This is a genomic window from Streptomyces sp. NPDC001599 (assembly GCF_042893535.1).
Taxonomy (GTDB): Bacteria; Actinomycetota; Actinomycetes; order Streptomycetales; family Streptomycetaceae; genus Streptomyces.
Genome location: NZ_JBIAVA010000011.1, coordinates 1 through 56,764, shown reverse-complemented (window position 1 = coordinate 56,764; position 56,764 = coordinate 1). Strand labels below are relative to the sequence as shown.

The following is a 56,764-nucleotide window of genomic DNA, read 5'->3' as shown; positions in this document are numbered from 1 at the left end:
GCGGGCTGCCCGGCGACGTCTCCGAGCAGCGCGTACGCCAGCGCGCCCGCGGCTCCGAGCGGGGCGGCCTCCCGGGCCTCGGCACCGGTCCGGCGGGTCAGCTCGCCGAGGACGACCAGCCCGCCGAAGGCCAGGGCGACGGGCCGCTGTGCGGGGCCGGACCCCAGCACGGTGGCGAGACATCCGAGCGCGAGGAGCCCGGCACAGCCGGGTACGAGGAGAACGGCCGCCGGCGGCGGGGACTGGACCGACGGCTGCGAGGGCGTCATGGCGCTCCCCTGCCGACGCTGTCCCGCGCGCCCTCGCCCCGGCCCGGTGCCGGTCCGGCTCCGGCGGGGAGGGCGAGCGGGCCGTCCGCCGTCACGGACGGGCGCCAGCCGTGGCGGCCGAGGGCCCGGACCAGTGCCCGCACCATCCGCGGGTCGAACTGTCCACCGGCACACCGCTGGAGCTCCGCCAGCGCCGTCGCGACGGGCCGGGCCCTGCTGTAGGAGCGCGTGGACGTCATCGCGTCGAAGGCGTCGGCGACGGCCACCACCCGGGCGGACTCGGGGATCCGGTCGCCGGCCAGCCCGTAGGGATAGCCGCTGCCGTCCAGCCGTTCGTGGTGGTGGAGGACGGCGGCGCGGGCCTCCCCCAGGAAGCGGATGCCGCGCACCATCTCGTGCCCGTACTCGGGGTGCAGTTCGATCACCCGCCGCTCCTCGGGCGTCAGCGGACCGTCCTTGCGCAGCAGCCGGGTGGGCACGCCGAGCTTGCCCACGTCGTGCAGGATCCCGGCGAAGCGGAGGGTCTCGACGCGCTCGTCGTCCATGCCCAGCTCGCGGGCGATCATCATGGAGGCCTGGCCGACGCGTTCGCTGTGGCCGCGCGTGTAGCCGTCCTTGATGTCGACGGCCTGCACCAGGGCGCGGATGGTCGCCTGGTGCGCGGCCCGCTCACGGTGGTACTGGGCGAAGGCCCACCACGCGACGCACATCGGCAGCAGCACGAGCAGCGCGGCCACCGGACCGTACGGGCTGCGCCACAGGACGGCCATCATCAGCCCGGCGAGCCCGTGCACGGCGATCGGCGCGAGCGACCGGGAGAGCAGTCCCCGCCAGGCCCGGCTCGGCGGCACGTGGTCGGCGAGGGTGAGGATCCCGCCGTCCAGCACGGTGAGGACCAGGCAGAAGGCGAGTACGGCCGCCCCGGCCGGCACGAGGGCGTACGGGAAGGCGGGCTCGACGACCGCGTCCCGGCCCCCGAGCCGCCAGTGGACACAGGCCGCCGCCCACACGGCGAGGGTCAGCTGCGCGGCCCGCCACACGCGCCGCAGACCGAAGGGGCGGCGCGGTACCGGGGACAGCAGGGCTCCCGGCAGCGCCACGAACGCGGCGGCGGGCGGCGGCAGCAGGAAGGCGCCGGCGAGCAGGACGGGGTAGCAGGTCCCGACGAAGCGGGACCGCGCGACCAGTTCGGACCCCGCGTACAGCCCCGCCAGGAGCAGCACCGCCCACCAGGGCGCGTGCACCGCGGGCAGCGGCCGCAGGCAGAGCAGCGCGGTGAGGGCGACGACGGCCACGTACACGCGTGCCCGCGCCGGTACCGCGTCCATGAGCCCCTCCCCCGGCCACGCCTGTCAGGCTCCGGAGCCTAGGGCGCAGCGGGGAGGCCGCGGGCAGATAACCCGCGGATTAGCACGTACGAGTGACTTCTGAACGAGTCGGGACGCTCGGGCCGGCTCAGGACTCCTGCGGAGCCGACGACGGTGCGGCCGCGACGTCGTGTTCGGGCACGGACTGCCCGGACCGGATCAGGTCCAGCCGTCCCATGACCTTGGCCCGCAGGTCACCCGGCACGTCGTCCTGTCCGCAGCACCGCTTGACCAGCTTCTTCACGGCCTGCTCCAGCCCGTACTTCTCCAGGCAGGGCGAGCACTCCTCGAAGTGGTGCTCGAACTTCACGCAGTCCGAGTCGGGCATCTCTTTGTCGAGAAACTCGTAGAGATGATCGAGGATTTCGCTGCAATCCGTCTCGTGCGGCTCTCCGCAGCTCATGACCCCGAGCCTTTCGCTTCGTTCGACTCTCCGGCGCCGGCGGGGACCAGACCGCGGTCGCGGGCGTAGTCCTCCAGCATGCCGCGCAGCTGACGGCGTCCACGGTGCAGCCGGGACATCACCGTACCGATGGGTGTCCCCATGATGTCCGCGATCTCCTTGTAGGCAAAGCCCTCGACGTCCGCCAGATACACGGCGATACGGAATTCCTCGGGGATCGCCTGGAGCGCCTGCTTCACGTCCGAGTCGGGCAGGTGGTCGAGCGCCTGCGACTCCGCGGAGCGCAGACCCGTCGACATGTGCGACTCGGCACGGGCGAGCTGCCAGTCCTCGATCTCCTCGGCCGCGCTGCGCTGGGGTTCGCGCTGCTTCTTGCGGTACGAGTTGATGAAGGTGTTGGTGAGGATGCGGTACAGCCACGCCTTGAGGTTGGTGCCCTCGCGGAACTGGTGGAAGGACGCGTACGCCTTGGCGTAGGTCTCCTGCACCAGGTCCTCGGCGTCGGCCGGATTACGTGTCATGCGCAGCGCGGCCGAGTACATCTGGTCGAGGAACTCCAGCGCGTCCCGCTCGAAGCGCGCACTGCGCTCCGCGGTCGACTCCGCGCTCGTACCCCGGCCCTCGGGCTGCTCCGCCTGGCCGTGTTCGGTCCCTGCGTCGGTCCCAGTGACCGGACCCACCTCCTCCAGTGTTGTCGTGAAACCGAGAGCGGTCTCACTCGAATCGGAGGATAGACGACCTGCGGTCGGGGACGCGTGCCGATCCGGTCCGCCCGCCGCCCGAACAGGGGCGGTCTTGGCAGCGTGCAGCACGGTCCAGTCCAGGTCGGCGCGGCTGCTGCGACTCGGGCAGAAGGCTGAACCCATGCGGCGGACTTCCTCTCGTACGGCGTCGGTGCTGATTCTCAGCAACGTACGACCCGCACAACAGTCGCCGCCTCCCGGTCATTCCCGCGCGTTCAGCCGAGTGAGCCGGTCCACTTCAGGACACCGTCGGTGATCAGCTCCAGCGCCTCCTCCTGCCTGATCTCCGCCCGTTTGGGCACGGCGAAGCCGTGGTCGCCGTACGGCACCTCGATCAGGTCGTAGGTCCCCTCGGGCGCCTCGGGGAACTCCGGCGGCCTGCCGAAGGGGTCGTTGCCGCCCTGGACGACGAGGGTGGGCACCCCGGCCCCGAGCAGTTCGTCGGCGCGGGACTTCTCCGGCCTGCCCGGCGGGTGCAGCGGGAAGCTGAGGGCGAGGACGGCGTGGGCACCCAGTTCACCGGCGGTGCGGCAGGCGACGCGGGCTCCGGCGCTGCGGCCGCCCGAGATCACCGGCAGGCCGGGCGCGGCGAGCGCGGGCCAGAGGCCCCGCCAGCCGGTGTCCAGGGTCTTCGGCGCGGGCGCCAGCTTCCTGCCCGCCACCCGCCAGGGCTGCTCGACGAGGGCGACGCTCACCCCGTGGGCGGGCAGTGCGGCCGCCAGCGCCTTCAGGTCACGCGCCTCGATGCCGCCGCCGGCGCCGTGGCTCACGGCGAGGACGAGCCGGGGCCGCTTCGCCCGGTGCCAGGTGATGCGGGCGGGGCCCGCATCCGTCTCGACCGTCTCTGTCACAACCTCTGTCGCATCCGTCACGTCAGAAGAGTGTGCCCTCTTCCGGTGCCTCCAGCTCCTTGAGCAGCTCCGGTCCGTTGTTGCGGACGTTGCTCACGGCCGTGGAGACGGGGAAGGCCCGCATCAGCCCGGGGGGCGGGGGCGCCAGCAGGGAGGTCAGCTCGTCGGGGTCGGTGCGCGCCGGGTCGAGCCAGTCGTCCCAGCGGTCGGGCGTCAGCATCAGGGGCATCCGGGGGTGGATGTCGGCCAGCGCGTGCGGGCCGTCGGCCGGGGCGACCGCCAGCGGCTCGGCCTCCGCCTCGGTGGTGATCACCGAGCACGTCACCCACCAGGCCTGCGGGTGGTCGTCGGGGAGCGTCTTGTCCCGCCAGAACTCGTAGAGCCCGGCCATGGCGAACACGGAGCCGTCGGCGGGGGTCACGAAGTACGGCTGCTTGCGCGGCCGCTTCTTGCGCCCCTCGACCTCCAGGTCCCGCTCCTGTGTGCCGGTGACCCACTCGTAGTAGCCGTCGGCGGGCAGGATGCAGCGCCGGGTGCTGAAGGCACGGCGGTAGGAGGGCTTCTCGTGGACGGTCTCCGCGCGGGCGTTGATCATCCGGGCGCCGCCCTCGGGCGTCTTGGACCAGGAGGGGACGAGGCCCCACTTCAGCTTCCGCAGCTGGCGAACCGGCTTCGGGTCCTCGACGTCTTTCAGGGGACGGTCCAGGACGGCGTAGACCTCCTTGGTGGGGGCCACGTTGTAGTCGGGTTCCAAGCTCTCCTTGGGCTCCCACTTCTCGATGTCAAAGATTCCCGCGAGATCCTCGGGTCGACGACTCGCCGCATACCGTCCGCACATACGTGCCACACTGCCAGACCCCGCGCACGAACGAGGAGCCCTCACCGAACATGGACCACCTCGCGACGGCCTCGCTCACCTCCCTGTGGGACGAGGTCTCCGGCACCCAGCCCGATCCCGACCTGTGGGTGGTGGTCGCGACCCTGGTGGCCGCGCTCGCCGTCGTCGCGACGCGCGGGTCCTGGCGGATAGCGCGCAACGCGATCACCATCGCCCACGAGGGCGGCCACGGCCTGGTGGCCCTGCTGACCGGCCGCACCCTGACCGGGATCACCCTGCACTCGGACACCAGCGGTCTGACGGTGAGCCGGGGCAAGCCGCACGGTGTCGGCATGATCCTCACCGCGGTCGCCGGTTACACCGCTCCCCCGCTGCTCGGCCTCGGCGGCGCCGCGCTGCTGGCCGCGGGGCGCATCACCCTGCTGCTGTGGCTGGCGACGGCCCTGCTCGTGGCCCTGCTGGTGATGGTCCGCAACGCGTACGGGGTACTGACGGTGGTGGTCACCGGCGCCACGTTCGTCCTGGTGTCGTGGCTGGCCGGGCCCCAGGTGCAGGCGGCGTTCGCGTACGCGGCGGTGTGGTTCCTGCTGCTCGGCGGGGTGCGCCCGGCCTTCGAGCTCCAGGCCAAGCGGTCCCGGGGCGGTGCGGGCGACTCGGACGCCGACCAGCTGGCACGGTTGACGCACGCGCCGGCGGCAGTGTGGTTCTTCCTCTTCCACGCGGTGTCGCTGTGCTCGCTGATCGGCGGGGCGCGCTGGCTGCTGGAGCTGTGAGACGCCGGGTGGAGTCCGCACGCTCCGCATATATGCACGGCAAGTGCACTGTTGCGTTTTCGGTCAGGTTTCGGCGCTTTTGATCAAGATCTCCGATCGTCCTCAGCCATTAAAGTGGGCCCCATGACCGTGAACCCCGCGCACACCGCCCTCTGGCCCGCCCCGCACGCGAGCGGAGCCGTCGACGCGACCGTCCACGTGCCCGGGTCCAAGTCGGTCACCAACCGCGCCCTGGTGCTGGCCGCCCTCGCCTCCGAGCCCGGCTGGCTGCGCCGCCCGCTGCGCTCCCGCGACACCCTGCTGATGGCCGAGGCGCTGCGCACGATGGGCGTCGAGATCGAGGAGGGCGTCGGCCCCGAGGGCACCGGCGAGTTCTGGCGGGTCATCCCGGCCGGTCTGCGCGGCCCGGCCACGGTCGACGTCGGCAACGCCGGCACGGTCATGCGCTTCCTGCCGCCGGTCGCCACGCTGGCCGACGGCGCCGTCCGTTTCGACGGCGACCCGCGGTCGTACGAGCGTCCGCTGCACGGCGTGATCGACGCGCTGCGCGTCCTGGGCGCCCGGGTCGACGACGACGGGCGCGGCGCGCTGCCGCTGACCGTGCACGGCGGCGGGGCCCTGGAGGGCGGCCCGGTCGAGATCGACGCGTCCTCGTCCTCGCAGTTCGTCAGCGCCCTGTTGCTGTCCGGACCGCGCTTCAACCAGGGCGTCGAGGTGCGCCACACCGGTTCCGCGCTGCCCTCCATGCCGCACATCCGCATGACGGTCGACATGCTGCGCGCGGTCGGCGCCCAGGTCGACACCCCCGAGTCCGGCGGCGAGCCGAACGTGTGGCGGGTCACGCCGGGCGCGCTGCTCGGCCGGGACCTGACCATCGAGCCGGACCTGTCGAACGCGCAGCCGTTCCTGGCGGCGGCGCTGGTGACCGGCGGCAAGGTGGTGATCCCCGACTGGCCGTCCCGCACCACCCAGCCCGGCGACCGGCTGCGCGAGATCTTCACCGACATGGGTGGTTCCTGCGAACTGACGGACTTCGGGCTCGTGTTCACCGGATCGGGTGCGATCCACGGCATCGACGTCGACCTGAGCGAGGTCGGCGAGCTGACCCCGGGGATCGCGGCCGTCGCCGCCCTGGCGGACTCCCCCTCGACCCTGCGCGGAGTGGCCCATCTGCGGCTGCACGAGACGGACCGGCTGGCCGCGCTCACCAAGGAGATCAACGAACTCGGCGGTGACGTCACCGAGACCGCCGACGGTCTGCACATCCGCCCGCGCCGTCTGCACGGCGGCGTCTTCCACACCTACGAGGACCACCGCATGGCCACCGCCGGCGCGGTCCTCGGCCTCGCGGTGGAGGGCGTGCAGATCGAGAACGTGGCGACGACCGCCAAGACCCTGCCCGACTTCCCCGACCTGTGGACCGGGATGCTCGGGGCGTAGGGACGGATCGCCATGCGCCGCTACGGCAAGCACACCGACGAGGACGACATCCGCTCCCGCCCCAACCGCAAGGGCAACCGGCCGCGCACCCACATCCGGCCCAAGCACGAGGACGCCGCCGAGGGCCTGGTCCTCACCGTGGACCGCGGGCGGCTGACCTGCCTCGTCGACGACCGGATCGTCATGGCGATGAAGGCGCGCGAACTGGGCCGCAAGGCGGCGATCGTCGGTGACCGGGTGGCCCTGGTCGGCGACCTCACCGGCAAGAAGGACACGCTCGCGCGCATCGTCCGTATCGAGGAGCGCACCTCGGTCCTGCGCCGCACGGCCGACGACGACGACCCCTACGAGCGGGTGGTCGTCGCCAACGCCGACCAGCTCGCCGTCGTCACCGCTCTCGCCGACCCCGAGCCGCGCCCCCGCCTCATCGACCGCTGCCTGGTGGCGGCGTTCGACGGCGGCCTCACCCCGCTGCTGGTGATGACCAAGTCGGACCTGGCACCGCCGGACGAACTCCTGGAGCTGTACGGCGCCTTGGACATCCCGTACGTCGTCACCAGCCGGGAGGAGCTGGAGAACGGCGCCGCCGCCGACCTGGTGCGCGAGCATCTGGACGGGAAGATCACGGCCTTCGTCGGCCACTCCGGCGTCGGCAAGACGACGCTGGTCAACACCCTGGTGCCCGAGGACCGCCGCCGGGTGACGGGTCATGTCAACGCGGTGACGGGCCGCGGCCGGCACACCACGACCTCGGCCCTCGCCCTGCCGCTGTCCTCCGCGGGGGGCGGCTGGGTCGTCGACACCCCGGGCGTACGGTCGTTCGGGCTGGCGCACATCGACCCGTCCCGGGTGATCAACGCCTTCCCCGACCTGGTGCCCGGCACCGAGGGCTGTCCGCGGGCGTGCAGCCACGACGAGCCCGACTGCGCGCTGGACGCCTGGGTCGCCGAGGGGCACGCCGACCCGGCCCGGCTGTACTCGCTGCGCCGGCTGCTGTCGACGCGGGAGCGCAAGGAAGGCGACTGACCATCGCGTTGTTTGGCGTGCCGTGCAGCCGGTAAGTGCATAATCGCACCAAGCCGGAACCAAGCCTGAGCAAAGCCGGATCACGTCGTTGCCGTACGAAGTCGTTGTCGTGCGAAGTCGTTGTCGTACGAGGCCACTGACCGGCGTCGACACAGCGGTCGCGGTAGGGACCACGGGAGGACAAGACATGGCGTGGCTGCTGGTCATAGTGGCCGGAGTGCTCGAAACCGGCTTCGCCGTCTGTCTGAAGCTGTCGCACGGCTTCACCCGGCTCTGGCCCACCATCGCCTTCTGCGCCTTCGCGCTGGGCAGTTTCGGCCTGCTGACGATGTCTCTGAAGAAGCTCGACGTCGGCCCCGCGTACGCGGTGTGGACCGGTATCGGCGCGGCGGGCACCGCCATCTACGGCATGATCTTCCTCGGCGACCTGGTCTCGACCCTGAAGATCGTCTCGATCAGCTTCGTCATCATCGGCGTGATCGGGCTGCAACTGTCGGGATCGGCGCACTAGGGGGTGTCCGGCCCGGTCGGGCCGCTACACCGTCAACCGGCGCGGCAGGGCGGTGCGCAGAAGGTCCGCCACCCCGCCCTCGGCGGGCGGCGCGGCGACGCAGGAAAGGGCGAGCCGCACGGCCAGTTCGCAGGAGCGGGCCAGTTCGGCGGCGTCCGGCGGCGGGGGCGGACCGGCGCCGCCCAGCACGGCCACGGCGCGGTCGCGGACGAGGCCCACGAAGTCGCCGGGCGAGGGCAGCGGACCGTCGGCCCGCCGCTGGGCCGGCACGGCGGAGGAGGAGGGCACCGCCGTCAGGGCCGGCGAGGGCAGCCGCTCGCTCCAGCACCCGGTGAGCATGGCCCGGACCAGCGCGTTGTCATGGGCGGCCGACATCATCCACTCGGCGGTGGCGGTGAGACGTTCGCGCGGGTCGCTGGGGCCCGCAAGGGCGCGCTCCACCCCGGCGAGGTAGCCGTCGGCCTCCCGCCGCACGAGCGCCCGGGCGAGGCCCTCCTTGCTGCCGAACTCGTTGTAGAGGGTCTGCCGGGACACCCCGGCGGAAGCCGCCACGTCCACCATGCGCACGGCGGACCACGGCCGGCGGGCCAGCGCCGTGTACGCGGCATCGAGCAGGGACTCCCGGGCTGCAGGCACCCTCGCCTCCCTCGGCCGAGCGACTTGCTGCCAGATTTGACGGGCACGGGGGCACTGTCAAGGGTCCTCGCGCCGCCTTCCCGCCGCCCTGCCGTGCCCGCCACGCCCGCCAAACCCCTGGTAGCCCCGCCCCGCCCGCGACAGATAGCGTGACGGCATGCCCGATTACCTCGACGACCTCCGCCTCGCCCACGTGCTCGCCGACGCCGCCGACGCCGCGACGATGGACCGCTTCAAGGCCCTCGACCTGAAGGTCGAGACGAAGCCGGACATGACCCCGGTGAGCGAGGCGGACAAGGCCGCCGAGGAACTCATCCGCGGTCACCTCGCCCGCGCCCGCCCCCGCGACTCGGTGCAAGGCGAGGAGTTCGGCGTGACGGGCACCGGCCCCCGCCGCTGGGTCGTCGACCCGATCGACGGCACCAAGAACTACGTGCGCGGCGTCCCCGTCTGGGCGACCCTCATCGCCCTGATGGAGGCGAAGGAGGGCGGCTACCAGCCGGTCGTCGGCCTCGTCTCGGCGCCCGCCCTCGGCCGCCGCTGGTGGGCGGTGGAGGACCACGGAGCGTTCACCGGCCGCAGCCTGACCTCCGCCCACCGGCTCCACGTCTCCCAGGTCTCCACGCTCTCCGACGCCTCCTTCGCGTACTCCTCGCTGAGCGGCTGGGAGGAGCAGGGCCGCCTCGACGGCTTCCTCGACCTGACCCGCGAGGTGTGGCGCACGCGCGCGTACGGCGACTTCTGGCCGTACATGATGGTCGCCGAGGGCTCGGTGGACATCTGCGCCGAACCGGAGCTCTCCCTCTGGGACATGGCCGCGAACGCGATCATCGTCACGGAGGCCGGCGGCGCCTTCACCGGCCTCGACGGCCGCCCCGGCCCGCACAGTGGCAACGCGGCGGCGTCGAACGGCCGGCTCCACGACGAGCTGCTCGGATATCTCAACCAGCGCTACTGAGCGCCCGCCGACTCACCCTCCGCGCCCCCTTGTTGACCCGTGCTTTACCTGCCACTCTGAGAGTTCCCCCACTTGTGAACTTGTGAATCCATGAACTAACTCATGGATCACCGGCAGGAGGTGGCTCCACCCATGCTCGTCCGCGAAGTCATGAGCACGGTCGTCCTCACCATCGGTCCCGCCCACACACTCCGCCAGGCCGCCGCCCTGATGTCCGCACGCCACGTCGGCGCGGCGGTGGTGTACGACCCCGACGCCGGCGGCATCGGGATCCTCACCGAACGCGACGTACTCGTCTCCGTGGGCCGGGGCCAGGACCCGGACACCGAGCGCACCCACGGCCACACCACCACCGACGTCGTCTTCGCCGCCCCGACCTGGACCGTGGAGGAGGCGGCGGGCGCGATGGCGCACGGCGGTTTCCGCCACCTCATCGTCCTGGACGGCGGCGAGCCCGTCGGGATCGTCTCGGTGCGCGACATCATCCGCCGCTGGGCACCGGCGCGCTCCCCGCACAACACCCCGGTGGTGACCGCCTGACGGACCGAGCGAGGTGCGGGCCCGCGCAGTGCGCCGGTCCGCACAAGCCATGTCTGTTGGCCAATGCCGCCCAGGTTCCTACAATGGACAGTGTCTAAGTCGAGCAGAACTCCAAAATCACACCCATTCGGGACCTGGTCCCCCTTGCTGTTAGGCTGATGTGTATGAGTGACCTTTTGGAACGGCTGCGCGGGCGCGGCTGGCGCATGACCGCGCAGCGGCGCGTCGTGGCCGAGGTCCTCGACGGCGAACACGTCCACCTGACGGCCGACGAGGTGCACTCCCGGGCCGTGGACAAGCTCCCCGAGATCTCCCGGGCGACGGTCTACAACACCTTGGGCGAGCTGGTCTCGCTCGGCGAGGTGCTGGAGGTCGCGACGGACAAGCGCGCCAAGCGCTACGACCCGAACGCTCACCGGCCGCACCACCACCTGGTCTGCGCACGGTGCGGCGCGATCCGCGACGTGCACCCGACCGGCAACCCGCTGGCCGACCTCCCCGACTCGGAGCGCTTCGGCTTCACGGTGTCGGACGTCGAGGTGACGTACCGCGGCACCTGCCCGAACTGCGCGGCGGCGTGAGCAGGGATTTGCCTCTCCTCTCCATGTTGACGTAGTGTTCCATTCATCGACGCGGGGTGGAGCAGCTCGGTAGCTCGCTGGGCTCATAACCCAGAGGTCGCAGGTTCAAATCCTGTCCCCGCTACTGAAGGCCTAGGGCCGGAATCCAATGGATTCCGGCCCTAGGTGCGTTCCGAGCCGTAGCTGCGGGCAGTCGTGCCGCTGGGGCGGCACGGGTGGGCGGTGGGGGTACCTCCCGCTCGAGCGAAGCCGAGAGTGGGGGAGGCACCCCGCCGACGCCGGGCTGCGCACCCCACCCCCGGCCCACTTCAGTGCCGCCCACTTTCAAAGGCGCCCAAGCTCAGCGCAGCGTCATGCGTCACGCCGACAGCTCCTGCCGCAACGCGTCCCGCAGCCGGGCCGCCCGCTCCCCCACCTCCCGCGGCCCCAGCGACACCGCCAGGTCCGCCCACCGCTGCCCCTCCGCCAGCTCCCCCCGCCGGGCACACACCAGCGCCAGTCGCAGCGCCGCCCGCCCGTGCCCGGCGTCGGCCGCCCTGCGCCACCACACGACTGCCTCGGGCTCGCTCCCCTCTCGCGCCAGCAGCAGCCCCAGGTTGAACGCACCGTTGCGGGACCCGGCCTCGGCCGCCTCGCGGTACCACCGCGCGGCCTCCACCACGTCGCCCCGTGCCGCGGCGAGCATCCCGACCCGCACCTGCGCGCGCCGGTGGCCCTGGGAGGCCGCCCGCTCGTACCACTCCTCGCACTCGGACTTGTCCTGCGCGGGCTCACCCAGCTCGTGCGCGGGCGCCGGTGGCCGACGCGCGTCCAGCACCGTCGCCAGCCGGTACGCGGCCTCCGCGCTGCCGCCCCCGGCCGCACATCGCAGGAACCGCTCCGCCTCGCGCTCGTCCCCGCCGCGCAGCCGGGCCATCCCGACCTGGAGCGCAGCCTCGGTGTGCCCGGCGGCGGCGGCCCGCTCGTACCAGCGCAGCGCCGCCCGCTCCTCGCTCCGACCGGCGTGCAGGATCCCCAGGTTGAAGGCGGCGTCGACGCTGCCGGCCTCGGCGGCCTTGGAGAACCACGGCTCGGCGCCGCTCTCGTCCCCGGCCCGCAGCAGCAGGATGGCCAGCGCGTTGGAGGCCTCCCGGTGCCCGGCGTACGCGGCCCTGCGGTACCACTGCTCGGCCTGCGTGGTGCGCCCCTGCTCGGCGCAGAGCAGCCCTAGGTTGTACGCGCCGTTGTCGTCGCCCGCGTCCATCGCGGCCCGGTACCAGCGCTCCGCGGTCTGGGTCTCACCGCGCTCGGCGTGCAGCGCGCCCAGGGCGTTGGCGGCGTTGCCGTCGCCGTCCTGGGCGGCGCGCAGCCACCACACGGCGGCGCTCTCGGTGTCCCCGGCGTCCCGCAGCAGGAAGCCGAGCGCGCAGGCGGCGCGGGCCTCGCCGTCCTTGGCGGACGTGAGGTACCAGCGGCCCGCCTCCTTGAGCTCGCCGCGCTTCTCCAGGATCGTCCCCAGGTGCAGCGCGCCCCGCCGGTGACCGCGTGCGGCGGCCTGCCGGTACCACTGCTCGGCCTCGTCGGCCGCGCGTGCGGCGGCCTTGTCGTCGCCGTCCTGCCCGGCCCGCCGGTCCAGCCTCCGCGCCAGCCGGTACGCCGCTTCCCGGTGCCCGCGCTCGGCCGCGGCCCGCATCCACCGCTCGGACCCGGTGTCGTCGCCGCGGTGCTCGAGCAGGTCGGCGAGCGCGTAGGCGCCCAGTACGTGCCCCTGTTCCGCGGACTGGCACAGCCAGTACTCGGCGGCGGGCTCGTCTCCGCGTTCGCGGAAGTGCCGGCCGAGCGCGTGCGCGGCGGCGGCGGATCCGGCGACGGCGGCGATGCGCCACCAGCCGGCGGCCTCGTCGGCGTATCCGCGCTGGTGCAGCAGGACGCCCAGATTGTTGGCGGCGGCCCGGTCGCCGGCCGCGGTGGCGGCACGCAGGTGCGACTCGGCTCCGTCGAAGTCGCCACGGCGCAGCAGCATCGCGCCGAGCACGCTCATCGCCTCGACGTCACCACCGTCCACGGCGAGTCGCAGACGCACTTCCTCGGCGGCCTCGTCGGCGGCTTCCTGAGCCTCGTCCGCGGCCTCATCCTGACCGGACGGCTGCGCAAAACGCCCTGTCCCGAACAGATTTGCCATGTCCCCCATAACGTTCATCGTCGCACCACCCGCAACCTCGGTACATCCGGTATACCGCAGTCAGTGAGGTCACTTCAGCGTTTTGTCGACATGCCCACAGGGAGACAAGTCAAACACAGATCGGCCCAACTCCCCCTGGCGGCGCGGCCGTCGCGTTCACCGGTACATGCGTTCGCACATCACGAAGGCCCGGATTCCTTGTGGGAATCCGGGCCTTCGTGGTCGCTTGCACACAGCTCGCGACTTCAGTAGCGGGGACAGGATTTGAACCTGCGACCTCTGGGTTATGAGCCCAGCGAGCTACCGAGCTGCTCCACCCCGCGCCGTTGTGTTCACAACCCTAGCACGGCGCGGGATGGGCTTTGACCAGCTGGAACAACCGGCCCGACACGACCGGACGGTCAGCCGGTGTCCGCTCCGCCACCGGCATCGCCGGTGGGTGTCGCGTCCGGACCGGCCTTGTCGTCCCCGGCCTTGTCCCCACTGTTCTTGTCACCGGCGTTCTTGTCGTCGCCGTTCTTGCCGCCGGCTCCCTGGTCGGCCTTGGCCTGTGCGTCCTCGGCCCGCTGGAGTGCCTCCTCGAGGTCCTTCTGCGCCTCGGCGTACGCGGCCAAGTCCTTCTGCTCCAGGGCCTTCTGCCCGGCGTCGAAGGCCTTCTGCGCATCGCTCAGCGCTTCCCGGACCGTGGGGTTGGTGGACGTCGGCGGCGGCTCGGTCGTGTCGTCGCCCTCGTCCGGTGGCTGCTCGGTCTCGGCGGCCTGCGCTCCGAAGACCTTGTTGAGGGCCGCGTCGAGCGTGTTCTCGAAGGCGGTGTTGCCCCCGTAGCTCACCAGGACCTTGCGCAGCAACGGGTACTTGAGGTCGCCACCGCGCACGTAGACGGGCTCGACGTACAGCAGTCCGCCGTCCAGCGGCACCGTCAGCAGGTTGCCGTACTCCACCTCCGAGTCGCCGCCTCTCAGCAGCCTGATGGACTCGGCGATGTCCTGTTCGGAGTTGAACTGGCTCTGTACCTGTTTGGGTCCGTCGACGGTCGTGCTCGTCGGCAGTTTCAGAATTCTGATCTTGCCGTAGTCACTGGTACCCGCCTCGGCGTCGACCGCCATGAACGCGCTGAGGTTGTCACGCCCGTTGGGTGTGAACGTCGTCGTCAGCGAGAACGCCTGGGCCTTCTGGTCGGGCATCTTCATGCTCAGGTAGTACGGCGGCACCGCGTCGCCCGACTTGTTGGTCGGGTCGTCCGGGACCTGCCAGACCTCGCTGCCGCTCAGGAACGTGTTGGCGTCCTTCACGTGGTAGCGCGTGAGCAGCTCGCGCTGGACCTTGAACAGGTCCTGCGGATAGCGCAGGTGCGCCATCAGCTCCTTGGAGATCTCACTCTTGTCCTGCACCGTGCCCGGGAACGCCTTCTTCCAGGTCTTCAGGACCGGGTCCTTGGTGTCCCACTCGTACAGCTTCACGTCACCGCTGTACGCGTCGACGGTCGCTTTCACGGAGTTGCGGATGTAGTTGACCTGGTTCTGCTGGGCCACCACCGCGCGCGAGTTGTTGTTGGCGGTGAGCGAGTCCGCGGTGGTGTCGCCGAGCGTGGTACGGGAGGCGTACGGATAGCCGTTCGTCGTCGTGTAGGCGTCGACGATCCACTGGATACGGCCGTCCACCACCGCCGGATAGGCGTCGCCGTCGATGGTCAGCCACGGCGCGACCGCCTCGACGCGCTCCTTGGGCGTGCGGTTGTAAAGGATCCGGGAACCCTCGCCGATCGCGCCGGAGTAGAGGATCTGCGGCTCGCTGAACGCGGCCGCGTACGCCGCCCGGTTGATCGGGTTGGACAGGTCGACGCCGCCGTCGCCCTTGTAGCTGAACGTCTTCTCCCCGGTGTCGTCGGAGTAGTCGATCTCCTTCTGGGGACCGCCGACGATCGAGTAGGTGGTGGTCTTCTCGCCGTAGTAGATCCGCTGCTCGTACTTTCCGAGGTCGCCCTCGGACGGCAGGTTGGACTCGGTGAAGACCGGGCGTCCCTCGGAGTCGACCTGGGTGCCCTTCGCCGCGACCACGCCGTAGCCGTGGGTGTAGCGGAAGTGGTTGTTGATCCAGTTCTTCTTCGGGATGCCCGCCAGGTTCAGCTCGCGCAGGCCGATGACCGTGTCCTGGTCCTTGCCGTCCTTGGCGTAGCGGTCGACGTCCAGGTTGGTCGGGAACGCGTAGTAGTTACGCATCTGCTGGAGCTGCTGGAACGTCGGCGAGATGATGTTCGGGTCCATGATCCGGACGGAGGCCGCGGCGTCCGCGTCGTCACGGAGCTTGGTCTTGTCCTTGGTCTCGCTCTTGCCCGGGTACTCGGCGACCTGGGTGCCCTCGATGCCGTACGCGTCGCGCGTGGCCGCGAGGTTCTTCTCGACGTACGGCGCCTCCTTGGCCTGCTCGTTCGGCTGGACCTGGAACTTCTGGACCAGCGCCGGGTACAGGCCGCCGATGAGGATCGCGGACAGCACCATCAGGCCGAAGCCGATCACGGGCAGCTGCCAGGTGCGCCGCCACAGGGTGGCGAAGAACAGCAGGGCGCAGATGACCGCGATGCAGAACAGGATCGTCTTGGCCGGCAGGTAGGCGTTGGCGTCGACGTACCTGAGGCCCGTCCAGTTGTCGGTCGCCTTGAAGTCGCTGGACTTCACCGCGAGGCCGTACCGGTCGAGCCAGTAGGCGACCGCCTTGAGAGCGACGAAGACTCCGATGAGCACCGAGAGGTGCCCGGTGGCCGCGGCCGTGGCGCGCGCGCCCGGGCTGGTGACGCGGAGTCCGCCGTACAGGTAGTGGGTGAGCGCGGCGGCGATCACCGAGATGATCACGGCTGCGAAGCCGAAGCCGAGCAGGAACCGGTACCAGGGCAGGTCGAAGGCGTAGAAGGAGACGTCCAGTTTGAACTGGGGGTCCTTCTGCCCGAAGGGCACGCCGTTGACCCACATCAGCCAGGTCCGCCACTGGCCGGACGCCGAGGCGCCGGCGATCAGGCCGACCAGGGCGGTGATGCCGAGCAGCAGCCACTTCTTGTAAGGGGCGATGCCCATCCGGTACCGGTCGAGGTTCTGCTGCTCCATCGACATGGCGCTCAGCGGCGGGCGCAGGCGGTGGGCCAACCAGATGTTGAACCCGACGGCGAGCGCCATCAGCAGGCCGAAGACGAAGAAGAGCCCGATCTTGGTCCACAGGGTCGTCGTGAACACCGACGAGTAGTGGACCGACCTGTACCAGAGCCAGTCCGTCCAGAATCCCGCGAACATGGTGAACGCCATGGCAAGCACGGCCAGGACACCAAGTGTCAGCAGCAGGGTTCGGACACGCCGGGACGGGCGGCCCACTCTGATCCGCGGCCCCGTCGGGGGGCCTCCGCCGCGGTCCGGCATCTGGAAAGCCAAGGTGCGCACCTCGAAGTTCGCTGTTGATCCGTCAGGCCCTCGGGTTCGCGGGCCCCCCGTGCGCCCCCGTGATCGCGGGCCCACACTTATGCAACTTACTCATCGTTTACTCGGTTCCCGATTCCGGCCATGAACGAGGCAGGATTGTGACCATGTCCAACACCCCCATGGCAGCGAGCCCCCTCACCCGGGCCGTACTCGAGATCGACGAGTACGTCTCCGGCCTCGGCTGGGACCAGCCCGCACGCCTCTTTGCACTTGTCGACACCGCCCGGCTGCGGGCCGACCAGCCCTCGCTCGCGGACCGGCTCGGTCTGCAGGAGGAGCCGGAGACCTCCGGCCTCACCCCGATCGAGCAGGACGAAATTCCAACGGACCAGGCGCTCGACGAGTTCCTGGGCACCATCGCCTGGCCCGACGCCGTGGTCGGCTGCGCGCTCGCCGTGGAGCGCCTGATGCTGCCGCCCTCGGCCGAGGCCCAGGTGCCTTCGGGCCTCAACGAGAAGAAGCTCGCGCAGTGGGTGGCGGAGCACCCGGACCGTCAGGAGGTCCGCATGACGGTCGCGGTCCTGCGTGACGGCAGTCGTGACTCGGCCCTGCGGCTGCGGGAGAAGGACGCGGCCACGGAGGTCCTCACGGGTTCCGACCTGGTGCCGGGTCTGGCCGCGGCGCTGACGGCGACCTTCGAGGAGTAGTCCCGCCGGGAGTAGTCCCGCCGGACGCAGGACGGCTGTGCGGGGGCCGCGGGGCTACCCCTCCGTGCACTTCGGCAGGTCGGCGGTCTTCCCGGAACGGATGTCCTTGAGCGCGCCGAGGGCGTCGTCGATGGTGTCGACCTTCACGAGGGTGAGCCCGTCGGGGGTGTCCTCGGCGGCCGCCGCGCAGTTGTCCGCGGGCGTCAGGAAGTACTGGGCGCCCTTGTCGTGCGCGCCGATGGTCTTCATGCCGATGCCGCCGATCGGGCCGACCTTGCCGTTGTCGTCGATCGTCCCGGTGCCGGCGACGAACTTGCCGCCGGTGAGATCACCGGGGGTGAGCTTGTCGTAGATGCCGAGGGCGAACATCAGACCGGCGCTCGGGCCGCCGACGTCGGCCAGCTTGATGTCGATCTCGAACGGGAACGTGTGGTCGGTTCCGGCGGAGATCCCGACGACGGCCCGCTTCTCGCCCGCGTCGTCGGAGGTCTCGGTGGTGATCGTGACCTGCTGCGTCTTCGTCGGCGTCCGGCCCTCCTTCTCCGCGGCGGCCTGCTCCTTGGCGGGCACGATCGTGAAGACGGCGTCCTCGCCCGGCTCGTGCTTGGTCACCAGTTCGGCGACGTCCGCGGGCTTCTTGACGGTCGTGCCGTCCACGGCCTTGATCACGTCACCGGCGTGCAGTCGGCCCTGCGACGGGGAGTCCTTGACGACGGTGGAGACGACCACCCAGGACTTCACCGGGATGTCCAGCGCCTTCAGGGCGGCGACCTTCGCGCTCTCCTGGGACTGGCTGAACTCCTCCGCGTTCTCCTGGGTGGCCTCTTCCTCGGTCTTGCCGTCCGGGTAGAGGGTCTCGTGCGGCACCACGCTGTTGTCGTGCGCCAGCCAGCCGTAGACGGCCTCCACGAGGTTCATCCGGTACTCGGCGCTGGTGACGCGGACGGTGGTCATGTTCAGATGACCGCTCGCCTCGTAGGTCTTGTGACCGGAGATCTGGAGCACCGGCTCGCCGTCGTGGTCCCCGAGGGTGTTCACCGTCGGCCCGGGTGACATCTCCGAGTACGGCACGGGGATGAAAACACCCGCGCACAGGAGCGCGATCAGCATCAGGGTGGAGGCGAGCATCGTCGCGGTGCGGCGTGGCATGGCACGACAGTACGGGACGCGGCTGTCGGAACACCGTCAGGGCGGTCGGCGCCGGACGGACCGCCTGACGACCGTCGGGCGGCCGTCAGGCACCCGTGCGGGGCTTCTCCATGGCCTCACGGAACCGGGCGTAGCCGTCCAGCTCGGGGCCGTCGCTCCGTGCCCTGCGGGTCCGGTTGGCCCAGCTTCCCCACAGGCCCGCACCGACAGCGGCCACCAGTGGAATCAGCAACCAGGCAAGCGCTCCCATGCCGACCTCCCAACCCCATGAGCGTCCGCGACTGACTGATCAGCAGATTAACCATTCGCAGTGACAACGCTCACGCCGGGGGGCGGGTTACGCAACCGGAGGTACGGTCACGGACCTACGCGCCCACCCACTCCTCGGTGCCGTCGGAGAACGTCTGGTGCTTCCAGATGGGCACCTCGTGCTTGAGGTCGTCGATGAGTTTCCGGCAGGCGTCGAAGGCCTCGCCCCGGTGCGGGCAGGACACGGCGACGACCACCGCGAGGTCCCCGACCTCCAGGTCACCCACACGGTGCAGTGCCGCCAGCGCCCGTACGGGGTACTCCGCGACGACCTTCTCGGCGATCCGGCGCATCTCCGCCTCGGCGCTCGGGTGGCACGAGTACCCGAGCCGGTCGACGTCGGTGCCGCCGTCGTGGTTGCGCACGGTCCCCACGAACAGGGCGGTGCCTCCCGACGCCTCGTCCCCGACCGCGCGGAAGACCTCGTCCACGGTCAGGGGCGTCTCGCGGATGCCGATCAGCTTGACGGGGTCCGCTGCGGCCCGTTCACCGGGGTGGTCGTTCGTGGTTGCCATACGCCCATCGTGCCCCACGCCGCGGACGGCGTGGAATAGCGTGATCGCCCCGCACGCGCGCGTGCGGCGTTGGAGTCTCCTACAGAGGCAGCTGCCACCCGGGATTCTCCTCAGATGCGGCGCCGGGCCTTGCGCGCGCGACGCACCACCGCGGCCGCGCCCAGCAGCGCCACCGTCGCGCCCGCGGCGCCGGCTGCCGTCGCGTCCTTGCGCCCGAGCCGCCGGCCGGCGACCGTGTGCCGACCCGAGACCTCCTCGAGCAGCTCCGCCAGGACCTCCTCGTTCGTGTGCTTGGGGCGCCATCCGGCGTCGTGCAGGCGGCTGCCGCTGACGACCCAGGGATACATCGTGTAGGCCAGATCCCCGGCCGGGGAGGGCGTCAGGCCGATCCGGTGCAGCCGGGCCGCCGCGCCGAGCGCGACCGCGGAGGGCAGCTCCATGCGCCGGATGCCGCTGAGCTCCTCGACCTCCTCCTGCTCCAGCCAGCCGTCGCAGCCGACGGCCAGCTCTCCGTCGGCCTTCTCCAGGACGGCGTACTCCAGGGCACTGCACAGGTCGTCAACGTGGCAGAACTGCCAGGCGGGCCGCGATCCGGCCACAACCAGCAGCCGGGGCGACTCGAAATACCTGGTCAGCGCGGTGTCCATGCCCCCGACCAGCACGGCGGGCCGCACCACGGTGACGTTCAGGCCGGGGTGGGCCCGGGGCGCGCGCCGCGCGAGCCGCTCGATCTCCAGCAGGTCTCCGACGCCCGTGGCCTCGGCCGTGGCCCGCAGCTCGGCGTCCTCGGACAGCGGCAGCTCGTTGTCCGGCAGGGCGCCGTAGACCATCGCGGAGGTGCACAGCACCACCCGGTGCACGCCGGCCGCCGCGGCGGCGGTCAGGACGGTCTGCGTCCCCCGGACGTTGTAAGCCGTACGGGCGGCCGCGTCGGTCTCCAGGTCGAGGTCGAGCGCCAGGTGCACCACGACGTCCGCACCACGCAGTTTCTCGGCGATGGCCGGGTCCCGTACGTCCAGGATCTGCCACTCGGCCGCCTCGCACCCGCCGCGCCGCTCGTCGATGGCCACGACCTGTCTGACCTCGTCGGACGCGGCGAGACGTGCGGTGAGCAGCGCCCCCACCCCGGACGCGGCACCGGTGACCGCGACGACGGGTCCGCGCGCGCCGGGGCGGGCGGAGCTGGTTGACTGGTTTCGCGCTGCGCGAACCTGCGGATCTGGGGAACTCACCGGGCGTCTCCAGAGGTTGTCTTCAGTACGAGCGCGAGCGACGCGTGCGTACCAGGTGGCATCCATCCTGCCGCAGGCCGTCAGTCGGCGAAGCACCGAGGCCCGATCGGCTTCGGGTGTCTACGCTGGGTGGTGAAGTCGGGCAGCCGTGCCGCCGGAAAGAACCGGCGGCCCTACCAGCCGAGGAACCCCGTGAGTGACACCCCATTCGGATTCGGCCTTCCGCCGGAGGAGCCGGACGACGGCGACGAGGGCAAGAAGAAGGACCAGCAGAGCGGCGGTGGTCAGGGACCGGCCAACCCGTTCGGTTTCGGGATGTCCGGAGCCGGAGGCCTGGGCGGCCCCGGCGCGGACAACCCGTTCGCTGCCATGTTCGGTTCCATGAACCCCAACGACCTGGGCGCCGCGTTCCAGCAGCTGGGCCAGATGCTCTCCTACGAGGGCGGCCCGGTGAACTGGGACATGGCCAAGCAGATCGCCCGCCAGACGGTCTCCCAGGGCACGCCGGACGGCCGCAAGGACGCCAGCGTCGGTCCCGCCGAGCGCAATGCCGTCCAGGAGGCGGTGCGCCTGGCCGACCTGTGGCTGGACGACGCGACGGCCCTGCCGTCCGGCGCGGGTACCGCCGTGGCGTGGAGCCGCGCGGAGTGGGTCGAGGCGACCCTGCCCGCCTGGCGCGAGCTGGTCGACCCGGTCGCCGAGCGCGTCGGCAACGCCATGGGCGACGTGCTGCCGGAGGAGATGCAGGCCATGGCCGGCCCGCTGATCGGCATGATGCGGTCCATGGGCGGCGCCATGTTCGGCACGCAGATCGGGCAGGCCGTCGGCGTGCTCGCCGGCGAGGTCGTCGGCTCGACCGACGTGGGTCTGCCGCTCGGCCCGGCGGGCAAGGCCGCGCTGCTGCCGGCGAACATCGAGTCGTTCGGCAAGGACCTCGGCGTGCCCCAGGAGGAGGTGCGGCTGTATCTGGCGCTGCGCGAGGCCGCCCACCAGCGCCTCTTCGCGCACGTGCCGTGGCTGCGCTCGCACCTTTTCGGCGCCGTCGACGGCTACGCCCGTGGGATCAAGGTCGACACGGCCAAGCTGGAGGACGTGGTCGGCCAGTTCGACCCGCAGAACCCGGAGCAGTTGCAGGAGGCTCTCCAGCAGGGCATGTTCCAGCCGGAGGACACTCCGGAGCAGAAGGCGGCCCTGGCCCGGCTGGAGACCGCTCTCGCGCTCGTCGAGGGCTGGGTGGACGCGGTGGTGCACACCGCCGCGAAGCCGCGCCTGTCCTCCGCCGACGCGCTGCGCGAGACGCTGCGCCGCCGTCGCGCCTCGGGCGGTCCCGCCGAGCAGACGTTCGCGACGCTGATCGGTCTCGAGCTGCGCCCGCGCCGGCTGCGCGACGCCTCCCGCCTGTGGGCGTCCCTGACGGACGCGCACGGTGTCGACGGCCGGGACGGGCTGTGGGCCCACCCGGACATGCTGCCGACCGCGACCGACCTGGACGACCCGGACGGCTTCGTGCACCGTGAGCAGCTCGACTTCTCCGAGCTGGACAAGATGCTCGGCGAGGCGGCGGGCAAGCCCGACCTGAAGAAGAAGGACGAGGGCGACCGGGGCGAGAACCGGTCCGACGACCAGGACAAGCCCAAGGGCGACGACGGCGAGTGAGCCTCCACGACGACGCGGTCCTGGTCCTGAAGGCGTACGAGGGCCAGGACGAGCTGCGACAGGTCTACCTGGACCATCTCGCGACGCACCCGGACGGGATGTGGAAGGCGTGCGCCGACGGACACGTCACGGCGAGCGCCTTGGTGATCGATCCGTCGCGCGAGCGGGTCCTGCTCACCCTGCACAAGAAGTTGCGCATGTGGCTGCAGATGGGCGGTCACTGCGAACCGGTCGACGAGACGCTGGCCCGGGCGGCCCTGCGCGAGGGCACGGAGGAGTCGGGCATCGCCGGGCTGACGCTGCTTCCGGGCGGTCCCGTGCGGCTGGACCGCCACCACACGCCCTGCGCCTGGCACCTGGACGTGCAGTACGCGGCCCTGGCTCCCGAGGGGGCCGTGGAGGCGATCAGCGACGAGTCGCTCGACCTGCGCTGGTTCCCCTACGCCGAGGTCGCGGACGTGGCCGACGACTCGGTCGTACGCCTGCTGGAGGCGACCCGCGCCCGCCTGTGACCGGTAAGGGGTGACCGCCTTGGCGATCACCCCTTACCGGACAGTGGCTGCCGGGCGGCTCAGCTCCAGACGTTGCCCTGGTTCTGACCGCGGGCCCCGTGCTGCCCCATGCCGTACTGCGCGGCGAGTCCCTGCCCGACCTGGGCGTTCTGCGGCGGCAGCAGCTCGCTGGGCTGGACGAGCGCGAAGCCGCTGCCCATGAAGCTCAGCTCCCAGCCCTCGCCGGTGTTCCCGCGGCGCCGCCACACCCCGGAGGAGTGCGTCTGGGCCTGCATCTGCACGCGCAGACCGGTGGACCAGGCGACGATCGCGTCGGCGTCGCAGTTGACGTACTTGTCGGGTGTCACCTGCATGAACAGCGGCGAGCCCGAGGTCATCAGGGCGACCTTGCCCCGGCCGGTGATGTTGAGCTGGTACTTCCCCGAGCCGGAGATGCCGTAGAGGCTGTCCACCGCGATGACCTCGTGGTGCAGGTTCGAGTCCATCGCGAGCACGTAGCTGCTGTCGACGGTGAGGCCGTCCTGGTCGACGTCCACCACGTGCACGCACTGGGCGAGGTTGGAGAAGTAGACCGTGCCCTGCCCGTGGCAGCGCATCAGGTCCAGTCCCTCGCCGGTGTGCGCACGCGCGCGCGACTGGTTGTTGCTCTGGTACTCGGCGTCGAACTCGACGAGCCCCTGGTAGGCGACCATCGTGCCCTTGCGGGCGAGCACGTCGTCGTGGCCCGTCAGGGCGACACGGAGCATGTGCTTGTTCTGCAGGCTCCAGGCTTCCTGGGTCTGCTGGTCGTTGTAGGCGAAAATCGGGCTCTGCATGATGTTCTGGCTCCCCCTCAGCCCCGGACCCGGAGGCGGTCGGTGCTGTCCTCGCTGGGCTGGACGACGACGATGCCCTGACCGGAGAAGGCCATCTGGAAGGCCTCGCCGCTGCCGCGGCCGATCAGCGACTGCGCCTTGAAGCTGCGCTTGCCCTTCACCTTGAGGTTCGGGGACCAGGCCACGAGCGCGTCGGGGTCGACGTAGGTCTCGTCCTCGCCGCCGCCGCAGTCGACCACGATCGGCTTGCCGCGGGAGGTGAGCGCGACCCAGCCCTGCCCGGAGATCTTCGTGTTCCACAGGCCCTGCCCGGCGAACTTCGCCAGGCCCTTGACCCGCTCCACGCCCCACGTCAGGTGCGCGTCGAAGGCGAGCAGGTTGGTGGCGTTGACGGAGATCCCGTCGCCGTTGAGGTTGATCACGACGACGTTGGCACCGTAGTCGGCGAGGTAGAGCAGCCCGTCGCCGGAGCACTTCATCAGGGGCGCGCCCTCCCCGGTCATCCAGTCCTTGGCGATCTGGCGGACGGCCGGCGGGTTCGGCTCGTACTGGACGAAGCCCTCGTAGGCGGTCATCGAGCCCACGCGCGCGAGGAGGTCGTTTCCGGTCTGCATGGCGACCTTCAGCATGTGGTTGCCGTGGTTCTCCATGCGGGCGCCGGCGGGTGCGGGAGCGTAGCCCGCGAGCGGCTGGTTCATGTCGGGCTCTCCCTCAGATCTCGTACGGCTGGACGACGACGAAGCTGCCGGGTGCGGCCCGGAACTGCAGGTTGACGCTCTCGCCGGTGTCGCCCGCGTAGGAGTTGCGGCGCATCCGCACCTGGCTGGAGACGACCACCTGGGCGGCGGCGGACCAGGCGACCACGGCGTTGCAGTCGGCGAAGGTCGTGGGCGTGACCGGCAGCACCACGGGCACACCGCGCGTCTTGACGACGATCGTGCCGGTGCCCTGGAACTGCATCGTGAACAGCGCGCCGCCCGGGATGCCGTGGCCCTCGATGCGGCGGACCTCGTACTGGAGGCTCTCGTCGAAGGCCAGGACGTTCTCCGCGGAGACGCACACGGCGTCGCCCTGGAGCTCGATGGGGTGGAGCATCGCGGAGTTCTCCGCGAGGAACACCTGTCCCTTGCCGGTGCAGCGCATCAGCTGCATCTCCTGGCCGGTGGCGTTGCCCACGACCCGGCCCGCGAATCCGGCGCCCTTGTAGCTGAAGTCGACCTTGCCCTGGTAGAGCACCATGCTGCCCTGCCGGGCGAGGACGGGCTGGCCCTCCGCGCCGAGGTCGACGCGGACCAGCTTCTTGTTCTGCTGGGTCCAGCGCTGGCCGGTCGGGGTCTCCCGGAACTGCTGGAGCGCCGCGGTCACACCGGCGCCCTGCGGCGCACCCTGGGGCATGCCCTGCGGAGGCTGCTGGCCGTAGCCGGGCGGGGGCGTCGGCTGGCCGTAGCCCGCGGGCGGGCCGGGCTGCTGCCCGTAGCCGGGAGGCGCGGTCGGCTGCCCGTAGCCGGGCGGCGGGGCCGGGGCCTGGGGGGCTTGCGGGTGGCCGTATCCGGGCGGCGGCGGGGCGGTCTGGCCGGGTACCTGGCCGTAGGGCGGCTGCTGACCGGGCTGGCCCGGCTGGCCGTACGGCGCGGGCGCCGGGGCGGGGGGCGGCACCGGGGCACCGCCGGGCGGCGTGTTCATGGGCGCGACGATGGTCTGCGCGGCGTGCACGTCCGGCCCGGGCGCCGGGGCGGGAGCCGGTGGCGGCGTCGCGGCGGGCGGCGGGGCGAAGCCCTGCGGTGCGGGCTGCGGCACCGGAGGGGCGGGGGCCGCGGGAGCCGGGGCGGCGGGCGCGCCGAAGGCCGGCGGCGCTGCGGCCTGGGCCGGCGGGGCGAAGCCCGGGGCGGCACCGGCCTGCGGCTGCGGGGCCTGCTGCGGCGCGGGAGCCTCTTCCTCGGCCACCTCACCGCCGAAGTTCCTCAGCAGCGCGTCGAGACCGCCGTCGAAGCCCTGCCCGACGGCGGCGAAGCGCCACACGTCCTTCAGGTAGAAGTCACCCAGCATCACGGCGCGCTCGGTGGAGAACTCCGAACCGCTGAACGGGTACCGGGCCACCTCCTCGCCGCCCGCGACGATCCGGATGTATCCGGGCCCCACCTGCGACATCTGCCCCGCGCCGTCGATCGTCGCGGTGAAGGACAGCTTCTGGATCTGCTGCGGGATCCTGTCGAGGGTGACCCGGAAGGACTCGGTGTCACCCGCCTGCGCACCCAGGAGCTGGATGGACTCCTCGGGGGTCTTCGGTTGGTTGAAGAACACGAAGTACCGGTCGTCCGACAACCGCTCGTCGGCGTCGAGACCGAAGCAGCTGATGTCGAAGCTCAGCCCGGGGCCGGAGATCTGCACACCTACGTACAGATCCGTGCCCGAGGTGAGGTCACTGATCCTGGCCTTGTGGCCGCGTTGAAATTCCCTGGCCATGCGTTACGACCGTCCCCCATCCGAATGTGAGTGCGTCGCGACAGGCTAACGGCAAACACCGACACCGGAGGACGTCGGTACAGACCCGGTACGAAACGCGTGCGCGACCGTGTCGGACCCCCTTCGGGGCCGCGCGGACTACTCGCCGCGGGCTCCGGGCACGTGCGGCAGCCGGTCCGCGGCGACCACACCCTCCAGGTAGCCCCTGGCGCGCTCGGTCCGCGGATACGCCTCCAGGAGCCGCCAGAAGCGGGGCCCGTGCCCCGGGACCAGCAGGTGCGCCAGCTCGTGCAGAAGGACGTAGTCGACGACGTACTCGGGCATGCCCTGAAGGCGGTGCGACAGCCGGATGCTTCCCTCGGACGGCGTGCACGAGCCCCAGCGGGTGTTCTGGTTGGTGACCCAGCGGACCGAGGTGGGCCGGGCCCGGCCCTCGAAGTACTGTCCCGACAGACGCTCGGCGCGCTCGGCCAGCTCGGCGTCGCCCAGCACGCGCTTGCTCTCCTGGGCGGCCAGCTTGTCCAGCATGACGCTCACCCAGCGTTGCTCCTCGGCCTCGGACATCCGGGCCGGGATCAGCACGACGGTGCGATCGCCCTCCCGGTACGCGGAGACCGTCCGGCGTCGCCGGGTGCTTCTGCGCACCTCGATCGCGCTCGTCCCCGGGCCGCTCGGCAGTGGATTCGTCGGTGTGCGCGGGGGTGCCCCGGCGCGGTGCAGTGGGTCGGCGGACACGCCACGACGTTACCCGCTGCACACGGGGAAGTCCCGGCTCCGGGACGCATCGGTGCCGATCCGCCACTCGTCCTGGGAGACGGGCGGCTGATTCGTACGACGAATACCCACCGCCTGTGGACAACTTTCGACGCCCCTCCGCGCATCCGGGCATGCTGGCACTCGCCGGCGGATCCGCGACCGACGGCGGGGCCGCACACGGACAACGCGAGACATACGGGGGACCTGGCATGCATCCGATGGTGAAACCCGCGCTCAGGCGCGGCTGGCGCGACCTGAACACCGTGCAGTTCGGAATGACACCGGCGCACGCGCTGACACTGGCACCGGTGGACACGGCGACGGGCAGCTTCCTCGAACTGCTCAACGGCACCCGCGGCCCGGCGCTCCTTCGCGAGGCGGGGCACCGCATGGACCTGCCGGACGGGCACGTCGACCGGGTCGTGGAGCGACTGGCGCAGGCCGGTCTGCTCGACGACTCCCGGGGCGGCGGGCCGGCCGCCGACGAGCTGCGGGCGAAGAAGGAGGTCCTCGACCGACTCCGCCCCGATCTGGCCTCGCTGTCCCTGACGACCTCGGAACCGGGCGACGCGATCAGACACCTGGCCGCCCGACGCGCCCTACGGGTGGGTGTGAGGGGGGCGGGACGGGTGGGCGCGGTGCTGGCCGGCCTGCTGTCGGGCGCGGGCGTCGGGGAGATCGACGTGCGCGACGGGGGACGCGTCGAGCCGTGGGACGTCGCTCCGGGCGGCCTGCCCGCCGAGTCGGTCGGCGACCGCCGGGACGAGACGGCCCGCCGCCTGGTGCGCCGTGCCGCCCCCGACCGGCCTGCCCGCCGAGGCCCGACGACGCCGCCCGAGGAAGACGCCCCGGGCCTCTCCCTGGTGATCGTCGCCCCGCGCGACGACGTCGCGGTGCACACGCCCGACCCCACCGCCGCGGAATCCCTGATGGCCTCCGGCACACCCCACCTCTACGCCGGTGTCGTGGAGGGAACCGGTGTCGTCGGCCCCCTGGTCCTGCCCGGCGAGACCGGGTGCGCCGGCTGCCTGTACGCGGACCGCACGGACCGGGACCCCGCCTGGCCGCGACTGGTGGCCCAGTGGCGCTCCGGGCCGCAGCGCCGGGTACCGCCCTGTGACCTCGCCCTCGCGACGATCGTCGCCGGGTTCGCGGCGGCTCAGGCGCTCGCCTTCCTGGACGGCCGGACGCCCTCCGGCGCCGGAGCCCGCTGGGAGGTCTCGCTGCCCGGCCTGCGGTGGCACCTGCGGCCGGTCCGGCCACACCCCGCGTGCTCCTGCGGGGCGGCCCGGAAAGGTAAGCAGGAACACATCCCCGAGGACGGGGGGTGGCGCGCGACAATGGCGGGGCAAGGGCCGTCAGCGGAAGTACGCCACGAGGCGGAACCGGAACGGCCGGCTGGGACTTGGAGGGCGCATGTCTGATCTTCCGCGCAAGGCGGTCACCCGGACCGCCAAGCTCGCCGCGCTCCCGCTCGGCTTCGCCGGGCGGGCCACCTGGGGGCTGGGCAAGCGAATCGTCGGCGAGTCCGCGGAGATCGTCGGCCAGCAGTTGCAGCAGCGCACCGCGGAGCAGCTGTTCAAGGTGCTGGGCGAGCTCAAGGGCGGGGCGATGAAGTTCGGGCAGGCCCTGTCCGTCTTCGAGTCGGCACTGCCCGAGGAGGTCGCCGGCCCCTATCGTGCGGCGCTGACCAAGCTGCAGGAGGCGGCGCCGCCGATGCCGACGCGCACGGTGCACTCCGTGCTGGCGGAGCGGCTCGGTGAGGACTGGCAGGACCTCTTCCTGGAGTTCGAGGACAAGCCCGCCGCGGCCGCCTCGATCGGTCAGGTGCACCGGGGGGTGTGGCACGACGGCCGCGAGGTGGCGGTCAAGGTGCAGTACCCGGGCGCAGGCGAGGCACTGCTGTCCGACCTGAACCAGCTCAGCCGCTTCGCCCGCCTGCTCGGCCCGCTGGTCCCCGGCATGGACATCAAGCCGCTGATCACTGAGCTGAAGGACCGGGTCTCGGAGGAGCTGGACTACGACCTGGAGGCGCAGGCCCAGCGGACGCATGCCGAGGTCTTCGAGGACGACCCGGACATCGTGGTGCCGGACGTCGTCCACCAGTGCGAGCAGGTGCTGATCACCGAGTGGATCGACGGCATCCCGATGTCGGAGATCATCTCGAACGGCACGCAGGAGCAGCGCGACCGGGCAGGTCAGTTGCTGGCCCACTTCCTGTTCTCCGGTCCCGCACGCACCGGGCTCCTGCACGCCGATCCGCATCCCGGCAACTTCCGGCTGCTGCCCGGCGGGCCCGAGGGCGAGGACGACTGGCGCCTGGGCGTTCTGGACTTCGGCACGGTCGACCGCCTTCCGGGCGGTCTGCCCGAACCCATCGGCGAGGCCCTGCGCATGACGCTGGACGGCGAGGCGGAGGCCGTCTACGAGATGCTGTGCACGGAGGGCTTCGTCAAGGAGTCGATAGAGCTGGACCCCGACGCCGTTCTCGACTACCTGCTTCCGATCATCGAGCCGGCCAGGGTCGACGCGTTCACCTTCACCCGCGGCTGGATGCGCAGCCAGGCCGCCCGCATCGGTGATCCCCGCTCCCCCGCCTACCAGCTGGCCAAGCAGCTCAACCTGCCGCCCGCGTATCTCCTGATCCACCGCGTGACCCTGAGCACCATCGGCGTGCTCTGCCAGCTGGGGGCCACGGTCCGGCTGCGCGACGAACTGGAGGAGTGGCTGGTCGGTTTCGTCGCGGAGGACGAGACCGAGGCCGAAGAGGCCGAAGGAGAGGACGAGGACGTGTACGAGGTGGAGGGGACGGCCGCGGAGGCCTGATCCACCGATCCACCGGAGCCGAACACGCCGTGGGGGCCGGTCCGTTCGGACGGACCGGCCCCCACGGGCGGAGCTTCGTCTCCCGTCGGGAGACCACTGCTTCAGGTGTGTCGGCTACTGCATGACCGCCATGGCCAGCGCACGCCGGGCGCGCATCGAGGCGCGCTCCGCCCGGCGCTGCATCCGGCGAGCGGTCGCCAGGCGCAGCGCCCGGCGTTCCTGCTCGGCCTCATGCAGGCGGTCGTGCATATGCGCACGCGCCAGGGCTTCTGGGATGAGTTGCATTTCACGGGTCCTGTTCTGACGCGAGTCCTTCGCGTCACTGGTGGTGAAGTCTTCAGGCGTGGTGCCTGCGATGTCGTGGGTGGACGGCTTCATCGGGGCCTGCTTCTGGGGGTCGTACGTGAGGGGGCGGTCGATCGTTCCTGCGGTGTTCATGCCGAAACCGGGTTCTTGCGCGGGCGACCACGGGGCCGCTTCCGGGCGACGACGACACCCTGGACGAACAGCTCGCCACCCCAGACGCCCCAGGGCTCACGCCGCTCCTTGGCACCGGCGAGGCAGGCCTCGATCAGCGGGCAGGTGCGGCAGAGGGACTTGGCGTACTCCACGTCCGCCGGCGACTCGGCGAAGAAGACCTCCGGGTCGTAGGAGCGGCAGGGGACGGGTACGCCGAGGTTCTCGATGGCGTCGTCGAGCGCGGTGAGCGCGGTGAGCGGGGTCAAGGTGGAGTCCTCCGTGGAACAGGGCTTGGGGATCGTGTCGGAAGGCGGTACGGACGGGGCGTGCGCTTCGAGTTGCACGGGTGGTCTTCCTCGTCTGTTCGTTCCGGCCGGTTGACCGGGTGGCGGCTTGGTACCGGGTTCTTTACTTGTCCCGAGGCTCCTTCGTGCTGTCGCCCCCGTTCGGGGACAAACAGAAGGGCCGCGGATCCCGGGTGGGGTTCCGCGGCCCTGAAGGCGCCGGCCTGATCGGCGATCAGGCTGGATCACTCCAGGGTTCTGGCCCACGGAAGGCCCACATCAGGTGGTGCTGCGTCGTCTGCTTCCGGAATCCGGCACCGGTCGCGGTAAAGGCATAGGCCTGCGCCTGTGCCGTTACTGCTGCTTCCAGTGCCTTGGTCGGTCGCTCATTGCGCTCCCGGACGGGAAGGCCCGCGGGAGCAGCAGCGGCGGCAGCCGGACGCACGGCACGAATGCCGGACAGACCGGTGCCCGAGTGAGAAGCGCCGAGCGTGCACAGGGAGACGGCCGAGCGATCGGTCATTTTGGCGGTGGAGCTGACGACGAAGCTGCTGTTGATGCTGATCACTGGACTCGCCTCCTCTCGGCGTCTCGGGGGACTGGGACGAACCAGTCCGCGGATATGCAAGTACAACACGGATTCAGGGCCTCCGGGAAGGCCGCTGCTCCCGTGACCAAGAACCTATGGGGATTCCCGGGGCATGCGCAAACTATTTTTTCGACGAGTTTGTATCAGTCGTCCTCGTCAAGCCCCACACCTTCCTGGCCTGCGCAGATGGCCAGGACGTCGGCCCCGTATCGATTGAGCTTGCGCATCCCGACCCCCGGGATCCGGGCCAGCTCCCGCTCGTCCTCCGGTACGGACTCGGCGATCGCCATCAGCGTCTTGTCGGTGAAGACGCAGAACGCGGGCTGTCCGCTGCGCCCCGCCTGCACCGCGCGCCACTCACGCAACCGCTCGTAGACGCCCTCGTCCATGTCCGACGGGCAGCCCTCGCAGCGCATCAGCTTCATCTCACCGGCATCGGTGAGCGTGCGTCCGCAGACCCGGCAGCGGGCCGGCGTCCGCTGGGTCCGTCTCGGCGCGGCGGCCGCGCCACCACTGCCGCCGCCTCGGAACCCGCGCTCCACGCCCCCGGCACCCCCGGCGGCCGCCTGCCCGCCCGCCGTGCCCGAACCGGGCCGCAGCCCCTTCAGAAAGCGGCTGGGCCTGCGGCTCGGCCGGCCGCCGGGCGACCGGGCCAGCGCCCAGGACAGGTGCAGGCGTTCACGCGCGCGGGTGACACCGACGTAGAGAAGGCGGCGTTCCTCCTCGATCTGCTCGTCCGTCTTTGCGTAGGTGATCGGCATCATGCCCTCGGCCACGCCGACCAGGAACACGACGTCCCACTCCAGGCCCTTGGCCGAGTGCAGGGAGGCGAGGGTGACGCCCTGCACCGTCGGGGCGTGCTGGGCGCCCGCGCGCTCGTCGAGTTCCACGACGAGGTCGCTCAGCGTGGCTCCCGCTCTGGCGGCGGCGAAGTCCTGGGCCAGTCCGACCAGGGCGGCCAGCGACTCCCACCGCTCCCGGACGGCGCCCGACCCGGCCGGAGGCTCGGTCGTCCAGCCCTCTCCGGACAGCACCGCGCGCACCTGCGAGGGCAGGTCGACGACGTCGTCGAGGAGGGAGTCGTTGCCGCCGAAGCGGGCGGCGGCCCGCAGGGCACTGCCGGCCTTGCGCACCTCGGGCCGGTCGAAGAAGCGCTCCGCACCCCGCAACTGGTACGGGACCCCGGCGTCGGCGAGGGACTGCTCATAGGTCTCCGACTGGGAGTTGGTCCGGAAGAGGACCGCGATCTCGGCTGCCGGAACACCCGAGTCGATCAGCTCGCGGATGCGGCGCGCGGCGCCCTCGGCCTCGGCCGGTTCGTCGGTGTACTCGGCGTAGACCGGCTCGGAGCCCGCGGGCCGCTGCGAGACCAGCTCCAGGCGGTGATCGGCGGCCCGGCCCCGGGCCTGGGCGAGCAGGCCGTTGGCGAGGTGGACGACCTGGGGGGTGGACCGGTAGTCGCGAACCAGCTTGACGACGGTGGCGCCGGGATGGCGGACGCGGAAGTCGAGGAGATGGTCGGGGGTTGCTCCCGTGAACGAGTAGATCGTCTGACTGGCGTCGCCGACCACGCACAGGTCGTCGCGGTCCCCGAGCCACAGCTCCAGCAGACGCTGCTGGAGGGGGCTGACGTCCTGGTACTCGTCGACCACGAAGTGCTGGTACTGGGCGCGGACCTGCTCGGCGACGTCGTGCCGGTCCTGGAGGACGGCCACCGTCAGCAGCAGCACGTCCTCGAAGTCGATGACGGAGCGCGCGCGCTTGAGGTCCTCGTAAGCGGCGTACAGCTGCGCGATCTCCGCCGGGTCGCGGGGGGCCTCACGGCCGGCCTTGGCAGCCGCCGGGGCGTAGTCGGCGGGCACCGTCTGGGTCACCTTGGACCACTCGATCTCCGCGGTGACGTCGCGCAGCTCGCCCCGGTCGAGGCGGATACGGCAGGCGGCGGCCGCGTCGGCGACGAGCTGGATCTTGCGGTCGACGAGCCTGGGCAGGGAGCCGCCGATCGCTTTCGGCCAGAAGTACTGGAGTTGCCGCAGCGCCGCCGAGTGGAAGGTGCGGGCCTGCACACCGGAGGCGCCGAGCTGGCGCAGCCGGCCGCGCATCTCGCCGGCCGCACGGTTGGTGAAGGTCACGGCGAGCACGCTGGAGGGCTGGAGGATCCCGGCGCGCACCCCGTAGGCGATGCGGTGGGTGATCGCGCGGGTCTTGCCCGTACCGGCTCCCGCCAGCACGCACACCGGGCCGCGCAGGGCGGTCGCCACCTCGCGCTGCTCGGGGTCGAGCCCTTCGAGCACCGCGTCGGCCGATTCCGGTACCTGCGGGAAGAGGGTGGAGTGCGTTGCTGCTGTCACACCGCCATGCTGCCAGGTCTCGCGGGACGGGTGAGTCGGTTGTCCACAGGCACGCACCGACAGTCATATCAATGCGACAGGCATCACGTAGTGGGAATGCGCGACGGGAATGGCCGTGCGGCCGCGGACGTTCCCCTCCTGCGACCTCATCCCCGAGCCGCCGCTTTCCGAGTCGCCGAAGGAGCACGAGAGACATGCCGGGCACTGTGACGATGTACAGCACCACGTGGTGCGGCTACTGCCGTCGGCTGAAGAGCCAGATGGACCGCGAGGGCATCGCGTACACCGAGGTCAACATCGAGCAGGACCCGGAGTCGGCCGCGTTCGTGGAGAAGGCGAATGGCGGAAACCAGACGGTGCCCACCGTGCTCTTCCCCGACGGCTCCACTCTGACGAACCCGTCGCTGGCGCAGGTGAAGCAGAAGATCGGCGCCTAGCCGGTCGGCCGGACGGCACGAAGAGCCGGACGGCACGAAGAGCCGGACGGCACGAAGAGCCGGACGGCACGAAGAGCCGGACGGCACGAAGAGCCGGACGGCACGAAGAGAGGGGCGGCCCTCCCCCGACGGGGACGGCCGCCCCTCTCTTGGCGTCAACGGGGTCCGGGCTCAGAAGGCGCTGCGCGTCGGCAGTGGCCTGCCGTACCAGAGCTCGATGAGGCGGGCCGCGATCGAGATGCCGTAGGGCGGCAGGACCTCGCCGGACTCGAAGGCGGCGCCCAGCTCCTCGCGGGAGAACCAGCGGGCCTCGTGGATCTCGTCGCCGTCGACGTTGATCTCGGTCGAGGTGGCGTGGGCCATGAATCCGAGCATCAGGCTGGACGGGAAGGGCCACGGCTGGCTCGCGACGTACTCGACCGGGCCGACGGTGACGCCGACCTCCTCCTGGACCTCGCGGCGCACCGACTGCTCGATGGACTCGCCGGGCTCCACGAAACCGGCGAGGGTCGAGAAGCGCCCCTCGGGCCAGTGCACCTGGCGGCCGAGCAGGATGCGGTCCTCGCCGTCCGTGACCGCCATGATCACCGCGGGGTCGGTGCGCGGGTAGTGCTCGGCGCCGCAGGCGGGGCAACGCCGGATGTGGCCGGCCGCGGCGATGACGGTGCGTTCTCCGCAGCGGGAGCAGAACCGGTGCAGGCGCTGCCAGTTCTCCAGGGCGACCGCGTGGGCCATCAGCCCGGCGTCGCGGGGGGACAGGAGCAGGCCGGCCTCGCGCAGGCCCGCGGGACGGGCGGACTGGTCCATGCGGCCGGGCAGGGAGTCCTTCTGCAGGGCGAAGTAGCTGGTCCCGTCCTCGTCGGTGCCCAGGAAGTAGCGATGTGCCTCGGTGAGCGGGGCCTCGAAGGAGGGGGTCATGACGAGTTCGGTGGCCCCGTCGGGCGTCTCGTCGATCAGGACCTGGCCGCCGGAGACCACGAAGCAGCGCGTCGAGGGGTGACTCCACGCCGCCGCGAGCCAGGCCTCGTCGAGGCGGTGGTGGGCGGCGCGGTCGATGCCGCTGGGGGCGGTGAGCGAGATGGGACGGTCGGCGGTGTGGTCGGTCCAGGTGGTCACGGGTGCTTCCAACTCCCCCGGTGAGCGGTTCGGTTCGGCAGGCGGTTTCGGCGGTTCGTACGGCGGGTGGTGACCGGGTCCGGGAGGGCTCGGCGGTACGTGGCGGCGTTTCCAGTGTGCCGCGCGCGCTGCCGGTCGGGCCCCGGGACCGTGCACGGCGCTCAGGGCGCGTGACGCCAGTGCTCCCCCAGGTCGCCCCAGAGGTGGGCGGAGGTTTCGACACCCTTGAGGAGCAGGTCCAGTTCCACCTTCTCGTCGGGGGCGTGCCAGCCGTCCGACGGAACGGAGATGCCGAGGAAGAGCACCGGAGCGCCGAGAACCTCCTGGAGGTCGGCGGCCGGTCCTGAGCCGCCCTCGCGGGTGAAGCGGACCGGTTTGCCGAAGGCCCGTCCCATCGCGCGGACCACGGACTGCAGCGCCGGGTGGTCCAGCGGCGTCAGGCACGGGCGGGTGGCGGAGCCGAAGACGACCTCGCAGCGGATGCCCGCGGGGACCTGCTCGCCGGCCCAGGCGTGGACGGCCTTCTCCACCTGATCGGGGTCCTGGCCCGCGACCAGGCGGAAGGAGAGCTTCACCATGGCGGAGGACGGGATGATCGTCTTGCTGCCGGGGCCCTGGTAGCCGCCGCCGATGCCGTTGACCTCGGCGGTGGGGCGGGCCCAGATGCGCTCCAGGGTGGTGTGTCCGGCTTCGCCGTGGGCGGCGTACGACTTGGCCGTGCGCAGCCACTGCCGCTCGTCGAAGGGCAGCTCGGCGAAGAGCTCGCGCTCCCGGTCGGTGAGGTCGGCCACTCCGTCGTAGAAGCCGGGTATCGCCACGCGCGCGTGCTCGTCGTGCAGGGCGGCCACGAGGCGTGCGACCGCGGTGGCCGGGTTGGGGACCGCGCCGCCGAAGGAGCCCGAGTGGATGTCCTGGTCGGGGCCGTGCAGCCGGATCTCGCACTCGGCGAGGCCTCGCATGCCGGTGCAGACGGTGGGGGTGTCCTCGGACCACATGCCGGTGTCGGAGACGACGACCGCGTCGGCGGTGAGCCGCTCGGCGCGCTCCTCGACGAGGGCACGGAAGTGCGGGGAGCCTGATTCCTCCTCGCCCTCGATCAGCAGTTTGAGGTTCACCGCGGGAGCCGTACGGCCGGTGGCGGCGAGGTGGGCGCGGACACCGAGTGTGTGGAAGAACACCTGCCCCTTGTCGTCGGCCGCCCCGCGCGCGTAGAGGCGGTTCTCGCGGACGACGGGATCGAAGGGCTCGCTGTTCCAGCCGTCCTCGCGGGCGGCGGGCTGCACGTCGTGGTGGCCGTAGACGAGGACCGTCGGTGCCTGCGGGTCCCCGGAGGGCCACTCGGCGAACACGGCGGGGGCGCCCAGGGTCGGCCAGACCTCCGTGGTCGGGAAGCCGGTCTCCTTCAGCTTGGCGGCGAGCCAGTCGGCGCTGCGGCGCACATCGGTCGCGTGGTCGGGCTGGGCCGACACGGACGGGATGCGCAGCCATTCGACGAGGTCGTCGAGGAAGGCGGCGCGGTGCTGCTCGATGTACGTGCGGACAGCGCTGACAGCATTGTCAACGGGGTGGCTCATGCTTACGAGCCTATCGGCCCGCGCGGACACCCCGGTCGTGCGGTTCGTCACCGACCGGCTCGGCCAGCAGCAGCTTCTCCAGCGCCGCGCGGTCCGGCAGCCCCTCGGGCCGTACGACCTCGCCGGTGCGTACGTACAGGAAGGCGGCCGTCACCGAGGCGGGCGGTACGTGCTGCTGTTCGGCCCAGGCGATGCGGTAGAGCGCGAGCTGGAGCGGGTCGGCGGTGGCGGCGCGGTTGGTCTTCCAGTCGACGATCTCGTACGTCGCGGTGTCGCCGTCGCCCTCCTTGTAGACGGCGTCGATGCGGCCGCGTACGACCCGCCCGGCGAGCGAGAGCTGGAACGGCGCCTCCACACGGAACGGTGTGCGGCGGGCGTACTCGGTGCGCTCGAAGGCGTCCTTCAGGAACTCCAGGTCGTGGTCGTCGGCGATCTCGGCGTCGCCGCCGGGCAGCTCCTCCGGTTCGAGCAGGGGCAGGGTCAGCGGTTCGAACCGGGCCTCCACCCAGGCGTGGAATCGGGTCCCCCGGCGGGCGGCGGGCTGGGGCGGGCGGGGCATGGGCCGGGCCAGCTCCTGGGCGAACCCGTCCGGGTCGGCGGCCAGGCTCAGCAGCTGGGAGGCGGTCAGGGACGCCGGGAGGGGCACGTCGGTGACGCTCTCGCGGGCGCGCAGGAGCTCTCCGGTGAGCGCGTCGAGGTCGCGGTCCCAGGAGGCGACGGTGCGGGCCTCTTCCGGTGTGAGGCGAGCGGGGGCGGGGACGGGTGCGGTGCCCGGAGGCTGTGCGGGCGGCGGAGCCTGGTGCGGGACGGTGGGCCCGTCCTGCGGGGCGGCAGGGCTCTCCGGCGTGGTGGGGGGCTCCTGCGCGGCGGCGGGGCGGTCCGTGGTCCAGGTGTCCCAGTCGGCGGGGTCCCCGGCCCAGTCGGGCTCCGCTTCTTCCGGGAGCTCCCCGTCTTCCGGGAGTTCCTCGTCGTCCTCCGGGGGCGGCGGCCAGTCCGGGTCCTCGTAGGTGGCGGGGGCGGAGGGGGGACCGCCTTCCTGGGCGGCGAGCCCGTCCAGGTGCGCGAGGACCGTCTCGGCCGCGGCCCGGCGCCGGGCGAGTGCCGCGTCGTCCAGGGGCAGGGGCCAGACCTCGTCGGCGGTCGCCCGGTGCAGGGCGGGGTTCTCCTCGTCCTCCGCGGGTTCGTCCGCCCAGACCTCGATCTCGCCGTGTCCGGCCGCGCAGTGCTCGTACAGGGCCGTGAGGAAGTCGGACGGTCCGCGGGGCTTCTTCTGGCTGGGCCCCCACCAGTGGCCGGAGCCGAGGAGCAGGGTGCGGGGGCGGGTGAAGGTGACGTAGCCGAGGCGTAGCTCCTCGGTGTGCTGGTGGTCCTTCATGGCCTCGTGGAAGGCCTTCAGACCGCGGGAGTCCCAGGAGGCGACGTCGGGCAGGGTCTCGGCGTCGCCGCGCAGGCCGTGCGGCAGCACCTTGCCCTGGGCGGTCCACTTCTCCCGGCCCTGACCGCTGGGGAAGGTGCCGGTGACGAGGCCGGGCACGGCGACGACGTCCCACTCGAGGCCCTTGGACTTGTGCGCCGTGAGTACCTTGACGGTGTTCTCCCCGCCGGGCAGCGCGTTGTCCAGGCCCTTCTCGTACTGCGCGGCAGTGCGCAGGAAGCCCAGGAAGGCGAGCAGGGTGGCCCCGCCGTCACCCGCGGCGAAGGACGCGGCGACGTCGAGGAAGTTCGACAGGGTCTCGCGGCGGCGGGCCGCAAGGGCGTGCGGGGACGCCGACAGCTCGACCTCCAGGCCGGTGACGGCGAGGACGCGGTGCAGGACGTCCATGAGCGGGTCGGACAAGGCCCGGCGCAGCTCGCGCAGCTCGGTGGCGAGCCGGGCGAACCGCACGCGCGCGTCCGCCGAGAAGGGCAGCCCGTCGTCGTCCCCGGTGCCGTCCAGCGGCGTCTCCAGGAAGGTGTCCAGGGCGTCCGCGAGCGATATCACCTCGGACGGGTCCACCCCCTCGACGGCCTCGGCGAGCCTCCGGTCGGGGTCGTCGTCGCCCTCCACACGCGCGTGGCTCACCAGCAGCCGGGCGCGGCGGCCCAGGAGGGCGAGGTCGCGCGGGCCGATGCGCCAGCGCGGGCCGGAGAGCAGCCGGACCAGGGACGCGTTGGCGCCCGGGTCCTGGAGAACTTCGCAGACGGCGACCAGGTCGGCCACCTCGGGCAGGTGCAGCAGCCCGGACAGGCCCACGACCTCCACGGGGACGTCACGGGCCACCAGCGCGCCCTGGATCTGGGCGAAGTCGGTCGCCGTGCGGCACAGGACGGCGATCTCCCCGGGCGCCTTGCCGGTGCGCACGAGGTGGGCGACGGAGTCGGCGATCCAGTCGATCTCCTCGGCGTGGGTGCGCAGCAGGGCGCAGCGGACCATGCCGTCGCGTTCGGCGCCCGGGGCGGGGCGCAGGGCCTCCACGCCCGCGTGCATGGCGCGCAGGGGCTCGGCGAGGCCGTTGGCGAGGTCGAGGAGGCGGCCGCCGCTGCGGCGGTTCTCGCTGAGCGCCTGGCGGGCCGCGGGCCGTCCGTCCGCGTGGGCGAAGTGTTCGGGGAAGTCGTCGAGGTTGGCGACGGAGGCGCCGCGCCAGCCGTAGATCGCCTGGCAGGGGTCGCCCACGGCGGTCACGGGATGGCCGGTGCCGTCGCCGAACAGGCCCGCCAGGAGGATGCGCTGGGCCACGGAGGTGTCCTGGTACTCGTCCAGCAGCACGACCCGGTACTCGTCGCGCAGGATGCGGCCCACCTCGGGGAGTCCGGCGAGTTGCGCGGACAGGGCGATCTGGTCGCCGAAGTCGAGCAGGTCCTGCCGGCGTTTGGCGGCCCGGTAGCGGATCACCAGGTCGGCCAGTTCGCGGCGGGCGGCGGCGGCCTCGGGGACCTTGCGCAGGTCGGCGTTGCTGAGCCGGACGCCGTCCAGGGTGTCCAGGAGGCCGGCGTCCCAGGCGCGCAGGTCCTCGGGGCGTACGAGGTGCTCGGCGAGTTCGGCGTCGAGGGCGAGGAGGTCGCTCACCAGGTCCGCGAAGGACCGGGTGAGCGCCGGGTAGGGCCCGGGGGCCTCGCGCAGGACCCTCGCGGCGAGCTGGTAGCGGGTGGCGTCGGCGAGCAGGCGGGAGGTCGGCTCAAGGCCGAGGCGCAGACCGTGGTCGGTCAGGAGACGGCCCGCGAAGGCGTGGTACGTCGAGATCGCGGGCTCGCCCGGCGGGTGGTCCGGGTCGATCACGTCCGGGTCGGTCACGCCCGCTCTGATCAGGGCCGTACGGACGCGTTCGGCGAGTTCGCCGGCCGCCTTGTTGGTGAAGGTGAGCCCGAGGACCTGTTCCGGGGCGACCTGGCCGGTGCCGACGAGCCACACCACGCGTGCGGCCATCACCGTCGTCTTGCCGGACCCGGCTCCGGCCACGATCACCTGCGGCGCGGGCGGCGCGATGATGCAGGCCGTCTGCTCGGGGGTGAAGGGGATGCCGAGGAGCTCCTTGAGCTGCTCGGGATCGGTGATGTGGGCGGGCACGTCAGAGAGGCTAGCGGCGGCCACTGACAGCGGGGGCCCGATGTCCTCCCGGGCCGAAGGGAAGCGCAGGTCAGCCCGTGTGGTGCGACGTGTCACACCGACCGCTCGGCACCGGCACCCGTCGCTCACTCCACGACGTGGCGCCCCTCGGGGCGGGCGCTGCACGAGGCGCGGAACGAACAGTGGGCGCAGTGCTGGCCCGCGGTCGGGGTGAACCGTTCGTCGAGGACCTTGCCGGCGGCCGTGGCCAGCAGGTCGCCGACCCACTCGCCCTCCGGTCCCTCCTGCGACTCCTGTGCCTGCACCTTGGGCAGGGTCTCGCCGCCGGCCCGCTTGGGCGCGCCCTGGCGCAGGTGGACGAGCTCGGCGCCGCCCGGTTGCGGGCGCACGCCGTCGAAGGCCTCGTCGACGGCGCCCTCGCGGACGGCGAGCTGGTACACGGCGAGCTGGGGGTGGCGGGCCACCTCCGACGAGGTGGGCGCCTGTTTGCCGGTCTTGAAGTCCACGACGTAGGCGCGGCCGTCGCCGTCGGCCTCCACGCGGTCCATCTGGCCGCGGATGCGCACCTCGTACTCGCCCGCCTCCAGGGTCACGTCGAAGTCGTGCTCGCTCGCCACCGGGGTGCGTCCGGCGCGGTCCATGACGTGCCACTTCAGGAAGCGTTCCAGCGCCACGCGCGCGTTGGCCTTCTCCTGGGCCGACTTCCACGGCGCGTCGAAGGCGAGCGCGTTCCACACGGAGTCCAGACGCTCCATGAGGACGGCGAGGTCTGCCGGGGTGTGTCCGGAGGCCACCTCGTCGGCGAGCACGTGCACCACGTTGCCGAAGCCCTGGGCGGTCGTCGCGGGCGCGTCGGCCTTCACCTCACGGCCCAGGAACCACTGCAGGGCGCAGGTGTTGGCCAGCTGGTCCAGGGCGCTTCCGGAGAGCGTGACGGGCTGGTCGCGGTCGCGCAGCGGCACCTTGCTCTCGGTCGGGTCCCACATGCCCCACCAACGGTAGGGGTGGGCGGACGGCACCAGGGGACGGCCGTCCTCGTCGGTCAGGGCGGCGAGGCGGGCCAGACGGCGCGCGGCTGCCTCTCTCAGCGGCTCGGAGACGCGGGGGTCGACGGTGGTGGCGCGCAGTTCCGCGACGAGCGCCGCGACGGCGAGGGGCCGGCGCGGGCGGCCCGCGACATCGGCGGGTTCGACACCGAGTTCGGTCAGGAAACGGGACGGCTGGTCCCCGTCGTCGGCCGGTGCCTTCACCGCGGTCACGACGAGCCGTTCACGCGCGCGCGTGGCGGCCACGTAGAACAGGCGGCGCTCCTCGGCGAGCAGGGCTCCGGGGGTGAGGGGTTCGGCGAGTCCGTCGCGGCCGATCCGGTCGGCCTCCAGGAGGGAACCGCGGCGGCGCAGGTCCGGCCACAGGCCCTCCTGGACGCCGGCCACGACGACGAGCCGCCACTCCAGGCCCTTGGAGCGGTGCGCGGTCATCAGGCGGACGGCGTCGGGGCGCACCGCACGCCGCGCGAGCGTGTCGGCGGCGATGTCCTCGGCGTCGATCTCCTCCAGGAAGTTCAGGGCACCCCGGCCACCGGTGCGCTCCTCCGCGCGGGCGGCCGTCGCGAACAGGGCGCACACGGCGTCCAGGTCGCGGTCGGCGTTGCGCCCGGCGGCGCCACCGCGCCGGGCGGAGCGTTCCAGGCGGCCGGGCCAGGGAGTGCCGTCCCACAGGTCCCACAGCGCCTCCTCGGCGCTGCCGCCTCCCGCCAGGCGCTCACGTGCCTTGCGGAGCAGCGCGCCGAGCCGCTGGGCGCCGCGCGCGTACGCGGGGTCGTGCACGGCCAGCCGCTCCGGCTCGGCCAGCGCCCGCGCGAGCAGTTCGTCCGAGGGCGGCGGCAGCGGGTTGCCCGCGGCGCGCTGCTCGTCGCGCAGGGCGCGGCCCAGGCGGCGCAGGTCGGCGGCGTCCATCCCGGCGAGGGGCGAGGTGAGCAGGGTGAGAGCGGTCTCGGTAGACAGCCAGCACGGCTCGTCCGCGCGGTGCGCGCGTTCACCGCGCGGGGGCTTCGTCCTCGCGTCTCCACCCTCGTCTACGTCTACGTCTACGTCTACGTCCTCGTCGCCGTCGCCGTCGCCGTCGCCGTCGGGATCGTCACCGGCATCGGCATCGGCATCGTCATCGTCATCGGCATCGGCACGCGGATCGGCGTCGGCCTCGTGCCCGACCGCTCCGGGCTCCTCCACCGCCCGGGTCCCCGTGTCCCCCTCCGCCTCCGCCTCCGCCACGGCTCGCAGCGCCATCAGCAGGGGTGCCACCGCCGGCTCGTGGCGCAGGGGGAGGTCGTCGCCGTCGATGTCCAGGGGGACGCCGGCCGCGGTGAGGGCACGGCGGAGCGTGGGGATGGTGCGCGAGCCGGCGCGTACCAGGACGGCCATGTCGCGCCACGGGACGCCGTCCTCCAGGTGCGCCCGGCGCAGGATGTCGGCGATGTTGTCCAGTTCGGTGCCGGAGGTCGGATACGTGTACGCCTCGACCCGGCCGCCGTCCCGCACCGGAGTCGGCTCACGGTGGGCACGCACCTTGTCGGCGGGGAGGCGGGTCAGTGGCATGCGCCGGGTCAGCAGCCGGGTGGCGGCCAGCAGGCCGGACCCGGACCGGCGTGCGGTCCGCAGCACCGCGACCGGCGCCGGACGGCCGTCCGCGCGCGGGAAGGCGGTCGGGAAGTCCAGGATGCCGTTCACGTCGGCGCCCCGGAAGGCGTAGATCGACTGGTCGGGGTCGCCGAAGGCGACGAGGGTGCGCCCGCCGTCGGCCAGCGCGTGCAGCAGTCGTACCTGGGCCGGGTCGGTGTCCTGGTACTCGTCGACGTACACCGCGTCGTACTGGGCGGTCAGGTGCGCGGCGACCTCGGGGCGGCGGGCGAGGAGCACCGCGCGGTGGACCAGTTCGGCGTAGTCGAGCACGCCCTGGAGGTCGAGCACGTCGAGGTACTCGGCGAGGAAGACGGCGGCGGCGCGCCAGTCGGGGCGGCCGATCCGCCGGGCGAAGGCCGCGAGCGCGTCCGGTCCGAGTCCCAGTTCGCGGCTGCGGGCGAGCACCGCGCGGACCTCGTCGGCGAAGCCGCGGGTGGTCAGGCAGGCCCGCAGCTCGTCGGGCCAGCGCACATGGGCGAGCCCGAGCCGCTCCAGGTCCACCTGCCCGGCGAGCAGCTCGCGCACCGTCACGTCCTGCTCCGGGCCGGACAGCAGGCGCAGCGGCTCCACGAAGAGATCGCTGTCCTGGTGGGCGCGGACCAGGGCGTAGCCGAAGGAGTGAAAGGTCGTCGCCCGGGGCGCACGCGCGGCGCCGATGCGCAGCGCCATCCGGTCGCGCAGTTCGACGGCCGCCTTGCGGCTGAAGGTGAGCACCAGAATGCGCTCGGGGTCGCCGCCCCTGGCGATCCGGTCCGCCACCGACTCGACCAGGGTGGTGGTCTTCCCGGTGCCCGGCCCCGCCAGGACGAGCAGCGGTCCGGACCGGTGGTCAACCACGGCGCGCTGTGCGGCGTCCAGACGAGGGGGGTCCGTGCGAGCCGGCGGGGTACGCACCAGTCGGTAAGCGCCACGGCTCCCCCGTCGCACCTGGGGGTGCGGCGGGTGTCCGGTGGAGGAAGAGGAGCTCACGTGGTTCGCCGGTCCTGGTGGGTGTGCTGGTGGGCCGTCCGCGCCGTGGGCGGGGCGGTGGCCACGGGATGAGGGGCACGCGTGCGGCCGACGCTACGCCGGGGGACGAGGCGGAAGCGGCGCTTCCTCTTCTTCCCTCGGGTCACTCGTGGCACGAGCGCCCCCTGCCCCACGAACGTACGTCATGCCACGGACATGCCCGAAGTGCGTGGTTTACCTCATACGGATCACACGTCGCACATCGGCCGGTCCCATGGCGGAAGCTGTCAGGTGTGATCCTGTGCACGTCCGCCGTGCCCCTGTGGGCGTCCGCCGCCGTCCCACCGCGCCCGCTTCAGGTCGAGGCGCGGCAGGTGCCCCTCTGCGGCCCTGCTCGCCTCCTTCAGGGGCGTGCCCTCCTCCCGGTAGCGGTCGAGCGCCTCCAGCTCGTGCCCCGCCAGCAGGACCCCGTCCGCGCGGACGATCCGCCACCAGGGGACGCCTCCCCCGTAGAGGGACATCACCCGGCCGACCTGACGGGGTCCGCCCTCCTCCAGGTACTCGGCCACGTCTCCGTAGGTCATGACGCGGCCCGGCGGAATCAGTTCGGTCATGTCGAGGACCCGCTCGGCGTACTCGGGCAGCGCGTCCGCGTTCTCCGGACGGACGCCGTCCGGAAGGCTCTGCTCGCTCATCCGCCCCATCCTGCCGCACCCGGCCGACAGCGCGACGCACTCCCGAAGGCCCGCGTCCCTCGCCCGCAAGCGGCGCTTCGGGCAGACTGTGCGGCCCGCACGGGCACCCTGATGCCTGCCGAGGCCGACGCGGCATGCCACCATCGTGCGGGCGGTGACCAGTGATACGAGAGCAAGAAGAGGCGATGAAGCAGCAGGGTGTGCACCCCGAGGACGCCGAGGGCACCTCTGACGCTTCGTCGCGCCCGGACACCGCGGACGGGGGTGACGGGGAGGCCGGCGAGCGCGCGGCCGAAGGCCCGTCGGCGACGGCCGCCGATCCCGACGACGTGGCGCACATCGACGAGGTCGAGGGCGACGAACCACTGCTCCCCGCGCGCGTGCACCGCCCTTCCGACCTGGTGCGCCTCCTGGTGGGCGTACTCGCCGTCGCCGTACTCCTCGCCATCGCGGCCTTCGCGCACGGGACCACGTCCGGTCTCGAACAGGACATCAACAAGGGCACCGGGCAGGCCCCCGACCTGCTCATCAAGATCGCCGGGCTGGCCTCCAGCATCGCCATCCTCCTGGTGCCCGTCGCGTTCGCGATCGAGCGGCTGATCAAACGGGACGGGCTGCGGATCGCCGACGGCGTACTGGCCGCGGTCCTCGCGCACGGAGTGACCCTCGCCACCGACCTGTGGGTCGCCAAGGCCGCTCCCGGCTCCATCCAGGAGGCGCTCACCCAGCCGTCGCCGGGCGACATCCACGCGCTGACCGACCCCGTGCACGGCTACCTCGCCCCGGTCATCGCGTACATGACGGCCGTCGGCATGTCCCGCAGACCCCGCTGGCGCGCGGTGCTGTGGATCGTGCTGCTCCTCGACGCCTTCTCGATGCTCGTCACGGGCTACACGACGCCGTTCTCGATCATCCTGACCGTCCTCATCGGCTGGACCGTCGCCTACGGCACCCTCTACGCCGTCGGCTCCCCCAACGTGCGCCCCACCGGCCGGACGCTGATGGCCGGTCTGCGGCACGTCGGCTTCCGGCCGGTGACCGCCGCCCGGCAGGAAGCGCCGTCCGACAACGTCGAGACCGGTGACCGCGGACGCCGCTATTTCGTCACGCTGGAGGACGGCCGGCCGCTCGACGTGACGGTGGTGGACCGCGAGCAGCAGGCGCAGGGCTTCTTCTACCGCGCGTGGCGCAATCTGACGCTGCGCGGCTTCGCCACCCGCAGCAGCCTCCCTTCGCTGCGGCAGGCGCTGGAGCAGGAGGCGCTGCTCGCCTACGCGGCCATCGCGGCCGGCGCCAACGCGCCCAAGCTGATCGCTACGTCGGAGCTGGGTCCCGACGCCGTGATGCTCGTCTACGAGCACACCGGCGGGCGCTCCCTGGACTCGCTCGCGGACGAGGAGATCACCGACGAGCTGCTGCGCGGGACCTGGGAGCAGGTACGGGCCCTGCAGTCCCGGCGCATCGCGCACCGCAGGCTGGTGGGCGACGCGATCCTGGTGGATCGTTCCGGCACGGTGATCCTCACCGACCTGCGCATCGGCGAGATCGCCGCCGGCGACCTGCTGCTGCGCATGGACATCTCCCAGCTCCTGGTGACGCTCGGCCTGCGGGTCGGTGCCGAACGCGCGGTCGCGTCGGCGGTGGGGGTCCTCGGCCCCGACACGGTGGCGGACTGCCTGCCCATGCTCCAGCCCATCGCGCTCAGCCGTTCCACCCGCGCGACCCTGCGCAGGCTGGCGCGGGAGCGGGCCCAGCGCGAGCGCGAGGCGGTGCTGGAGTCGTCCCGGCAGGCCAAGCTGGCCCGCGCGGAGGCGGCCGGTCACGAGGCCACGACCCACACGCCGGAGCAGACCGACAAGTCCACCCAGACCGACAAAGCGGACAAGAAGGCCGTACGTGCCGAGCAGCGGGCCGAGAAACGGGCCGTGGACGAGGCCATCGAGGAGGCCCGCGAGGAGGACCTGCTCACCCAGATCCGCCACGCGGTGCTGCGCATCAGGCCGCAGGCCCCCGTCGAGCCTGCCCGGCTGGAGCGGGTGCGGCCGCGCACGCTGATCAGCTTCATCGCCGGGGCGATCGGCGCCTACTTCCTGCTCACCCAGCTCACCCACATCGAGTTCGGCCCGCTGATCTCGAACGCCCAGTGGGGCTGGGTGGCCGCGGCCGTGCTGTTCTCGGCGGCGAGCTACGTCGCGGCGGCCATGTCCCTGCTGGGTTTCGTGCCCGAGCGAGTGCCGTTCCTGCGGACGGTGGCCGCGCAGGTCGCCGGGTCGTTCGTGAAGATCGTCGCCCCGGCCGCGGTCGGCGGTGTCGCCCTGAACACCCGCTTCCTGCAACGCGCGGGCGTGCGCCCCGGACTCGCGGTGGCGAGTGTCGGCGCGTCCCAGCTGTTCGGGCTCGGCTGCCACATCCTGATGCTGCTGTCCTTCGGCTATCTGACCGGCACCGAGAAGACACCGTCGCTGTCGCCGTCCCGGACCGTCATCGCGGGTCTGCTGACCGTGGCGGTGCTGGTCCTCGTGGTGACGTCGGTGCCGTTCCTGCGCAAATTCGTCGTCACGCGCGTGCGGTCGCTTTTCGCCGGGGTCGTGCCGCGCATGCTGGACGTGCTGCAAAGGCCGCAGAAACTGATCACCGGTATCGGCGGCATGCTGCTGCTCACCGCCTGTTTCGTGATGTGCCTGGACGCCTCGATCCGCGCCTTCGGCGACGAGTCGTCGTCGATCAGCCTGGCGAGTGTCGCGGTCGTCTTCCTCGCGGGCAACGCGCTCGGATCCGCCGCGCCGACGCCCGGCGGTGTGGGCGCGGTGGAGGCGACGCTGACGGTGGGTCTGATCGCCGTCGGCCTCCCCAAGGAGGTCGCCGCGCCCGCGGTGCTGCTCTACCGGCTGCTCACCCTGTGGCTGCCGGTACTGCCGGGCTGGCTGATGTTCAACCACCTCACGCGCAAAGAGGCGCTGTAACGGGATACGAGAGGCGCGCTCCGTACCTCGTACGGCCCTGGCCCCGCGCGGGTGCTCGTGCGCGACCGCACGATGGACGCATGCCGAATCCCTCCCGGCTGCGCGCCGCCGCCCTGACCGCCACCGCCGCCGCGCTGTCCGTCCTGCTGGCGGGCTGCGGGGGCGGGTCGCAGGAGGACGACGAGGACCTGACGGGCCAGAAGCTGCACTGGAAGGACTGTCCGGCACCGTCCGAGGCCGAGGGCGGCGGCGCCGCCCCCTCCCCGCTGCCCGACGGCGACGAGTGGCAGTGCGCCACCATGAAGGCGCCGCTCGACTGGGACGATCCCGAGGGCGACACGATCGGCCTCGCGCTGATCCGGGCCGGGGCCAGCGGCGCGGCGGACCGGCGGATCGGATCGCTCGTCTTCAACTTCGGCGGGCCGGGCGGATCGGGCGTCACCACCCTGCCGGCGTTCGGCCAGGACTACGCGAAGCTGCGCACCCGCTACGACCTGGTCAGCTTCGATCCGCGCGGCGTCGGCCGCAGCGACCCCGTCGAGTGCCTGGACGACAAACAGCTCGACACCTATTTCCAGCAGGACGCCACGCCCGACGACCGGGCCGAGCGCACCGAGTTCGTGGACAACACGGAGGAGTTCAACGCGGCCTGCGAGAAGCACTCGAAGAAGATCCTTCCGCACGTCCGCACGACCGATGCCGCCCGCGACATGGACCTGATGCGCCAGGTACTCGGCGACGAGAAGCTGCACTACTTCGGCATCTCCTACGGCACCGAACTCGGCGGCGTCTACGCCCACCTCTTCCCCCGGCACGTGGGCCGCGCCGTCTTCGACGCGGTCGTCGACCCGACGCAGACCGCGGAACAGGGCTCCCTGAGCCAGGCCAAGGGTTTCCAGCTGGCGCTCGACAACTTCGCCGAGGACTGTGTGTCGAAGGTCGAGGACTGCCCCATCGGAGACACGGCCGAGGACGTCGAGGCGCGCATCGCCCGCCTGCTGAAGGACCTCGACCGCAAGCCGATCCCGGGGGTCTTCCCCCGCGAACTCACCGAGACCGCCGCGACCGGCGGCATCGCGCAGGCGCTGTACTCGAAGGACTTCTGGGAGTACCTCACCGAGGGCCTGGAGCAGGCGTACGACGGGGACGGGCGGGTCCTCATGGTGCTGTCGGACGCGTTGAACGGGCGCAACGAGGACGGCGAGTACAGCAACATCACCGCCGCCAACGTCGCCATCAACTGCGCCGACGACAAACCGCGGTACGACCCGGCGTACGTGGAGGACAAGCTGCCCGAGTTCCGTGACGCCTCCCCACTGTTCGGCGACTACCTCGCCTGGTCCATGCTCAGCTGCACCGACTGGCCGGTCCCCGGAGCCGTCGAACACCCGGACGTCCACGCGCCGGGCGCGGCACCGATCCTGGTGATCGGCAACACCGGCGACCCCGCGACGCCCTACGAGGGCGCCGGGAGGATGGTGGACGCGCTCGGCAAGGGCGTCGGCGTCGAACTGACCTACAAGGGCCAGGGGCACGGCGCCTACGACAGCAAGAACAGGTGCGTGCAGGACGCGGTGCACGGTTACCTGCTCGACGGAAAGGTGCCGGCGGCCAACACCGTGTGCTCCTGACCGCGAACGCCGCGACAGATTGACCGAACCAGCAGGTCAGAGTGTTATCCACAGGCTCCGGCGGGCGCTGCCCGCGCCACCTACCATGGCAGGAACGCCATCCGCCGCACGGCGCGGACGGCTTGCCAGGGGGGAGAGGACATGGCGCGTCTCGTCCGGTGGACGGCTCTGACGGCCGCCGCCGCACTGCTGACGGCGGGCTGCAGCGGCGGCTCCGAGGAGGACAAGGACGACGGGGGCAGGAGCAGCGCGGGACCTTCGGCGGCGGCCCCGTCCGGAGTGCCGGGGGCACTGGCGTCCCAGACGCTGGACTGGACCCGTTGTGAGGGCACCGACGACGCCCCGGCACCGGACGGCGACTGGCGGTGCGCCACGCTGAAAGCACCGCTGGACTGGTCCGACCCGGACGGCGAGACGATCGATCTCGCCCTGATCCGGTCCCGGGCGAGCGGGGACGACCGCATCGGCTCCCTGCTGTTCAACTTCGGCGGCCCGGGCGCATCCGGCGTCTCCACGATGCCGTCCTACGCCGACACCGTCTCCTCCCTTCACGAGCGGTACGACCTGGTGAGCTGGGACCCGCGCGGGGTAGCGGCCAGCGAGGGCGTCCGCTGCCGCACCGACGAGGCGATCGAGGCCGCCGAGTCGGTGGACTCCACGCCGGACACCCCGGCCGAGGAGCAGGCCTACCTGAAGGACGCCGCCGACTTCGGCAAGGGCTGCGAGAAGACCGCCGGCAAGCTCATGGAGCACGTCTCGACCACGGACACCGCCCGCGACATGGACCTGATGCGGCATGTCCTGGGCGACGAGAGGATGCACTACTTCGGCATCTCCTACGGCACCGAACTCGGCGGCGTCTACGCCCATCTGTTCCCCGAGCACGTGGGACGCGTGATCCTCGACGCGGTGGTGGACCCGGCCGCCGACACGATGGGCCACGCCGAGAACCAGGCCAGGGGTTTCCAGCGCGCGCTGGACGACTACCTGGAGTCGACCGGGCAGGAACCCGAGCAGGGGTCGCGGAAGATCGCCGCCCTGCTGGAGCGGCTGGACGCCGAGCCGCTGCCCACGTCCTCGCCGGGGCGGGAGCTGACGCAGACACTCGCGTTCACCGGAATCGTGCTGCCGCTGTACAGCGAGAGCGGCTGGCCGGCCCTGACCAGTGCGCTGAAGGCGGCCGAGGAGGGCGACGGCTCGGAGTTGCTGGCCCTCGCCGACGGCTACAACGAGCGTGATCCCTCGGGGCGCTACGGCACGACGACCCACTCACAAAGGGTCATATCGTGCCTGGACGACAAGCAGCGGCCGACCGCGGAGGAGACGAAGAAGCTGCTGCCGAGGTTCGAGAAGGTCTCTCCCGTCTTCGGCGCCTTCCTCGGCTGGGACACGGCCGGGTGGTGCCACGACTGGCCGGTGGCCGGTCAGCACGAGACCCCGGAGGTGAGCGCGCCCGGCGCGGCCCCGATCCTGGTGGTCGGCAACACGGGCGACCCGGCCACGCCCTACGAGGGCGCCCGCAGGATGGCGGACGAGCTGGGCAAGGACGTCGGCGTGGTGCTGACCTGGAAGGGCGAGGGACACGGCGCCTACGGGAGCGGGAGCGACTGTGTCGACTCCGCGGTGGACGCCTACCTGTTGAAGGGGACGGTGCCGAAGGACGGCAAGGTCTGCTCATGACGGCGGCGGGGGCTTCGGGCACCTGCGGTGCGCGAAACCCCCGCCGTCCGGGAAGCGGGTCCGGGAGCCGGTCAGTAGACGGGCTTCTCCGGCTCGATCTGGTTGACCCAGCCGATCACGCCGCCGCCGACGTGGACGGCGTCCGAGAAGCCGGCGGACTTGAGGACCGCGAGAACTTCCGCACTGCGGACACCCGTCTTGCAGTTCAAGACGATCTTCTTGTCCTGCGGGAGGTTCTCGAGGGCCGAACCCATGAGGAACTCGTTCTTCGGGATCAGCCGGGCGCCCGGGATGGAGACGATCTCGAACTCGTTCGGCTCGCGGACGTCGATGAGCTCGATGTTCTCGCCGTCGTCGATCCACTCCTTGAGCTGCTTGGGAGTGATCGTGGAGTCGGCGGCGGCCGCCTGCGCCTCCTCGGACACGACGCCGCAGAAGGCCTCGTAGTCGATGAGCTCGGTGACGGTCGGGTTCTCGCCGCAGACCGCGCAGTTGGGGTCCTTGCGGACCTTGACCTGGCGGTAGGTCATCTCCAGGGCGTCGTAGATCATCAGGCGGCCGACCAGCGGCTCGCCGATGCCCTGGAGGAGCTTGATGGCCTCGTTGGTCTGGATGGAGCCGATGGACGCGCACAGCACGCCCAGGACGCCGCCCTCGGCGCAGGAGGGGACCATGCCGGGGGGCGGGGGCTCCGGGTAGAGGCAGCGGTAGCAGGGCCCGTGCTCGGACCAGAAGACCGAGGCCTGGCCGTCGAAGCGGTAGATCGAACCCCAGACGTAGGGCTTGTTCAGCAGCACGCAGGCGTCGTTGACCAGGTAGCGGGTCGCGAAGTTGTCCGTGCCGTCGACGATCAGGTCGTACTGGCTGAAGATGTCCATCACGTTGTCGGCCTCGAGCCGCTCCTGGTGAAGGACCACGTCCACCAGGGGGTTGATGCCCTTGATGGTGTCACGGGCGGACTCGGCCTTGGGCCGGCCGATGTCGGCCTGGCTGTGGATGACCTGCCGCTGCAGGTTGGACTCGTCGACCTCGTCGAACTCGATGATGCCGAGCGTGCCGACACCGGCTGCCGCCAGGTACATCAGGGTCGGCGAACCGAGGCCGCCCGCGCCCACGGCGAGCACCTTGGCGTTCTTCAGCCGCTTCTGCCCGTCCATCCCCACATCGGGGATGATCAGGTGGCGGGAGTACCTGCGGACCTCGTCTACGGTGAGCTCGGCGGCCGGCTCGACCAGGGGTGGCAGCGACACGGGGACTCCGTTGGTCGGTCAGTAATTACGGTTGTTCTCCAAGTAACACTGCCATGGCCTTTTTCATTCCGAGACACCCGTCCCGACCCGCGAGACGATTTCGTCCCAGTAGCCGGGCATCGTCTCCCAGGGGTCGGCCCGGCCGCCGTGGTCCGTGCGGTCGGTGAAGCAGATCGTCGCGGCCCCCTGCCAACGGGCGATGCGCAGCGCTTCCTCCAGGTGTCCGCGCGGCAGGCCGTGTACGAAGTGGCAGAAGCGCTCGGGCGGATAGTCCGCGCTCCACTCGGCCGCCTGGGACCAGCGGTAGTCGGCCCAGGTGCCCGAGAAGGTGACGAGCTGGTCGGCGTTCTCGGCGTAGCCCGGGCAGGGGTGGGTGCCGTGGCCGAGGACGATGTGGGCATCGTCACGGATCGTCCGCAGGGTGGTGACCGTGCGGCGGACCTCGGGGAGGGCCGCCCGGTCGGAGGGGCAGTGGGCGAGGAGGAACCCGTCGACCTGGTACCAGTCGAGGTATCGGTGGGCGTCGGAGATCTGCTCGCCGAGGCTGCGGGCTCCGTACGCGGCGTCGAGATGGCCGAGGACGCGCATGCCCGCGTTGCGCAGACGGCCGGCGGCCTCCAGGCATCGCGGGTCGGGGTGCGCACCGGGACCGTTGGCGATGTTGAGGACGACCCAGTGCAGCGGGGTGCCGGGGCAGGTGAGGCCGGCCCACTCGTCGGGGGCGACGAGGGGGTGGGCCAGTCCCGGGACACCGAGGCCGGTGCGGACGCCGGTGCTCGCGACGCCTGCTTTGGTACTGGTCAGATACGACATGCCGCCTCCATCCAGATGTCGGCGAGGGACTCTTCGAGGGCGATCCGGGGACGCCAGCCGAGCCGGTCGCGTGCGGTGCGCACATCGGCCTGCTGCCAGCTGCCGCAGCCGTCGGGGTACGGGTGCGGGGCCGGGGCCCCGTGCTCCGGGTCGGTGCGCTCGCCGCGGCTCTGGAGGGGGTCCGGGCGGTGATGGCCGAGGGCGTCGCTCCGGTGGTGGCCGAGGGCGTCGACACGGTGGCCGAGGGACTCGGTACGGGGGTGGCCGATCGTGGGTCGCAGGGCGCCCGGAGGTCCATCGAGTTCGTGCAGGGACCCGCCGTAGCCGGCGACCCGGGCAAGGGTGGCGGCGGCGTCGCGCAGCCGGACGGCGCGGCCGGAGCCGATGTTGATGACGCCCTGCGCGGCGGAGAGCGAGGCGGCGTGCACCGCTCGCGCTACGTCGCGGACGTCGACGAAGTCCCGTTGGGCGCCGAGGCCGCCGAGCCTGAGTTCACCGTCGCCGGACTGCATCGCGCGGCGCATGGCCTCGGCGAGCCGGCCCAGCGGGGAGCCGGCGGGCGTACCGGGCCCCGCGGGCGAGAAGACCCGCAGGACGACGGCGTCCAGACCGGATCCGAGGACGAGTTCGGTCGCGGCGAGTTTGCTGACGCCGTAGGGACCGCCGGGGCGGGGCACGGCGTCCTCCGCGGTCGAGGAACCGGGCTGGCTGGGTCCGTACTCCGCGCTGCAGCCGACCTGCACCAGGCGGGCGCCGCAGCCGCTGCGGCGCAGGGCCTCGCAGACGGTCGCGACGGCGACGGTGTTGTGCCGGGTGAGTTCGCGGGCGCCGCCCCGGGTGGCGCCCGCGCAGTTGACGACCACTCCGGGATGGACCGCGTCCAGGAAGCGGGTGAGGGCGCCCGGGCTTCCGGTGGCGAGGTCGAAGCGGACGTCGGCGTCGTCACCGCGGCCGAGGGCGGTGAGCTGGACGGCGGGGTCGGCGAGCAGACGGTCGGCGACGAAGCGGCCGATGTAGCCGTTGGCTCCGATCAGCAGGACTCTCATCGGGCGGCTCCCGGTGCCGAGGCGTCGGGTCGGGAGGTGGTCATCTGGGGGCTCCTTCAAGGGGTGATGCGAGGGTGTTGCGGACGGTTGAGGGGTTGTCCGTGCGCGCGCTCACCGTGTTCGCTCCGTCGAGGCGTGGGCCGAGGCCCTGGTCAGACGGCGGCACGCGTGGACGAGGAGGGTGAGGGCACCGATCCCGCAGGCGGCCGTCGGGACACCGGCCGGACCGCAGGCGGCGACCAGGGCCTCCACGGGGGCGGAGAGGAAGCCGCAGCCGGGGAGGCGCCCGGCGAAGACCGTGGCCAGGGCGGCCGCCTCCACGGCTGCCGTGGCGGTGAGGACGAGCGGGCCGGCGTGGGTGTGACCGTGCACGCCGAGCAGCCGGGCGAGCAGCAGCAGGGCGCCCAGGGTGAGTCCCTGGGGCCAGTCGGCGGGTTCGCCGAGCACGGCGCCGGTCAGGGTGAGCAGAGCCGCCAGGGCTCCCAGGTACAGGGCGAAGGCGCCGAGCAGCAGGGGGCGCACGGAGGAGGAGAAGTCGGTGAGGCCCCGGCTGGACGGCAGTTTGCGGCGGGCGCCCGCGGCGAAGAGGTGGGCGCAGCCGGCCGCGGGCGCGCAGGACAGCGTGAGCGCCAGGACGGGGGCGACGGTGACGGGCCACGCCCCGTCGGCGGTGCCGTCGGGGAGGCCGTCGGGGCCGCCGCTGAGCGCGGTGTGCAGAAGCCCGTCGCCGAGAAGGGCGTAGCCGAGGAGCCAGCAGGTCCAGGTGCTGGTGGTGCGCGTCGCGGCGCTCAGCGGCCCGCGGCGCAGTGCCGCGCCCAGGGCCAGGGTCACCGCGAGGACTCCGACGACGGCCACGATCAGGCGCGGCCGGCCGTCGGTCAGGCGCACTCCGGCCACGGCGGCGGCGCACAGCACGCCGGGCAGCAGGGCGAGGACGAACCCGGCGGCGCGGGGCCCGTCCGGCCGGGGCGTCGGCCCGTCCTCGGGGCGCGCGGGGGTGTCGCCGTCGCGCGGGACACGGGCGTACATCTCTTCCGCGAGGGAGAAGACGTCCCGGTGGCGGAAGCGTGCGGCGGTCCGGTCGGTGACGCCGTGCGCTTCGAGGCCCGCCGCGATCTCCAGCGGGTCCACGGCGCGTTCGCACAGTTCGCGGTGCCGGTGCAGCAGCCCCTTCACGGGGTCCGCGGCGGAGCGGCGGACGGCGGACGCGGGCGGCGACTGCCTGCCGTCGCGGCCCGCCCGGCCGGCGTCTTCACCACCGGCGTCGCCGCGAGGGCCGGGGACGCGCGGGGTCCCGGGCCGGTCCAGTTCGCCGAGGCCGCTCATCGGGACGCTCCCTCGGCCGCCGAAACGGGTGTCGTGGCCCGGACCGGGCCGCCGTCCGTCGCCCAGCCGGGTCCGGTCCGGACCGCGCCGGGGCCGCCCCTGGCCGCGACCCGGGCCGCGGCATCGCTCCAGCGACCGGGGACGTGGGCCTCGGCGGGGACGCCGAAGGGGAGGGGTTCGCCGGTGTCGTCGAGTACGACGCGGCGTACCGGTGTACGCGAGAGGATCTCCAGGTAAATGCCGTGAAATGCCGCGATGTTCTGCTCGACGGTGAACAGCTCCAGTGCGCGGGCTCGCGCGGCGGCGCCCAGGCGTTCGCGGCGCTCGGGGTCGCGCAACAGCGCGACGCACGCCTCGGCGAGCGCCCGCGGATTGCGCGGGGGCACGACGAGTCCGGTGCCGCCGATGGCCTCCACCACCGCGCCGACGTCCGTGGACACCGTCGCCCGGCCGCAGAACATGGCCTCGACGAGCCCGGACGGGAACCCTTCGACGACGCTGGAGAGCACCACCAGGGCTCCCGAGGCGTAGGCGTCGGCGCGGGAGGGCAGTTCCGGTCCGCCGGTCTCCTCGAAGGAGACCGGGTTGCGGCCGACGGCGTGCGGACCGTCGGCCTCGTCCGGGAAGAGCTGCGCCGCCAGTCCCTTGCAGTGGGCCAGGTAGGCGACGCCCTCGGGACCGCAGGGGGCACCGACGATCCTGAGCCGCGCACCGGGCTCCGCCCTGCGGACCTCGGCGAAGGCGTGCAGCAGCGAGACCAGGTCCTTGGCCGGTTCGACGCGGCCGGCCCAGACGAGGGTCTGCGGGTCGGCGCACTCCGGGGACTCCCCCGCCTCCGCGAAGGGAGCCGCGTCCATGCCCGGGTGGACCGTGCGCAGCTTGGCGCGGTCGGCGCCACAGCGCTCCTGCCAGCGGCGGGCATGGGTGTTGCCCGGGGTGACCACGGCCGCGCGCCGGTAGGTCTCGGCGGCCAGCCGACCGTGGAAGGCGGCGAGCAGCGACCGTATCGCGGGCGAGGAATCGGGTTCCGTGAGGTAGTGCGTCCGCAGCCGCACGCCGTACTCGGTGACGAGCAGCGGCACGTCGCAGAAGTGCCGGGCGAGCAGGCCCGGCAGGGCGCCGGTGCCTCCGGAGGTCGCGTGGCACAGGTCCACCGAACCGAGGTCGTCGTCCTCGTACCAGTCGAGGGACAGCGGGCGCAGGGCGCGTTCGAGGCGTGCGGCTACGGCCAGCAGATCGGGAACGCGCGCCTCGCGCGCGGAGCGGTGGGCACCGGGCGCGCGACAGGCGCCTTCCAGGGCGCGTACGGCAGCCTCCGAGCGGAGCGCGGTGGGCAGTCCGCCCTCGTCGCGGGCGAGTTCGGCGAGGCCGTACAGCCCACTGGCGAAACGGTCCGCCTCAAGGGCCGACCGCCCTTCGGGTTCCCCCTCCGAGCTCCTGGCCGGATCCCCGGGGGCGGCGGTGCACAGGGCCGTGGCCAACTCGCCGTAGCACTCGGCGAAGCGCCGGCGCGCGCGCCGTCCGTGGACGATTCCGTCGTCCACGGTTTCCCACAGCGGGGCGGTGCGCACCCGGCCGACCTGCGGCGGCAGCGGCACCCAGCCCTCGTCCTCCTCGCGCTCGCTGCGGCTGAGCGCGTAGACGTCGAACTCGTGGTGCTCCAGGCCGCGCACGAGCCGGTCGCACCAGAGCCCGGCCTCACCGCTCACATACGGATAGCCACCCTCCGTAAGCAGTCCGATGCGCACGCGCGCACCCCCGATCTCCCGTTTGGGGAGCCGCCGTTGGCCCGGCGGCTCGCAGCGGGACGAACGTATGCGGACAAGGAGGTGGGGGGGGGGGGGGGGGGGGGGGGCCGCCCCCCCCGGGGGGGGGGGGGGGGTGGGGTGGGGGGGGGGGGGGGGGGGGGGGGGGGGGAGAGCAAAAGAGCCCACCCGAA

The 56,764-nt window shown here is 72.1% G+C and carries 47 protein-coding genes and 2 tRNA genes (1 of these 49 cut by a window edge); 17 read left to right on the top strand and 32 right to left on the bottom strand.

The genetic code is table 11. The features are described 5' to 3' along the window. From ACFYZ3_RS26265 to ACFYZ3_RS26240, 6 genes are all read right to left on the bottom strand, one after another. Positions 1-269, bottom strand: partial view of an HD-GYP domain-containing protein gene (locus ACFYZ3_RS26265; protein WP_388522366.1) — the 5' portion only. 997 nt of this gene lie to the left of the window's left edge; the window shows 269 of its 1,266 coding nt (coding positions 1-269); it begins with the start codon at positions 267-269; the stop codon falls past the left edge of the window. After that, positions 266-1,597, bottom strand: a complete 1,332-nt coding sequence (locus tag ACFYZ3_RS26260; protein ID WP_388522364.1) for an HD-GYP domain-containing protein — start codon at positions 1,595-1,597, stop codon at positions 266-268. Before ACFYZ3_RS26260 ends, ACFYZ3_RS26265 begins: the two co-directional genes overlap by 4 nt. A 127-nt stretch (positions 1,598-1,724) precedes the next feature. Further along, the gene (gene rsrA / locus ACFYZ3_RS26255) at positions 1,725-2,039 is read right to left on the bottom strand and encodes a mycothiol system anti-sigma-R factor (protein WP_388522361.1); all 315 of its coding nucleotides are present in this window, start codon (positions 2,037-2,039) and stop codon (positions 1,725-1,727) included. Next, positions 2,036-2,719, bottom strand: a complete 684-nt coding sequence (gene sigR / locus ACFYZ3_RS26250) for an RNA polymerase sigma factor SigR (protein ID WP_234955406.1) — start codon at positions 2,717-2,719, stop codon at positions 2,036-2,038. The genes rsrA and sigR overlap by 4 nt, the downstream gene beginning before the upstream one ends. Positions 2,720-2,997: 278 nt before the next feature. Then, on the bottom strand, positions 2,998-3,633 hold the full coding sequence (locus tag ACFYZ3_RS26245) for an alpha/beta family hydrolase (RefSeq protein WP_388522357.1): 636 nt from the start codon (positions 3,631-3,633) through the stop codon (positions 2,998-3,000). Positions 3,634-3,655: 22 nt separating this feature from the next. After that, a complete protein-coding gene (locus ACFYZ3_RS26240) occupies positions 3,656-4,471 on the bottom strand; it encodes an SOS response-associated peptidase (protein WP_388522354.1) in 816 nt (271 codons plus the stop codon). Positions 4,472-4,521: 50 nt separating this feature from the next. On the opposite strand from ACFYZ3_RS26240, the gene ACFYZ3_RS26235 reads away from it, so the two are divergent. The 4 genes from ACFYZ3_RS26235 (at position 4,522) to ACFYZ3_RS26220 (ending at position 8,221) form a co-directional block, all read left to right on the top strand. Further along, a complete protein-coding gene (locus ACFYZ3_RS26235; RefSeq protein WP_388522351.1) occupies positions 4,522-5,244 on the top strand; it encodes a M50 family metallopeptidase in 723 nt (240 codons plus the stop codon). A 123-nt stretch (positions 5,245-5,367) separates the two neighbouring features. After that, positions 5,368-6,684 carry a 3-phosphoshikimate 1-carboxyvinyltransferase gene (gene aroA / locus ACFYZ3_RS26230; RefSeq protein ID WP_361004120.1) on the top strand — a complete coding sequence of 439 codons (1,317 nt, stop codon included), beginning with the start codon at positions 5,368-5,370 and terminating at the stop codon, positions 6,682-6,684. Between the two features lie 12 nt (positions 6,685-6,696). Further along, complete coding sequence (gene rsgA / locus ACFYZ3_RS26225; protein ID WP_388522347.1) at positions 6,697-7,710, top strand: ribosome small subunit-dependent GTPase A; 1,014 nt, start codon at positions 6,697-6,699, stop codon at positions 7,708-7,710. Between the two features lie 187 nt (positions 7,711-7,897). After that, positions 7,898-8,221, top strand: a complete 324-nt coding sequence (locus ACFYZ3_RS26220; protein ID WP_003973762.1) for a multidrug efflux SMR transporter — start codon at positions 7,898-7,900, stop codon at positions 8,219-8,221. Between the two features lie 24 nt (positions 8,222-8,245). Here ACFYZ3_RS26220 and ACFYZ3_RS26215 read toward each other — a convergent pair whose 3' ends face one another. Further along, the gene (locus ACFYZ3_RS26215) at positions 8,246-8,857 is read right to left on the bottom strand and encodes a TetR/AcrR family transcriptional regulator (protein WP_388522344.1); all 612 of its coding nucleotides are present in this window, start codon (positions 8,855-8,857) and stop codon (positions 8,246-8,248) included. Between the two features lie 157 nt (positions 8,858-9,014). Here ACFYZ3_RS26215 and hisN point away from each other — a divergent pair, with 157 nt between their 5' ends. From hisN to ACFYZ3_RS26195, 4 genes are all read left to right on the top strand, one after another. Next, the gene (hisN, locus tag ACFYZ3_RS26210; protein WP_388522341.1) at positions 9,015-9,815 is read left to right on the top strand and encodes a histidinol-phosphatase; all 801 of its coding nucleotides are present in this window, start codon (positions 9,015-9,017) and stop codon (positions 9,813-9,815) included. 132 nt (positions 9,816-9,947) lie between these two features. Continuing rightward, positions 9,948-10,355, top strand: coding sequence for a cyclic nucleotide-binding/CBS domain-containing protein (locus ACFYZ3_RS26205; RefSeq protein ID WP_388522339.1), 408 nt, complete (start codon positions 9,948-9,950; stop codon positions 10,353-10,355). 164 nt (positions 10,356-10,519) lie between these two features. Next, positions 10,520-10,936 (top strand): Fur family transcriptional regulator, encoded by a 417-nt coding sequence (locus ACFYZ3_RS26200; RefSeq protein WP_003973766.1) that lies wholly within the window; start codon positions 10,520-10,522, stop codon positions 10,934-10,936. A gap of 50 nt (positions 10,937-10,986) precedes the next feature. Further along, positions 10,987-11,060: transfer RNA gene (locus ACFYZ3_RS26195), tRNA-Met, on the top strand. 234 nt (positions 11,061-11,294) lie between these two features. Here ACFYZ3_RS26195 and ACFYZ3_RS26190 read toward each other — a convergent pair. The 3 genes from ACFYZ3_RS26190 to ACFYZ3_RS26180 all read right to left on the bottom strand — a co-directional run bounded on the left by ACFYZ3_RS26190 (position 11,295) and on the right by ACFYZ3_RS26180 (position 16,501). Then, positions 11,295-13,106, bottom strand: a complete 1,812-nt coding sequence (locus tag ACFYZ3_RS26190; protein WP_388522336.1) for a sel1 repeat family protein — start codon at positions 13,104-13,106, stop codon at positions 11,295-11,297. Positions 13,107-13,346: 240 nt separating this feature from the next. Beyond that, positions 13,347-13,420, bottom strand: a tRNA-Met gene (locus ACFYZ3_RS26185). 78 nt (positions 13,421-13,498) lie between these two features. After that, entirely contained in the window at positions 13,499-16,501 is a 3,003-nt protein-coding gene (locus ACFYZ3_RS26180) for a UPF0182 family protein (RefSeq protein ID WP_388522786.1), read from the bottom strand. Positions 16,502-16,665: 164 nt separating this feature from the next. Here ACFYZ3_RS26180 and ACFYZ3_RS26175 point away from each other — a divergent pair, with 164 nt between their 5' ends. After that, on the top strand, positions 16,666-17,208 hold the full coding sequence (locus ACFYZ3_RS26175; RefSeq protein ID WP_361004101.1) for a PPA1309 family protein: 543 nt from the start codon (positions 16,666-16,668) through the stop codon (positions 17,206-17,208). 54 nt (positions 17,209-17,262) lie between these two features. Here the strand turns inward: ACFYZ3_RS26175 and ACFYZ3_RS26170 are convergent, their stop codons facing one another. From ACFYZ3_RS26170 to ACFYZ3_RS26155, 4 genes are all read right to left on the bottom strand, one after another. Next, the gene (locus ACFYZ3_RS26170; RefSeq protein ID WP_388522333.1) at positions 17,263-18,357 is read right to left on the bottom strand and encodes a PDZ domain-containing protein; all 1,095 of its coding nucleotides are present in this window, start codon (positions 18,355-18,357) and stop codon (positions 17,263-17,265) included. A gap of 85 nt (positions 18,358-18,442) precedes the next feature. Further along, positions 18,443-18,607, bottom strand: a complete 165-nt coding sequence (locus tag ACFYZ3_RS26165; RefSeq protein WP_003973774.1) for a hypothetical protein — start codon at positions 18,605-18,607, stop codon at positions 18,443-18,445. Positions 18,608-18,722: 115 nt separating this feature from the next. Further along, entirely contained in the window at positions 18,723-19,181 is a 459-nt protein-coding gene (locus ACFYZ3_RS26160) for a molybdenum cofactor biosynthesis protein MoaE (RefSeq protein WP_388522329.1), read from the bottom strand. A gap of 110 nt (positions 19,182-19,291) precedes the next feature. Beyond that, positions 19,292-20,413 carry an SDR family oxidoreductase gene (locus ACFYZ3_RS26155; RefSeq protein WP_030400681.1) on the bottom strand — a complete coding sequence of 374 codons (1,122 nt, stop codon included), beginning with the start codon at positions 20,411-20,413 and terminating at the stop codon, positions 19,292-19,294. 192 nt (positions 20,414-20,605) lie between these two features. Here ACFYZ3_RS26155 and ACFYZ3_RS26150 point away from each other — a divergent pair, with 192 nt between their 5' ends. Together ACFYZ3_RS26150 and ACFYZ3_RS26145 are read left to right on the top strand one after the other, a co-directional pair. Beyond that, positions 20,606-22,069 carry a zinc-dependent metalloprotease gene (locus ACFYZ3_RS26150; protein ID WP_356856613.1) on the top strand — a complete coding sequence of 488 codons (1,464 nt, stop codon included), beginning with the start codon at positions 20,606-20,608 and terminating at the stop codon, positions 22,067-22,069. Further along, a complete protein-coding gene (locus ACFYZ3_RS26145) occupies positions 22,066-22,581 on the top strand; it encodes an NUDIX hydrolase (RefSeq protein ID WP_388522326.1) in 516 nt (171 codons plus the stop codon). Before ACFYZ3_RS26150 ends, ACFYZ3_RS26145 begins: the two co-directional genes overlap by 4 nt. 59 nt (positions 22,582-22,640) lie before the next feature. Here ACFYZ3_RS26145 and ACFYZ3_RS26140 read toward each other — a convergent pair whose 3' ends face one another. From ACFYZ3_RS26140 to ACFYZ3_RS26125, 4 genes are all read right to left on the bottom strand, one after another. Beyond that, positions 22,641-23,396, bottom strand: coding sequence for an AIM24 family protein (locus ACFYZ3_RS26140; RefSeq protein WP_388522323.1), 756 nt, complete (start codon positions 23,394-23,396; stop codon positions 22,641-22,643). A gap of 17 nt (positions 23,397-23,413) precedes the next feature. Continuing rightward, a complete protein-coding gene (locus ACFYZ3_RS26135) occupies positions 23,414-24,094 on the bottom strand; it encodes an AIM24 family protein (protein WP_003973780.1) in 681 nt (226 codons plus the stop codon). Between the two features lie 13 nt (positions 24,095-24,107). Beyond that, a complete protein-coding gene (locus ACFYZ3_RS26130; protein ID WP_388522320.1) occupies positions 24,108-25,859 on the bottom strand; it encodes a TerD family protein in 1,752 nt (583 codons plus the stop codon). Between the two features lie 138 nt (positions 25,860-25,997). Then, positions 25,998-26,594 carry a M48 family metallopeptidase gene (locus tag ACFYZ3_RS26125; protein WP_388522317.1) on the bottom strand — a complete coding sequence of 199 codons (597 nt, stop codon included), beginning with the start codon at positions 26,592-26,594 and terminating at the stop codon, positions 25,998-26,000. A gap of 230 nt (positions 26,595-26,824) precedes the next feature. On the opposite strand from ACFYZ3_RS26125, the gene ACFYZ3_RS26120 reads away from it, so the two are divergent. Next, the gene (locus tag ACFYZ3_RS26120; protein ID WP_388522314.1) at positions 26,825-28,039 is read left to right on the top strand and encodes a TOMM precursor leader peptide-binding protein; all 1,215 of its coding nucleotides are present in this window, start codon (positions 26,825-26,827) and stop codon (positions 28,037-28,039) included. After that, positions 28,032-29,441, top strand: a complete 1,410-nt coding sequence (locus tag ACFYZ3_RS26115) for an ABC1 kinase family protein (protein ID WP_388522311.1) — start codon at positions 28,032-28,034, stop codon at positions 29,439-29,441. Before ACFYZ3_RS26120 ends, ACFYZ3_RS26115 begins: the two co-directional genes overlap by 8 nt. Positions 29,442-29,555: 114 nt before the next feature. On the opposite strand, the gene ACFYZ3_RS26110 is transcribed toward ACFYZ3_RS26115, so the two are convergent. From ACFYZ3_RS26110 to ACFYZ3_RS26095, 4 genes are all read right to left on the bottom strand, one after another. Beyond that, positions 29,556-29,879, bottom strand: coding sequence for a hypothetical protein (locus tag ACFYZ3_RS26110; protein ID WP_115744098.1), 324 nt, complete (start codon positions 29,877-29,879; stop codon positions 29,556-29,558). Continuing rightward, the gene (locus ACFYZ3_RS26105; protein WP_003973786.1) at positions 29,876-30,244 is read right to left on the bottom strand and encodes a WhiB family transcriptional regulator; all 369 of its coding nucleotides are present in this window, start codon (positions 30,242-30,244) and stop codon (positions 29,876-29,878) included. The genes ACFYZ3_RS26110 and ACFYZ3_RS26105 overlap by 4 nt, the downstream gene beginning before the upstream one ends. 175 nt (positions 30,245-30,419) lie before the next feature. Then, entirely contained in the window at positions 30,420-30,752 is a 333-nt protein-coding gene (locus ACFYZ3_RS26100) for a hypothetical protein (protein ID WP_388522310.1), read from the bottom strand. 164 nt (positions 30,753-30,916) lie between these two features. Further along, positions 30,917-33,124 carry an ATP-dependent DNA helicase UvrD2 gene (locus ACFYZ3_RS26095; protein WP_388522307.1) on the bottom strand — a complete coding sequence of 736 codons (2,208 nt, stop codon included), beginning with the start codon at positions 33,122-33,124 and terminating at the stop codon, positions 30,917-30,919. 194 nt (positions 33,125-33,318) lie between these two features. Between ACFYZ3_RS26095 and ACFYZ3_RS26090 the strand changes: the two genes are divergently transcribed. Continuing rightward, positions 33,319-33,561: a mycoredoxin gene (locus tag ACFYZ3_RS26090; protein ID WP_030400692.1), complete on the top strand. Its 243-nt coding sequence runs from the start codon at positions 33,319-33,321 to the stop codon at positions 33,559-33,561. Between the two features lie 171 nt (positions 33,562-33,732). Here ACFYZ3_RS26090 and nudC read toward each other — a convergent pair whose 3' ends face one another. The 5 genes from nudC to ACFYZ3_RS26065 all read right to left on the bottom strand — a co-directional run bounded on the left by nudC (position 33,733) and on the right by ACFYZ3_RS26065 (position 44,116). Next, positions 33,733-34,677 carry an NAD(+) diphosphatase gene (nudC, locus tag ACFYZ3_RS26085; RefSeq protein ID WP_388522304.1) on the bottom strand — a complete coding sequence of 315 codons (945 nt, stop codon included), beginning with the start codon at positions 34,675-34,677 and terminating at the stop codon, positions 33,733-33,735. Between the two features lie 161 nt (positions 34,678-34,838). Further along, positions 34,839-36,251 carry a dipeptidase gene (locus tag ACFYZ3_RS26080; protein ID WP_388522301.1) on the bottom strand — a complete coding sequence of 471 codons (1,413 nt, stop codon included), beginning with the start codon at positions 36,249-36,251 and terminating at the stop codon, positions 34,839-34,841. Between the two features lie 10 nt (positions 36,252-36,261). Continuing rightward, positions 36,262-39,795, bottom strand: coding sequence for a UvrD-helicase domain-containing protein (locus tag ACFYZ3_RS26075; protein ID WP_388522298.1), 3,534 nt, complete (start codon positions 39,793-39,795; stop codon positions 36,262-36,264). A gap of 125 nt (positions 39,796-39,920) precedes the next feature. Continuing rightward, positions 39,921-43,442 (bottom strand): ATP-dependent helicase, encoded by a 3,522-nt coding sequence (locus ACFYZ3_RS26070; RefSeq protein WP_388522295.1) that lies wholly within the window; start codon positions 43,440-43,442, stop codon positions 39,921-39,923. A 266-nt stretch (positions 43,443-43,708) separates the two neighbouring features. Further along, complete coding sequence (locus ACFYZ3_RS26065) at positions 43,709-44,116, bottom strand: MGMT family protein (protein ID WP_388522293.1); 408 nt, start codon at positions 44,114-44,116, stop codon at positions 43,709-43,711. A gap of 185 nt (positions 44,117-44,301) precedes the next feature. On the opposite strand from ACFYZ3_RS26065, the gene ACFYZ3_RS26060 reads away from it, so the two are divergent. From ACFYZ3_RS26060 to ACFYZ3_RS26050, 3 genes are all read left to right on the top strand, one after another. Next, a complete protein-coding gene (locus ACFYZ3_RS26060) occupies positions 44,302-47,079 on the top strand; it encodes a lysylphosphatidylglycerol synthase domain-containing protein (protein WP_388522290.1) in 2,778 nt (925 codons plus the stop codon). Positions 47,080-47,159: 80 nt separating this feature from the next. Further along, positions 47,160-48,710, top strand: a complete 1,551-nt coding sequence (locus ACFYZ3_RS26055) for an alpha/beta hydrolase (RefSeq protein WP_388522287.1) — start codon at positions 47,160-47,162, stop codon at positions 48,708-48,710. A gap of 141 nt (positions 48,711-48,851) precedes the next feature. Beyond that, positions 48,852-50,390 (top strand): alpha/beta hydrolase, encoded by a 1,539-nt coding sequence (locus ACFYZ3_RS26050; protein WP_388522284.1) that lies wholly within the window; start codon positions 48,852-48,854, stop codon positions 50,388-50,390. A gap of 71 nt (positions 50,391-50,461) precedes the next feature. Here the strand turns inward: ACFYZ3_RS26050 and moeZ are convergent, their stop codons facing one another. From moeZ to ACFYZ3_RS26025, 5 genes are all read right to left on the bottom strand, one after another. After that, positions 50,462-51,640, bottom strand: coding sequence for an adenylyltransferase/sulfurtransferase MoeZ (gene moeZ, locus ACFYZ3_RS26045; RefSeq protein ID WP_388522281.1), 1,179 nt, complete (start codon positions 51,638-51,640; stop codon positions 50,462-50,464). Positions 51,641-51,703: 63 nt separating this feature from the next. Then, entirely contained in the window at positions 51,704-52,453 is a 750-nt protein-coding gene (locus ACFYZ3_RS26040; RefSeq protein WP_388522278.1) for a spherulation-specific family 4 protein, read from the bottom strand. Beyond that, positions 52,441-53,499, bottom strand: a complete 1,059-nt coding sequence (locus tag ACFYZ3_RS26035; protein ID WP_388522275.1) for an NAD-dependent epimerase/dehydratase family protein — start codon at positions 53,497-53,499, stop codon at positions 52,441-52,443. Before ACFYZ3_RS26035 ends, ACFYZ3_RS26040 begins: the two co-directional genes overlap by 13 nt. A gap of 111 nt (positions 53,500-53,610) precedes the next feature. Further along, positions 53,611-54,825 (bottom strand): hypothetical protein, encoded by a 1,215-nt coding sequence (locus tag ACFYZ3_RS26030; RefSeq protein WP_388522272.1) that lies wholly within the window; start codon positions 54,823-54,825, stop codon positions 53,611-53,613. Continuing rightward, complete coding sequence (locus ACFYZ3_RS26025) at positions 54,822-56,573, bottom strand: DUF3492 domain-containing protein (RefSeq protein ID WP_388522269.1); 1,752 nt, start codon at positions 56,571-56,573, stop codon at positions 54,822-54,824. The genes ACFYZ3_RS26030 and ACFYZ3_RS26025 overlap by 4 nt, the downstream gene beginning before the upstream one ends. Positions 56,574-56,764: the final 191 nt, after the last annotated feature.

What these genes read in the sequence shown, in the direction of transcription:
- ACFYZ3_RS26035 (WP_388522275.1), bottom strand. Translation starts at nt 53,499, where the DNA reads ATGAGAGTCCTGCTGATCGGAGCCAACGGCTACATCGGCCGCTTCGTC.
- ACFYZ3_RS26080 (WP_388522301.1), bottom strand. Translation starts at nt 36,251, where the DNA reads ATGAGCCACCCCGTTGACAATGCTGTCAGCGCTGTCCGCACGTACATC.
- rsrA (WP_388522361.1), bottom strand. Translation starts at nt 2,039, where the DNA reads ATGAGCTGCGGAGAGCCGCACGAGACGGATTGCAGCGAAATCCTCGAT.
- ACFYZ3_RS26115 (WP_388522311.1), top strand. Translation starts at nt 28,032, where the DNA reads ATGTCTGATCTTCCGCGCAAGGCGGTCACCCGGACCGCCAAGCTCGCC.
- ACFYZ3_RS26135 (WP_003973780.1), bottom strand. Translation starts at nt 24,094, where the DNA reads ATGAACCAGCCGCTCGCGGGCTACGCTCCCGCACCCGCCGGCGCCCGC.
- ACFYZ3_RS26065 (WP_388522293.1), bottom strand. Translation starts at nt 44,116, where the DNA reads ATGAGCGAGCAGAGCCTTCCGGACGGCGTCCGTCCGGAGAACGCGGAC.
- ACFYZ3_RS26165 (WP_003973774.1), bottom strand. Translation starts at nt 18,607, where the DNA reads ATGGGAGCGCTTGCCTGGTTGCTGATTCCACTGGTGGCCGCTGTCGGT.
- ACFYZ3_RS26140 (WP_388522323.1), bottom strand. Translation starts at nt 23,396, where the DNA reads ATGCAGAGCCCGATTTTCGCCTACAACGACCAGCAGACCCAGGAAGCC.
- ACFYZ3_RS26040 (WP_388522278.1), bottom strand. Translation starts at nt 52,453, where the DNA reads ATGTCGTATCTGACCAGTACCAAAGCAGGCGTCGCGAGCACCGGCGTC.
- aroA (WP_361004120.1), top strand. Translation starts at nt 5,368, where the DNA reads ATGACCGTGAACCCCGCGCACACCGCCCTCTGGCCCGCCCCGCACGCG.
- ACFYZ3_RS26180 (WP_388522786.1), bottom strand. Translation starts at nt 16,501, where the DNA reads ATGCCGGACCGCGGCGGAGGCCCCCCGACGGGGCCGCGGATCAGAGTG.
- ACFYZ3_RS26175 (WP_361004101.1), top strand. Translation starts at nt 16,666, where the DNA reads ATGTCCAACACCCCCATGGCAGCGAGCCCCCTCACCCGGGCCGTACTC.
- ACFYZ3_RS26260 (WP_388522364.1), bottom strand. Translation starts at nt 1,597, where the DNA reads ATGGACGCGGTACCGGCGCGGGCACGCGTGTACGTGGCCGTCGTCGCC.
- ACFYZ3_RS26160 (WP_388522329.1), bottom strand. Translation starts at nt 19,181, where the DNA reads ATGGCAACCACGAACGACCACCCCGGTGAACGGGCCGCAGCGGACCCC.
- ACFYZ3_RS26055 (WP_388522287.1), top strand. Translation starts at nt 47,160, where the DNA reads ATGCCGAATCCCTCCCGGCTGCGCGCCGCCGCCCTGACCGCCACCGCC.
- ACFYZ3_RS26090 (WP_030400692.1), top strand. Translation starts at nt 33,319, where the DNA reads ATGCCGGGCACTGTGACGATGTACAGCACCACGTGGTGCGGCTACTGC.
- ACFYZ3_RS26220 (WP_003973762.1), top strand. Translation starts at nt 7,898, where the DNA reads ATGGCGTGGCTGCTGGTCATAGTGGCCGGAGTGCTCGAAACCGGCTTC.
- ACFYZ3_RS26235 (WP_388522351.1), top strand. Translation starts at nt 4,522, where the DNA reads ATGGACCACCTCGCGACGGCCTCGCTCACCTCCCTGTGGGACGAGGTC.
- ACFYZ3_RS26120 (WP_388522314.1), top strand. Translation starts at nt 26,825, where the DNA reads ATGCATCCGATGGTGAAACCCGCGCTCAGGCGCGGCTGGCGCGACCTG.
- ACFYZ3_RS26030 (WP_388522272.1), bottom strand. Translation starts at nt 54,825, where the DNA reads ATGAGCGGCCTCGGCGAACTGGACCGGCCCGGGACCCCGCGCGTCCCC.
- ACFYZ3_RS26205 (WP_388522339.1), top strand. Translation starts at nt 9,948, where the DNA reads ATGCTCGTCCGCGAAGTCATGAGCACGGTCGTCCTCACCATCGGTCCC.
- ACFYZ3_RS26050 (WP_388522284.1), top strand. Translation starts at nt 48,852, where the DNA reads ATGGCGCGTCTCGTCCGGTGGACGGCTCTGACGGCCGCCGCCGCACTG.
- hisN (WP_388522341.1), top strand. Translation starts at nt 9,015, where the DNA reads ATGCCCGATTACCTCGACGACCTCCGCCTCGCCCACGTGCTCGCCGAC.
- rsgA (WP_388522347.1), top strand. Translation starts at nt 6,697, where the DNA reads ATGCGCCGCTACGGCAAGCACACCGACGAGGACGACATCCGCTCCCGC.
- ACFYZ3_RS26240 (WP_388522354.1), bottom strand. Translation starts at nt 4,471, where the DNA reads ATGTGCGGACGGTATGCGGCGAGTCGTCGACCCGAGGATCTCGCGGGA.
- ACFYZ3_RS26190 (WP_388522336.1), bottom strand. Translation starts at nt 13,106, where the DNA reads ATGGGGGACATGGCAAATCTGTTCGGGACAGGGCGTTTTGCGCAGCCG.
- ACFYZ3_RS26060 (WP_388522290.1), top strand. Translation starts at nt 44,302, where the DNA reads ATGAAGCAGCAGGGTGTGCACCCCGAGGACGCCGAGGGCACCTCTGAC.
- ACFYZ3_RS26170 (WP_388522333.1), bottom strand. Translation starts at nt 18,357, where the DNA reads ATGCCACGCCGCACCGCGACGATGCTCGCCTCCACCCTGATGCTGATC.
- ACFYZ3_RS26200 (WP_003973766.1), top strand. Translation starts at nt 10,520, where the DNA reads ATGAGTGACCTTTTGGAACGGCTGCGCGGGCGCGGCTGGCGCATGACC.
- ACFYZ3_RS26130 (WP_388522320.1), bottom strand. Translation starts at nt 25,859, where the DNA reads ATGGCCAGGGAATTTCAACGCGGCCACAAGGCCAGGATCAGTGACCTC.
- ACFYZ3_RS26110 (WP_115744098.1), bottom strand. Translation starts at nt 29,879, where the DNA reads ATGAACACCGCAGGAACGATCGACCGCCCCCTCACGTACGACCCCCAG.